This is a genomic window from Pontibacter sp. JAM-7, assembly GCF_048548695.2.
Taxonomy (GTDB): Bacteria; Pseudomonadota; Gammaproteobacteria; order Pseudomonadales; family Balneatricaceae; genus Neptuniibacter.
In genome coordinates, this window is sequence record NZ_JBLYIF020000001.1 from 57,672 (window position 1) to 114,375 (window position 56,704).

58 protein-coding genes (1 of these 58 running past the window's edge) are annotated in these 56,704 nt (G+C 51.9%); 38 read left to right on the forward strand and 20 right to left on the reverse strand.

Annotation, left to right across the window (positions count from 1 at the left end; genetic code table 11):
* Positions 1-474: 474 nt before the first annotated feature.
* Positions 475-978: a DNA N-6-adenine-methyltransferase gene (locus tag ACFVYJ_RS00260; RefSeq protein WP_419414169.1), complete on the reverse strand. Its 504-nt coding sequence runs from the start codon at positions 976-978 to the stop codon at positions 475-477.
* An 87-nt stretch (positions 979-1,065) separates the two neighbouring features.
* Here ACFVYJ_RS00260 and ACFVYJ_RS00265 point away from each other — a divergent pair, with 87 nt between their 5' ends.
* From ACFVYJ_RS00265 to ACFVYJ_RS00310, 10 genes are all read left to right on the forward strand, one after another.
* Positions 1,066-1,410, forward strand: coding sequence for a hypothetical protein (locus ACFVYJ_RS00265; RefSeq protein ID WP_463254702.1), 345 nt, complete (start codon positions 1,066-1,068; stop codon positions 1,408-1,410).
* Positions 1,411-1,472: 62 nt separating this feature from the next.
* A complete protein-coding gene (locus ACFVYJ_RS00270) occupies positions 1,473-2,135 on the forward strand; it encodes a RipA family octameric membrane protein (protein ID WP_419414171.1) in 663 nt (220 codons plus the stop codon).
* A 126-nt stretch (positions 2,136-2,261) separates the two neighbouring features.
* The gene (locus ACFVYJ_RS00275; RefSeq protein ID WP_419414172.1) at positions 2,262-2,729 is read left to right on the forward strand and encodes a hypothetical protein; all 468 of its coding nucleotides are present in this window, start codon (positions 2,262-2,264) and stop codon (positions 2,727-2,729) included.
* A 415-nt stretch (positions 2,730-3,144) separates the two neighbouring features.
* Complete coding sequence (locus ACFVYJ_RS00280) at positions 3,145-3,852, forward strand: cyclodeaminase/cyclohydrolase family protein (RefSeq protein ID WP_419414173.1); 708 nt, start codon at positions 3,145-3,147, stop codon at positions 3,850-3,852.
* 761 nt (positions 3,853-4,613) lie between these two features.
* Positions 4,614-5,624, forward strand: a complete 1,011-nt coding sequence (locus ACFVYJ_RS00285; RefSeq protein ID WP_419414174.1) for a hypothetical protein — start codon at positions 4,614-4,616, stop codon at positions 5,622-5,624.
* A 233-nt stretch (positions 5,625-5,857) separates the two neighbouring features.
* Positions 5,858-6,265 carry a hypothetical protein gene (locus tag ACFVYJ_RS00290; protein WP_419414175.1) on the forward strand — a complete coding sequence of 136 codons (408 nt, stop codon included), beginning with the start codon at positions 5,858-5,860 and terminating at the stop codon, positions 6,263-6,265.
* The gene (locus tag ACFVYJ_RS00295; protein ID WP_419414176.1) at positions 6,258-7,127 is read left to right on the forward strand and encodes an RNA polymerase sigma factor; all 870 of its coding nucleotides are present in this window, start codon (positions 6,258-6,260) and stop codon (positions 7,125-7,127) included. The genes ACFVYJ_RS00290 and ACFVYJ_RS00295 overlap by 8 nt, the downstream gene beginning before the upstream one ends.
* A 113-nt stretch (positions 7,128-7,240) precedes the next feature.
* Entirely contained in the window at positions 7,241-7,852 is a 612-nt protein-coding gene (locus ACFVYJ_RS00300; protein WP_419414177.1) for a hypothetical protein, read from the forward strand.
* A 329-nt stretch (positions 7,853-8,181) separates the two neighbouring features.
* Positions 8,182-8,640 carry a YaiI/YqxD family protein gene (locus tag ACFVYJ_RS00305; RefSeq protein WP_419414178.1) on the forward strand — a complete coding sequence of 153 codons (459 nt, stop codon included), beginning with the start codon at positions 8,182-8,184 and terminating at the stop codon, positions 8,638-8,640.
* Between the two features lie 85 nt (positions 8,641-8,725).
* Positions 8,726-9,181, forward strand: a complete 456-nt coding sequence (locus ACFVYJ_RS00310) for an RDD family protein (RefSeq protein WP_419414179.1) — start codon at positions 8,726-8,728, stop codon at positions 9,179-9,181.
* A 90-nt stretch (positions 9,182-9,271) separates the two neighbouring features.
* Here the strand turns inward: ACFVYJ_RS00310 and ACFVYJ_RS00315 are convergent, their stop codons facing one another.
* From ACFVYJ_RS00315 to ACFVYJ_RS00330, 4 genes are read right to left on the reverse strand one after another with little or no spacing between them, the layout of a single operon-like run.
* Positions 9,272-9,991, reverse strand: a complete 720-nt coding sequence (locus tag ACFVYJ_RS00315) for a phosphoadenylyl-sulfate reductase (RefSeq protein ID WP_419414180.1) — start codon at positions 9,989-9,991, stop codon at positions 9,272-9,274.
* Positions 9,992-10,007: 16 nt separating this feature from the next.
* Positions 10,008-10,481 carry a DUF934 domain-containing protein gene (locus ACFVYJ_RS00320; protein WP_419414181.1) on the reverse strand — a complete coding sequence of 158 codons (474 nt, stop codon included), beginning with the start codon at positions 10,479-10,481 and terminating at the stop codon, positions 10,008-10,010.
* The gene (locus ACFVYJ_RS00325) at positions 10,465-12,123 is read right to left on the reverse strand and encodes a nitrite/sulfite reductase (protein ID WP_419414182.1); all 1,659 of its coding nucleotides are present in this window, start codon (positions 12,121-12,123) and stop codon (positions 10,465-10,467) included. Before ACFVYJ_RS00325 ends, ACFVYJ_RS00320 begins: the two co-directional genes overlap by 17 nt.
* A 56-nt stretch (positions 12,124-12,179) precedes the next feature.
* A complete protein-coding gene (locus ACFVYJ_RS00330; protein ID WP_419414183.1) occupies positions 12,180-12,965 on the reverse strand; it encodes a sulfite exporter TauE/SafE family protein in 786 nt (261 codons plus the stop codon).
* Between the two features lie 291 nt (positions 12,966-13,256).
* Between ACFVYJ_RS00330 and cysD the strand changes: the two genes are divergently transcribed.
* From cysD to ACFVYJ_RS00380, 10 genes are all read left to right on the forward strand, one after another.
* Positions 13,257-14,174, forward strand: coding sequence for a sulfate adenylyltransferase subunit CysD (gene cysD / locus ACFVYJ_RS00335; protein WP_419414184.1), 918 nt, complete (start codon positions 13,257-13,259; stop codon positions 14,172-14,174).
* A 107-nt stretch (positions 14,175-14,281) separates the two neighbouring features.
* Positions 14,282-15,997, forward strand: a complete 1,716-nt coding sequence (gene cysN / locus ACFVYJ_RS00340) for a sulfate adenylyltransferase subunit CysN (protein ID WP_419414185.1) — start codon at positions 14,282-14,284, stop codon at positions 15,995-15,997.
* 123 nt (positions 15,998-16,120) lie between these two features.
* Positions 16,121-16,702 (forward strand): electron transport complex subunit RsxA, encoded by a 582-nt coding sequence (gene rsxA / locus ACFVYJ_RS00345; protein WP_419414186.1) that lies wholly within the window; start codon positions 16,121-16,123, stop codon positions 16,700-16,702.
* Between the two features lie 9 nt (positions 16,703-16,711).
* Positions 16,712-17,305 carry an electron transport complex subunit RsxB gene (rsxB, locus tag ACFVYJ_RS00350; RefSeq protein ID WP_419414187.1) on the forward strand — a complete coding sequence of 198 codons (594 nt, stop codon included), beginning with the start codon at positions 16,712-16,714 and terminating at the stop codon, positions 17,303-17,305.
* Positions 17,305-20,022 carry an electron transport complex subunit RsxC gene (rsxC, locus tag ACFVYJ_RS00355; protein WP_419414188.1) on the forward strand — a complete coding sequence of 906 codons (2,718 nt, stop codon included), beginning with the start codon at positions 17,305-17,307 and terminating at the stop codon, positions 20,020-20,022. Before rsxB ends, rsxC begins: the two co-directional genes overlap by 1 nt.
* A gap of 14 nt (positions 20,023-20,036) precedes the next feature.
* Positions 20,037-21,098, forward strand: coding sequence for an electron transport complex subunit RsxD (gene rsxD, locus ACFVYJ_RS00360; RefSeq protein WP_419414189.1), 1,062 nt, complete (start codon positions 20,037-20,039; stop codon positions 21,096-21,098).
* Positions 21,098-21,754 carry an electron transport complex subunit RsxG gene (gene rsxG, locus ACFVYJ_RS00365; RefSeq protein WP_419414190.1) on the forward strand — a complete coding sequence of 219 codons (657 nt, stop codon included), beginning with the start codon at positions 21,098-21,100 and terminating at the stop codon, positions 21,752-21,754. The genes rsxD and rsxG overlap by 1 nt, the downstream gene beginning before the upstream one ends.
* Positions 21,754-22,452, forward strand: coding sequence for an electron transport complex subunit E (locus tag ACFVYJ_RS00370; protein ID WP_419414191.1), 699 nt, complete (start codon positions 21,754-21,756; stop codon positions 22,450-22,452). Before rsxG ends, ACFVYJ_RS00370 begins: the two co-directional genes overlap by 1 nt.
* A gap of 85 nt (positions 22,453-22,537) precedes the next feature.
* The gene (locus ACFVYJ_RS00375; RefSeq protein WP_419414192.1) at positions 22,538-23,203 is read left to right on the forward strand and encodes a Crp/Fnr family transcriptional regulator; all 666 of its coding nucleotides are present in this window, start codon (positions 22,538-22,540) and stop codon (positions 23,201-23,203) included.
* 69 nt (positions 23,204-23,272) lie between these two features.
* Positions 23,273-23,464 carry a YgaP family membrane protein gene (locus tag ACFVYJ_RS00380; RefSeq protein ID WP_419414193.1) on the forward strand — a complete coding sequence of 64 codons (192 nt, stop codon included), beginning with the start codon at positions 23,273-23,275 and terminating at the stop codon, positions 23,462-23,464.
* Between the two features lie 49 nt (positions 23,465-23,513).
* Here ACFVYJ_RS00380 and ACFVYJ_RS00385 read toward each other — a convergent pair whose 3' ends face one another.
* Entirely contained in the window at positions 23,514-24,818 is a 1,305-nt protein-coding gene (locus ACFVYJ_RS00385) for a DEAD/DEAH box helicase (protein WP_419414194.1), read from the reverse strand.
* 174 nt (positions 24,819-24,992) lie between these two features.
* Between ACFVYJ_RS00385 and nth the strand changes: the two genes are divergently transcribed.
* From nth to ACFVYJ_RS00415, 6 genes are all read left to right on the forward strand, one after another.
* A complete protein-coding gene (gene nth / locus ACFVYJ_RS00390) occupies positions 24,993-25,628 on the forward strand; it encodes an endonuclease III (protein ID WP_419414195.1) in 636 nt (211 codons plus the stop codon).
* A 295-nt stretch (positions 25,629-25,923) separates the two neighbouring features.
* The gene (locus tag ACFVYJ_RS00395; RefSeq protein WP_419414196.1) at positions 25,924-26,187 is read left to right on the forward strand and encodes a GIY-YIG nuclease family protein; all 264 of its coding nucleotides are present in this window, start codon (positions 25,924-25,926) and stop codon (positions 26,185-26,187) included.
* A 112-nt stretch (positions 26,188-26,299) separates the two neighbouring features.
* A complete protein-coding gene (locus tag ACFVYJ_RS00400; RefSeq protein WP_419414197.1) occupies positions 26,300-27,238 on the forward strand; it encodes a hypothetical protein in 939 nt (312 codons plus the stop codon).
* A 275-nt stretch (positions 27,239-27,513) separates the two neighbouring features.
* The gene (locus ACFVYJ_RS00405) at positions 27,514-28,530 is read left to right on the forward strand and encodes a glycosyltransferase family protein (protein WP_419414198.1); all 1,017 of its coding nucleotides are present in this window, start codon (positions 27,514-27,516) and stop codon (positions 28,528-28,530) included.
* Positions 28,530-29,243 (forward strand): YrbL family protein, encoded by a 714-nt coding sequence (locus ACFVYJ_RS00410; protein WP_419414199.1) that lies wholly within the window; start codon positions 28,530-28,532, stop codon positions 29,241-29,243. The genes ACFVYJ_RS00405 and ACFVYJ_RS00410 overlap by 1 nt, the downstream gene beginning before the upstream one ends.
* Positions 29,244-29,340: 97 nt before the next feature.
* A complete protein-coding gene (locus tag ACFVYJ_RS00415; RefSeq protein ID WP_419414200.1) occupies positions 29,341-30,258 on the forward strand; it encodes a hypothetical protein in 918 nt (305 codons plus the stop codon).
* A 42-nt stretch (positions 30,259-30,300) separates the two neighbouring features.
* On the opposite strand, the gene purT is transcribed toward ACFVYJ_RS00415, so the two are convergent.
* Complete coding sequence (gene purT / locus ACFVYJ_RS00420; RefSeq protein ID WP_419414201.1) at positions 30,301-31,482, reverse strand: formate-dependent phosphoribosylglycinamide formyltransferase; 1,182 nt, start codon at positions 31,480-31,482, stop codon at positions 30,301-30,303.
* 117 nt (positions 31,483-31,599) lie between these two features.
* On the opposite strand from purT, the gene ACFVYJ_RS00425 reads away from it, so the two are divergent.
* Positions 31,600-32,124 carry a hypothetical protein gene (locus ACFVYJ_RS00425; RefSeq protein ID WP_419414202.1) on the forward strand — a complete coding sequence of 175 codons (525 nt, stop codon included), beginning with the start codon at positions 31,600-31,602 and terminating at the stop codon, positions 32,122-32,124.
* A 214-nt stretch (positions 32,125-32,338) separates the two neighbouring features.
* Entirely contained in the window at positions 32,339-32,740 is a 402-nt protein-coding gene (locus tag ACFVYJ_RS00430; protein WP_419414203.1) for a hypothetical protein, read from the forward strand.
* 4 nt (positions 32,741-32,744) lie between these two features.
* Here the strand turns inward: ACFVYJ_RS00430 and ACFVYJ_RS00435 are convergent, their stop codons facing one another.
* Positions 32,745-34,289, reverse strand: coding sequence for a cryptochrome/photolyase family protein (locus ACFVYJ_RS00435; RefSeq protein ID WP_419414204.1), 1,545 nt, complete (start codon positions 34,287-34,289; stop codon positions 32,745-32,747).
* Positions 34,290-34,395: 106 nt separating this feature from the next.
* Between ACFVYJ_RS00435 and ACFVYJ_RS00440 the strand changes: the two genes are divergently transcribed.
* On the forward strand, positions 34,396-35,250 hold the full coding sequence (locus tag ACFVYJ_RS00440; protein ID WP_419414205.1) for a hypothetical protein: 855 nt from the start codon (positions 34,396-34,398) through the stop codon (positions 35,248-35,250).
* Between the two features lie 9 nt (positions 35,251-35,259).
* Here the strand turns inward: ACFVYJ_RS00440 and ACFVYJ_RS00445 are convergent, their stop codons facing one another.
* Positions 35,260-38,445, reverse strand: coding sequence for a mechanosensitive ion channel domain-containing protein (locus ACFVYJ_RS00445; RefSeq protein ID WP_463254715.1), 3,186 nt, complete (start codon positions 38,443-38,445; stop codon positions 35,260-35,262).
* Positions 38,446-38,488: 43 nt separating this feature from the next.
* Positions 38,489-39,379 (reverse strand): LysR family transcriptional regulator, encoded by an 891-nt coding sequence (locus ACFVYJ_RS00450; RefSeq protein ID WP_419414207.1) that lies wholly within the window; start codon positions 39,377-39,379, stop codon positions 38,489-38,491.
* 107 nt (positions 39,380-39,486) lie between these two features.
* Between ACFVYJ_RS00450 and ACFVYJ_RS00455 the strand changes: the two genes are divergently transcribed.
* The 4 genes from ACFVYJ_RS00455 to ACFVYJ_RS00470 all read left to right on the forward strand — a co-directional run bounded on the left by ACFVYJ_RS00455 (position 39,487) and on the right by ACFVYJ_RS00470 (position 43,098).
* Positions 39,487-40,083 carry an FMN-dependent NADH-azoreductase gene (locus ACFVYJ_RS00455; protein WP_419414208.1) on the forward strand — a complete coding sequence of 199 codons (597 nt, stop codon included), beginning with the start codon at positions 39,487-39,489 and terminating at the stop codon, positions 40,081-40,083.
* Between the two features lie 17 nt (positions 40,084-40,100).
* Positions 40,101-40,952 (forward strand): pirin family protein, encoded by an 852-nt coding sequence (locus ACFVYJ_RS00460; RefSeq protein ID WP_419414209.1) that lies wholly within the window; start codon positions 40,101-40,103, stop codon positions 40,950-40,952.
* A 358-nt stretch (positions 40,953-41,310) separates the two neighbouring features.
* Positions 41,311-42,282: a GlxA family transcriptional regulator gene (locus ACFVYJ_RS00465; RefSeq protein ID WP_419414210.1), complete on the forward strand. Its 972-nt coding sequence runs from the start codon at positions 41,311-41,313 to the stop codon at positions 42,280-42,282.
* 99 nt (positions 42,283-42,381) lie between these two features.
* A complete protein-coding gene (locus ACFVYJ_RS00470) occupies positions 42,382-43,098 on the forward strand; it encodes a DJ-1/PfpI family protein (RefSeq protein WP_419414211.1) in 717 nt (238 codons plus the stop codon).
* Between the two features lie 67 nt (positions 43,099-43,165).
* Here ACFVYJ_RS00470 and ACFVYJ_RS00475 read toward each other — a convergent pair whose 3' ends face one another.
* The 5 genes from ACFVYJ_RS00475 to ACFVYJ_RS00495 form a co-directional block, all read right to left on the reverse strand.
* Positions 43,166-43,477: a hypothetical protein gene (locus ACFVYJ_RS00475; RefSeq protein WP_419414212.1), complete on the reverse strand. Its 312-nt coding sequence runs from the start codon at positions 43,475-43,477 to the stop codon at positions 43,166-43,168.
* An 84-nt stretch (positions 43,478-43,561) separates the two neighbouring features.
* Entirely contained in the window at positions 43,562-44,599 is a 1,038-nt protein-coding gene (locus tag ACFVYJ_RS00480; RefSeq protein WP_419414213.1) for an NAD(P)H-dependent flavin oxidoreductase, read from the reverse strand.
* Between the two features lie 340 nt (positions 44,600-44,939).
* Entirely contained in the window at positions 44,940-45,716 is a 777-nt protein-coding gene (locus tag ACFVYJ_RS00485) for a glycerophosphodiester phosphodiesterase family protein (protein WP_419414214.1), read from the reverse strand.
* Positions 45,717-45,721: 5 nt separating this feature from the next.
* Positions 45,722-46,339, reverse strand: a complete 618-nt coding sequence (locus tag ACFVYJ_RS00490; protein ID WP_419414215.1) for a glutathione S-transferase family protein — start codon at positions 46,337-46,339, stop codon at positions 45,722-45,724.
* Positions 46,340-46,350: 11 nt separating this feature from the next.
* Positions 46,351-47,145, reverse strand: a complete 795-nt coding sequence (locus ACFVYJ_RS00495) for a hypothetical protein (protein WP_419414216.1) — start codon at positions 47,143-47,145, stop codon at positions 46,351-46,353.
* A 129-nt stretch (positions 47,146-47,274) separates the two neighbouring features.
* Between ACFVYJ_RS00495 and smrA the strand changes: the two genes are divergently transcribed.
* From smrA to ACFVYJ_RS00510, 3 genes are all read left to right on the forward strand, one after another.
* Entirely contained in the window at positions 47,275-47,856 is a 582-nt protein-coding gene (gene smrA / locus ACFVYJ_RS00500; protein WP_419414217.1) for a DNA endonuclease SmrA, read from the forward strand.
* A gap of 103 nt (positions 47,857-47,959) precedes the next feature.
* Complete coding sequence (locus tag ACFVYJ_RS00505) at positions 47,960-48,553, forward strand: LemA family protein (RefSeq protein ID WP_419414218.1); 594 nt, start codon at positions 47,960-47,962, stop codon at positions 48,551-48,553.
* 12 nt (positions 48,554-48,565) lie between these two features.
* A complete protein-coding gene (locus ACFVYJ_RS00510) occupies positions 48,566-50,470 on the forward strand; it encodes a M48 family metallopeptidase (RefSeq protein WP_419414219.1) in 1,905 nt (634 codons plus the stop codon).
* Positions 50,471-50,474: 4 nt separating this feature from the next.
* Here the strand turns inward: ACFVYJ_RS00510 and folX are convergent, their stop codons facing one another.
* Together folX and folE are read right to left on the reverse strand one after the other, a co-directional pair.
* The gene (folX, locus tag ACFVYJ_RS00515; protein ID WP_419414220.1) at positions 50,475-50,846 is read right to left on the reverse strand and encodes a dihydroneopterin triphosphate 2'-epimerase; all 372 of its coding nucleotides are present in this window, start codon (positions 50,844-50,846) and stop codon (positions 50,475-50,477) included.
* Positions 50,847-50,863: 17 nt separating this feature from the next.
* Complete coding sequence (gene folE, locus ACFVYJ_RS00520) at positions 50,864-51,418, reverse strand: GTP cyclohydrolase I FolE (RefSeq protein WP_419414221.1); 555 nt, start codon at positions 51,416-51,418, stop codon at positions 50,864-50,866.
* Between the two features lie 398 nt (positions 51,419-51,816).
* On the opposite strand from folE, the gene ACFVYJ_RS00525 reads away from it, so the two are divergent.
* Both ACFVYJ_RS00525 and ACFVYJ_RS00530 read left to right on the forward strand, forming a co-directional pair.
* Positions 51,817-53,211, forward strand: coding sequence for a GGDEF domain-containing protein (locus ACFVYJ_RS00525; protein ID WP_419414222.1), 1,395 nt, complete (start codon positions 51,817-51,819; stop codon positions 53,209-53,211).
* Positions 53,212-53,232: 21 nt separating this feature from the next.
* Entirely contained in the window at positions 53,233-55,392 is a 2,160-nt protein-coding gene (locus ACFVYJ_RS00530) for a tRNA(Met) cytidine acetyltransferase TmcA (RefSeq protein WP_419414223.1), read from the forward strand.
* Here ACFVYJ_RS00530 and ACFVYJ_RS00535 read toward each other — a convergent pair.
* From ACFVYJ_RS00535 to ACFVYJ_RS00545, 3 genes are all read right to left on the reverse strand, one after another.
* Positions 55,389-55,889, reverse strand: a complete 501-nt coding sequence (locus ACFVYJ_RS00535; protein ID WP_419414224.1) for a retropepsin-like aspartic protease family protein — start codon at positions 55,887-55,889, stop codon at positions 55,389-55,391. The two genes, ACFVYJ_RS00530 and ACFVYJ_RS00535, sit on opposite strands and share 4 nt — an antisense overlap.
* Before the next feature lie 3 nt (positions 55,890-55,892).
* Positions 55,893-56,459 (reverse strand): elongation factor P-like protein EfpL, encoded by a 567-nt coding sequence (gene efpL, locus ACFVYJ_RS00540; RefSeq protein WP_419414225.1) that lies wholly within the window; start codon positions 56,457-56,459, stop codon positions 55,893-55,895.
* 97 nt (positions 56,460-56,556) lie between these two features.
* On the reverse strand, positions 56,557-56,704 hold the 3' portion of the coding sequence (locus ACFVYJ_RS00545) for a hypothetical protein (protein WP_419414226.1). The gene runs 599 nt beyond the window's last position; the window shows 148 of its 747 coding nt (coding positions 600-747); the start codon falls outside the window, past its right edge — the gene reads right to left on this strand; its stop codon occupies positions 56,557-56,559.

The window sequence follows — 56,704 nt, forward strand, 5'->3', positions numbered from 1 at the left end:
CAGCTTTGGATTTGGCTGCATATATGCAGCATTTCTATAATTAGATTCGACTCTGCTCAAGTTTAACTTACCTGAGTCCGGTCGAATATGAAGCATGGCAGCGTGACCAGTGAAGGTGTCGGCTTACGGGTAAAACTAAATGGGTTGCTGACAGGTGCCCACATCCTGTGTATAAAATGACACTAAAAACTGTATATATATACAGTATATCTGGATAAGTCCAATTTATGCGCGCATTTCAATGCCTCCCATGGCGCGTTTCTATCCTTGCGTTTTTTATAAATTGATTAGATATTAGGCACTTAGGGATTTGACTGTGCGAGCTTATGCGCACAGTCGCTCATCAAAACGCGCATGCTCGTTTTTAGCGGAAGAAAATGACGGTGTTGTCTAAAAGCTATTTAAATTCAGATTGTTACAGTTGTTTGTGTTTTTTTCGATGGCAGCAAAACGCGCTGGCTCGTTATTAAAATGTTATGAGCTCACCCGGATATACATTCCGCGATCGCTCATTCGTTCCAGTGCTGATGCGCACTCGTCGCCCCATGCAAACATCACGGTACCGGCACCGCTTCTGCTCTTTTTGTGCTGGTTCTCTCGCCCCGGCACGAAGTCGATCCGGCCCTGAACAAACAGCATCGCCGTCGCGGATCTCATGGCTGCCTGGCACCAACTGGCATCTGTCCGGCTGAATACCAGCGCCACCCCATTGCCGTGGGCAATCATGCGGTTCATCCATTGCGGGGTCTCTTTACCATATGGAGGATTGAGCCACACCCGGCCGTACCATGGCTTGCTCAGCCCGTCATCGAATACGGTGTACTTGGTCGCGGCCGGTACCGCCGTAACCATGTCGTGAGGGCTGGACGGGTCCAGATCGAACTGCAGGCCGAGCTCGTCGAACACCCACGCCGGGGTGTACCACTCAACGCTTTTAATCGGCGATCGCTCGATTTCAGTTCCAAATAATCCGCTCATAACAACTCGCTAGTTCTGACCTCAATACGCTGCGCTCCTTTCGGCAGCACAGCTCCAGGGTTATACACCAAAGGAATACCTGCAGAAATGGAATTTTTGAGAACTACTTTCACTTACATACTTTTTTTAGCTATAGCATGTGGTTTTCTGTCAATGGCTGTATGTATGTTTCATATTCTCAAGGGACAAACCATTGTCAGGAATGCCGCCAATAAGAGATTTCATAAAAAGTATGGCGCTTCGCTACCTCTTCTTATTCTGCTAACTAGGCAGGAAATTGACCTTCATCTTGAGAAAGGGAGTCTTGAATATCAGATAGCAACCAAACAGGCTACTTCATATGAATTATTCATTAAGTCTTGGGTGTTTGCTGCTATTTGTATGGTTACATTAATTGCATCAAGCTATGCATTTCAGTGGCTTGATGTATAACAAGAAAAGGCATCCGACGCATTCTGCGCGGCTGCTTTGGGCGTTAGCCATCAGGAAGAATGATGCCAGAATCTAAATATACGCAAGAGCAATACAAAGAAGATTTTCTTTCTGACGAAAAAAAGAGAGAAAAGGCGCTCGAGCGTGCATTAGATACGCGTAAGTTTGAAGTAGAACTCTATTGGAAAAGAGCTGCATATTTTTGGACTTTTATCGGTGCCGTATTGGCTGGTTTTATTGCTGTACAAGCATCTTCAATCACCAATAAGACAGATCTTTCAGTAGTGTTGTCATGTGTTGGCTTTGTCTTTTCCGTAGCATGGTTCTGTGTTAATCGTGGGAGCAAGCATTGGCAAGAAAACTGGGAGAAGCACGTAGATATGTTAGAGAATGAAACCTCTGGGCCACTCTACAAGGTCGTATTAACTAGAGGAAAACCAAGTGGAGTGTGTGAACATGCACGGCACTTACTAACTGGTCCATCGCCCCTGTCAGTATCAAAAATAAACCAATTAATTAGTCTATACATTGCGCTGCTATGGGCGGTGCTGGTGTGGTACTCACTTCCTGACCTGAATAGCAATTCAGGTATGAATCTATTTTACTGTTCGGTAATATTCTTAAGTATTTTCGCTTGCATATCTTTTTTCTGGCTTGGTCGTACATTTCAGGGCGGGTTTTGGCATAGGGCAAGCATAAGGTCAACAGAAATAAACAATGGCTAACAAAGTAATCCACTCCGAACCCAAAAACTACGCATTTTTAGTTTCCATTCCGCTCGCGCTGCTTTATAACCTAAAAATGCTCCGCTTTCGGGTCGGGTGATTACGGCGTTAAGCTAAAGGTGAGCTATGGATAGCAACGATGACTACCTTTATGACCCTCGAGGCGAGGGGGTGATAGAAAACTTCTGCTACTTTATTACCATTACGGTTTCGTCGTGGTTTGCTTCAATGTTTATTGTATATAAACTACTAAGCGGTATTCCTGTGGCCTTGCTTTTACCACTGCCTCTTTTCGCAATTTATTACTCAATTTGCTGGAAAAATAAAAGATATTTGATGCCTAGAATTCCGCTCGGTTATAAAAGCGGAATGCTTAGTGTGGGGAAATTTTTCATTTACATTAGTAGTTCTATCTATTTTTTATCTTTTGCATGGCTGCTATATATAGTGTTATTCGGTACGGCAGGAAGTATATCAGGCGTTCCTTTTGGTATCGGTTTATTTACTGCTTTTTTCCCAAGCTTGGTAGGCATTACCCTAATTGAGAGTGTCAGAAGAAAAGCGAAGAGGGCATTCAGTGAAGAATCAGCTTAACAAGGCCGTCAACGATCAGCCCAGCTGCGCTGGGCTCGGACCTTCGCCGCTACGCGGCTTCGGCCCGTTACGGCGGCGTTATGTCTTATAAATTTTCTGCAAAATTTTGGTTTCAGGCGTTAATAAGGCTGCCACTGCTCATTGCCGTGCTTTACTTCTTTTTCGACTTCCTAGGGGATGCAGATTCTGAGACCAGAATGAGTGTAGTTATTTTATTGGCTGCTGTAATTCTAATAGTTATCTATTTCATAATTGATTGCATACTCTACTTGTATAAAGAAACAAAACGTTTAAATAAGGAATAGGAACATGAAGGGAAAATCATACATAACAAGTAGCTGTAGCGGATCGTCGCTGCGCGCCTTCCACTAAGCTAGGCGTTAGGCAGAATCAGTATCAAACATAGGATGTAATTTTGGAGCAACAAGTAATAGAAGCTGTTCAGGGGCAAGAGATACTGGCAAGGCCGGCCAATCAACTGCTGAATGATTTTGGTGCAGGAAGAGCTTCGCCTGGTTCTGGTAGTGCTGCTGCACTTCTGGGGCTTCTGGCATCAAAAATGATAATTACAGTTTGCGACATAAGCCTTAGGAAAGATGAATGCTCTCAATCTCATCGAGAGTTTTCATTTATCTCAGAGAAAGTTACAAGTGAAATAGAGCCTCGACTTAAAAATCTTTTTGAAAAAGACGCCAAGGATTTTGAAAAGGTAGTAAGCCTCAGGGTATCGAGGGATAAGTCCACAGATACTAATGAAAAATCTAAGTATGCGAGAGAATCTCTAGATCTACTGCAGGTTGCAACTGATTACACATTCGAAGTTGCCGAGACCTCATTAAGCCTCATGGAATATGGTGTAACAATGTTTGAACATGGGTGGCACGCTATACGAGGGGATTCCGGAGTGGCCATTAGTGCTGCAATGTCTGGAGTAATGTCTTCCATCTTTATTATTAACCTAAATTTGAAAACCCTGAAACGAAGAAAGTATTCAAAAGACAATTTAGAGAGAGTTCAGAGATTACATTCGAGACTGGAAGAGTTACAAACAAAAGCATTTTCTTGTGTGACACACATTAGTGCCGAATCACTTGAGTCTATTCAGCTTGAGCTAGGTGAATAGCATGCCTAACAAGGGTAGGCAAAATCGCCCGCAAAAGACGCGGGCTGGACTCGCTAACGCTCGCCTTTGCTACCGGCGTTATGTGTCAACCTTGAAATGAAACCATGATCTACGAATCACACTACTGGAAAGAAGATTTACTGAAACTTGCAGATAGGCTCGAACTTAGACTTGTCCAAACAAGATGGGGCGATAAAAACTTCTACACAATTGAGAAAGAAATTTTCATAGGTTTTTATTCTGTAAGAAAGCTAATTGAATCCAATAAAATTTCAGACTCATTAAAAAACAAGAATTATAGGATCAAAGAATTTCCAAGCATTGGTAATCCTGAGTCAATAATGGCCGACTATAAACCCTCAAATTACAACTTCATTAATGCGCAAGAATCTGACATTACAATTTTTCAGCTATGTAACCAATTTATACATAGTCATCATTTCATTCCATTTCTACCTAATGGAAAAAATCTTATAGGTTTTTTATTTTGCTCTGACTACAAGAAAAACTCTTGTATATATTTAATAAGTTTATTCGATATAGTCGATATATTTAGGCTCATAGGAAATAATTACCCATATAAAATGTTAATTACAAAAAAACCAATGGGAAAACGGTTATAAAAATTGATTAAACACATAACAAAGAGGTCAAGTTCACTCCGGTACTTGTACCTCCGCGGGAACGCCTAAGCTGCGCTTTGTCGTCCCCTTACCTTAAGCGTTAGGCATCACGAGAGTTCGTGCCACCAAGGAGAAAAAATGAAATATGTATATTTAACTTTGAACTGGGTATTTGGGGTGCTTCTTGGTCTTAGTGGCCTCTTATTTCTAATTGAATCTCCCTTGGCAGGCTTTTGTCTTATTGCAATATCTTTACTTTTGTTGCCGCCAGTAAGGAATGCTGTATTTGCAAAAACCAATAAAGAATACCCACTGAAAGCAAGAGCAATTTCAATATTTATTCTCTTTACCGCGTTCGGAATATTTGTAGGCCAATCAGAGCAAAAGAAAGCTGCTGAGCTGGAGGCTCAGAAGGCCGAAGAGCAAGCGCAAAATATAGCTAAAGCCCGCCAAGATAATATTGATTACTTCAACAGTCATAAAGAGGAAATATTGGCTTCGGCTTTATTAGCATTATCTGAAAAGAGCTATCAAGTTGTTGTTAGTCAAACAAGCAAATATTTGCCAGCCAATGACGCTGATCTTAACGAAATACACGGGCAAGCAAAAGCGGCGCTTGACGAAATTAAAAAAGCAGAGAAAGAGGCAAGAGAGAAGGCGCAGCGAGAATCAAAAACAAAAGAACTTGTCGCCAAGCTAAAAACAGTACCCGGCTCAGAATTCGCAGAAAATAAAAATCTGTATCAACGGTTAGTTCAACTGAATCCCGACAATGCAACTTACCAGAAAAAACTAGATTACTACTCACAGAAATTAAGTGAAAAAATTAAAAAAGAGAAGAGAGAGCAAGAAAGACTCAAGAAAGAACGCGAGGCACGCGTTGCGAAATTTGGTGAGGCTCCTACACAAAGTGCATGGGATGGGTCTTATTATGCCGTAGAGCGTTATCTTAAAAGAATCGCAAATGATCCAGATAGTATAGACATAGACGGCTGCACAAAGGTGTATCACATCGAAAGCGGATGGCTCGTTGGCTGTGATTATAGAGGTAGAAACGGCTTTGGTGGAATGATCCGCCAATCAAATTGGTTTACGATCGTTCATGACCAAGTAATACAGATGCATGATGCATCGGCGTATAAGCAATAAATGCCTAACAATAACATGCAGTGGAACCACCTACGCGCCGCCTGTTTTGTGCATGGCCTCCGGCCATTATTGCACAAAACAGGCTCTGCTCCGGCGGTCCACTGATGTAGGCGTTAGACGGCCAGCCAATCACCTCAAGGGGCCGTTTTGTCACATCGAGCCCTCTCAGAAAGTCTAAGGATATGGAGCCCGAGATTTTCGAGTCCCAACCAGACATGAGAGGAAATAAGATTATGAAGAAGTTTGATGTGCAGGGCGTTGATTTGCATACCACCCAGAAAATAGCTTTTTCTTACATTGCAGACCCTATGCACTTACCGCAGTGGACGAATGCATTTGCATCAGTTACAGACGGAAGGGCTGTGATGCGAACGCCGAATGGCGAGATAGAGATTGATCTCCTCGTACGGTCATCAGAAGATCATGGGACTGTGGACTGGTTTATGACCTTTCCCGATGGCAGTGTTGCAACAGCGTTTTCCCGGGTCGTAGAGCTCGACACGGAGAATTGCGTTTACAGCTTCGTATTAACACCACCGCCAGTGCCACTTGAGCAACTTGAAGGCACACTGAAAGAGCAGTCTCGCATCCTTGCAGAAGAACTCCAAAACCTGAAGCGGATACTTGAACGTCATGGATGAGAACACAGATTCTGGTATTTCACACACCCTTGAGCATGAGGTTGCTCATGCCAGGTCTGGAGATCCTGTTGCGCTTGAGTCTGTGGTTCGCACAGTGCAGCAGGATATTTACAATTTGGCGCTCCGTTTTCTGTGGCATCCACAGGACGCGGAGGATGCCAGCCAGGAAATTCTCATTCGAGTTATTACCAGCTTAGACAGTTTCCGGGGCGAAAGCGGCTTCCGAACATGGGTCTATCGTGTTGCGTGCAATGCCTTGCTTACGCTGCGGAAAAAACGCATGGAGCAACAATCGCTGAGCTTCGAACAGTTCGCGGATGACTTGGCCCAAGGATTGTCTGATTCCCCATTGAGCGTTGAAGACGATGTCGAGCAAAATCTTTTGTTGGAGGAAGTGAAGATTGGTTGCACTCTGGCAATGCTGCAATGCCTCGATCGCAAACACCGCCTGGCCTATATCTTGGGTGAGATCATGGAGCTTGACCACATCCAGTCGGCCGAAGCGCTTGAAATAACGCCCGCCACCTTTCGAAAGCGGCTTTCCCGTGCGCGAGCGAATATCCTCTCGTTTATGACGACTCAATGTGGGCTAATCAATTCAGACAATGCTTGCCGATGCAGTCGTCGGGTCAGTACTGCCATCACGCTTGGGCGCGTGGATCCATCAAACCTGATATTCGCCACATCACAACAGCAGGTGAAACGCTTTCCCCAGATATTGATCGAGATAAGACAGCTTGAGGAATATCGTCGTGCAGCAGCGCTGTATCAATCTCACCCGGAGGTAAGTGCGCCGGACTCCTTCTCCCTTTGGCTACAAAAATTGCTGGATGAAATGCCGGACAGGAGCCCCATGAAATAAGCCTTTAACAAAGCCAATGCACTCGGACGGCAAAAAGCGTCACTCATTTCTCGCTCTGCTTTTTGCCGCCGGTGAGTTACGGCATTAGGTTACAAACATCACAGGGAAAATAGATGCTTCACAAATTCCACAAAATCTCCGCTCTTATAATTGGTTCATTTGTTCTTGTTCACCTTATTAACCATTTATGTATTTTAAGCGGCACTCAACAACATATCGATTTCATGGAGGCCTTTCGTGTAATTTATCGTAACCCTGTAGCTGAAATCGTCTTACTTATTTGCGTTTTATTTCAAGTATGCAGTGGCATTTATTTTGTATGGCGGCGCAGAGGGCAACGTTCAGGTTTTCTTGAAAAAGCCCAAGCTATATCAGGTTTATACTTAGCCTACTTTTTTCTAAATCATGTTGGTGCAGTTCTATTCGGTAGGTATATCGCAGAGTTAGATACTAATATTTACTATGGCATTGCTGGGTTTTATACAGCGCCGTTCCATCTATATTTTATTCCTTATTACTTTTTAGCTGTCGTCGCTATATTTATCCATATAGCATCTGCCTTTTATTGGTTAAGTCGAAATTCAATCACTGATCCAATGCGTACAAAACTAACCTATTCAATTATCATTATTGGCGTATTAATATCTGCAACTTTAATGCTCGGTTTTAATGGGGTATTCAACGAGATTATCATTCCTCCTGAATATCTGGAGCTTTATGAATAATAAACCTAACAATTTGCTGCATCGGAAAACCAACTCGCTCGCGCTCGTCGTTTTCCGCTGAGCAAGGCGTTGCTAACCTCTCTGTAGCGATCGTTAATCGATCATTAGGGCTGTTCATCCATCCCGAAAATTGATTTTAATGGTCCTGTACTCTTCTACTTGGAAGAGGGTCATCCTATGCAGGGTGCCAGCCACTTAATTTGGTTATCCGCACATACGTGCCTGATGTATGTCAGAAGGAACGATGTTCGCTGCGGCTCTAAGCGTTGCTCCGAAAAATCTGTATCATTGTGGTTGCTCTGGTTTTTACATATTAAAGGTGCCGAATTTTGCAAATCTGGGTAGACGCTGACGCTTGTCCTGTGGTGATTAAAGAGATCCTGTTCCGGGCGGCGGAGCGCACTGAAACTACGCTGACGCTGGTGGCTAATCAATATATCAAAACACCGCCTTCTAAATTTATCGCTTCCGTGCGGGTGATGCCGGGTTTTGATGTGGCGGATAATGAAATTGTGCAGCGGGTTGGGCAGGATGATCTGGTGATTACCAGTGATATTCCGCTGGCGGATGAGGTGCTGACCAAGGGGGCACAGGCATTAAGCCCCCGTGGGGAGATGTATACCCGAGAGAACATCAAAGCTCGGTTGAATATCCGCGATTTTATGGACACGCTGCGCAGCAGTGGTGTGCAGACCGGTGGCCCACCGGCATTGAGTCAGAGCGACCGCAAGGCGTTTGCCGGTTATCTGGATAAGTGGTTGGCTAAAAAACAACGACATATAACGTAATTGGTTAAAGCGCGATTTAAAAAGGATTTTTGACCCGGTGGAGGCCTATCGTCTCTATTGGGACTTTTGCACACAGGAGGCATACATGAACGGTCTGGAATATGCGGGTTTTTGGATCAGGGTTGGCGCATCTTTGATTGATACTTTGCTGATGTTGATCATTATTTTACCTTTGGTCAGTTTTATATATGGAGAGGCGTACTGGACCAGTGGTCAGATGTTGCTCGGTTTTTGGGATGCTTTGTTAAATTATATATTGCCGGCGGTGGTGGTTATTTTATTCTGGGTTTACAAGGCTGCAACGCCAGGAAAAATGGCACTGCGGTTGAAGATTGTTGATGCTCAAACTGGGCAGGCAGCATCGAAAGGTCAGTTGATCGGGCGTTATTTTGGGTATTTCGTTGCTATTTTGCCTCTGTTTCTGGGCATTATCTGGGTGGGTATTGACCGAAAGAAACAGGGGTGGCACGACAAGCTTTCAGGTACTGTGGTGGTTAAAAATACCGAGAAAGCGCGTGTCGTCTTTCAGACTGAAGCCTGAGGGTAGGGCGTTCAGGGGGTTTATTATTGAGTAGGCGGGTGTAAACGTGAATATAACGCCGGAAAAGCTTCCGGCGTTTTTGTAAGGTGTTTACTTGATATTCAGCGGTGTGGCCGGATGCAGGCCGCACTCTTTGCTTTCCGGATTCTCCCACCACCACCGGCCAGAACGAACATCTTCGCCCAGGGTGACAGAGCGGGTGCAGGGTGCGCAGCCAATGCTGGGGTAATGCTGATCATGCAGGGCATTGTAGGGCACGTTTTCCGCTTTGATATACGCCCAGACCTCTTTTTCTGACCAGTCAGCCAGTGGGTTGAGCTTGTGCATGTTATTGCCTTCATCCCACTCTTCGAACTGGATCTCGTCACGGGTGACGGACTGTTCGCGACGCAGGCCGGTGATCCAGGCTTGCTGGCCGGACAGGGCGCGCTTCAGAGGTTTGATCTTGCGGACAAAACAGCAGCCCTTGCGCAGCTCCTGAGATTCGTAGAAGGCGTTGATGCCGTTTTCGGCGACATAGGCTTCTACATCTGCGGCTTCAGGGTAATACACCTTCACTGTCAGGTTAGGGTAGGTGTCGCGCATGTTGGCCAGCAGGTTGAGGGTTTCTTCCGGTAACCGGCCGGTATCCAGCACAAAGTTTGCAATCTGCGGGCTGTATTTGCTGATCAGGTCGGCAATTACAACGTCTTCCGCGCCCAGGCTGTTGGCAAAAACCAGTTCGCCGTTATAGGTTTTAACCGCCTTCTGCAGCAGTGCGCTGATGGCTTCGACTTTGGCTTGTAGTTCGGGTGTCAGGTTGTCGCTCATCGTCCTGTCTCCACAATTACTGCAGGTAAACCGGTTTAGTTTCGTCAGCGGCACCCTGATAGCGAACGCTTACTTCAGCAAACGCGTTGATGGCGTCAGCAGAAAACTTGTCGTCATTCAGGTCCAGGGCATCAAAACCGCAACGTGCCAGGTGGTCGAGCTGGTCGCGACCAATATCACCGGTGGCACGAAGCTGGCCACGGTAACCCTGGCGTTTAAGCAGGCGAGCGATACTGAAACCACGGCCATCGCGAAACGCCGGGAAATCGATGGCGATCATCGGGAAACGATCAATATCAGACAAAATGCTGTTCAGGTCGTCATCGCCATTCAGTTGTAGCGCTACGCCGGTATCGCGGGCATCAAACTGCTCGCGCTGTTCCACGTAGAGTGCCAGCGGCACAATCACATCACCTGTTTGGTCTGCAGTGTCTGCGTCAATCAGGGTCCAGTTGTCAGTGACAACTTCTTTATTAAGCAGCAGCGGCATAGACATACTCCTTGAATGGTTCGATGCCGATCCGGTGGAAGGTGTCGATAAAACGTTCACCTTCAATGCGTTGATCAACATATACATGCAGAATTTTTTCCAGCGTATCGGCAACGTCTTCAGCCGGAACTGATTTGCCGATGACTTTGCCCAGCGCCGCGTCGGAACCGTCGTCGCCACCCAGGGTGATCTGGTACCAGTCTTCGCCTTTTTTATCGACACCCAGAATGCCGATATGGCCAACGTGGTGGTGCGAGCAGGCGTTGATGCAGCCGGACATGTTGAGTTTGATTTCGCCCAGATCATGCACGTAGTCCATATTTTCGAACTTCATGTTGATCTGATCGGCAATGCCCAGCGTTTTGGCGTTTGCCAGCGCGCAGAAGTCACCACCCGGGCAGACGGTCATGTCGGTTAGGGTGCCAATGTTAGGACGTGCCAGGCCGTTGGCTGCCAGAGTCTGCCATACCGCGTACAGTTCTGATGTTTTGACGTCAGCCAAAACCAGATTCTGGTTATGGGTAGCGCGGACTTCACCAAAACTGTACCGGTCGGCCATTTCTGCCACCAGATCCAGCTGCTCAGCGGTGATGTCGCCAGCGGGTTTCAGGTATGGCTTCAGGCTGATATAGGCAATCCGGTAACCGGCTACCTTGTGTTCAACGGTATTGTGCTGATACCAGACACGGAAATCGCTGTCGTCAGCCAGCTGCTGTTCCAGGCCAGTATCGGCGGCGGCAGTGGCGTCGTAATCAAACGGGGTAAAGAAGGCTTTGACCCGGTCAATTTCGGATTGTGGCAGTTTCAAGTCGCTGTCGCGAATCTGTTCCCACTCGGCATCTACCAGTTCGCGGAAGGTATCAATACCCATGGCTTGAACCAGTATTTTAATACGGGCCTTGTATTTGTTGTCGCGGCGACCATTCAGGTTATAGACGCGGATAATCGCTTCCAGATAGGACAGTAGATCCTGTTTCTGCAGGAATGGACGAATCTGTTTGCCGATTACCGGGGTACGGCCGAGGCCGCCACCCACCAGGACTTCAAAGCCCACTGCGCCAGCGTCATTGCGCACCATATGCAGGCCGATATCGTGGACCTGGGTGGCGGCGCGGTCGGTCGGGCCAGCAGAGACGGCAATCTTGAATTTACGCGGCAGATACGCGAATTCCGGATGCAGCGATGACCACTGACGGATAATTTCGCAGTAAGGCCGTGGATCTTCGATTTCATCGGCAATCACGCCAGCAAACTGGTCCGTGGTGGTATTACGGATACAGTTGCCCGACGTCTGGATAGCGTGCATCTGCACTGATGCCAGCTCGGCCAGGATATCTGGCACCTGTTCCAGTTCCGGCCAGTTAAACTGGATATTGGTCCGGGTGGTAAAGTGGCCATAGCCGCGGTCATAGGTGCGGGCAATGTGCGCCAGTTTACGCAGCTGTTTTGAGTTGTACATGCCGTAAGGCCCGGCTACACGCAGCATCGGAGCATGGCGCTGGATATACAGGCCATTCATCAGACGCAGGGCCAAAAATTCGTCTTCTGGCAGTTCACCTGCCAGGAAACGTCGGGTCTGGTCTCGGAATTGTTCAACACGCTGGTCTACCAGTGATTGATCAACTTCGTTGTACTGATACATAGTTTAGATACCTTCCGCGGAGCTCATTGCGGCTTCGCACCTTACATTGTTTAGGATTAGCCTGCGAGAACGAAGCGCAGGCCGATGGCTAACAAAATAGATCCCATGATTGGCTGCATCACCCGTGGCGATAAGCGTGTGCCCAGATGGCTGCCAAAGAATACGCCTGGCAGCGAACCAATCAGCAGGAACAGCAGCAGGTTCAGATCGACGCCGCCCATATGGTAGTGGCCGGCGCCGGCGACACCGGTGAGCACAACGGCGTGCACCAGGTCAGTGCCCACGATGGCAGGCATGCTCATGCGCGGGTATAGCAAAATCAGCAGGGCGGTGCCTAACGCACCTGCACCTACAGAGGAGAGTGTTACCATTGCACCCAGTGCCAGCCCCATAATTGCAGTGATGTAGGGGCGGCAGATGCGTACTTTGCGGGCCAGTGCCGTGCCTTGCCAGTTCATCGCCATGTTGCGAATACGCGAACGCAGGAAGACTGCCACAGAGGTCAGTACCAGCGATATACCCAACGTCAGGTTCATCAGGTGCTCGATCTGTTCGAGACCGCCCAGACCGTTGAGGTAGCGGAGCGTGATCAGTGAACCGGGTAGGCTGCCTGCCAGTAATAATAGTACCAGCTTCCATTCCACCAATTTTTTCCGGGCATAGGAAAAAGTACCGCCACACTTGGTGATGGCGGCATACAGCAGGTCGGTACTGACGGCAGTGATGGGCGGAATGCCAAACACGACAATCAGGATTGGCGTCATTAATGCGCCGCCGCCGATGCCGGTCAGGCCAACAATAAAGCCAACGACCAGACCAGCAAAACTGTATGCAAATTCCATAGGGATCTGTCCGAAAATAAGTGCCGCTATAATAGCGGTGTTTGTATATAACTCAAAATACTAGTTGGAAATTTTATTATAACTTTTTTGTCGAATAAACATGGTCTGTTTATAGTGGCGCAGTATAATGACTTTTTATTCCATTTAGTAATTAAAAAGTGAATATATATTCTTTTGTGTTTTATCCTGCTAGCTGCCATAATGCGCCGCAAAATCGGGTAGTTCTATCCTGCGCGTGGTTAATGGTGCAGAATGCTGCCGGCAACAATTTAGCAATAGAGTGTTATCCAGATGAGTGATTTACCTGAACATCGCCTCACGCACCTGAAACAGCTGGAAGCTGAGAGTATTCATATTATCCGCGAAGTGGCGGCTGAGTTTGATAACCCGGTGATGCTGTATTCCATCGGTAAAGATTCCGCAGTCATGCTGCACCTTGCGCGTAAAGCATTTGCGCCAGGGACACCGCCGTTTCCGCTGATGCATGTGGACACCACCTGGAAGTTTAAAGAGATGATTGCCTTCCGCGACAAGATGGCTGAAGCAGCCGGCATGGAGCTGATTGTGCACATCAATCAGGAAGGTGTTGATATGGGTATCAGCCCGTTTGTGCATGGTTCTGCCAAGCATACCGATATCATGAAGACTCAGTCGCTGAAGCAGGCATTGGACAAGTACAAGTTTGATGCTGCTTTTGGTGGCGCGCGCCGAGATGAAGAAAAATCACGCGCCAAGGAGCGGGTGTTCTCCTTCCGTGATAAAAACCATCGCTGGGACCCAAAAAACCAGCGCCCGGAACTGTGGAATGTGTTTAATACTCGGGTTGATCCGGGCGAAAGTATTCGGGTTTTCCCGCTGTCTAACTGGACCGAGCTGGATATCTGGCAGTACATCTACCTGGAATCCATCCCAATTGTGCCGCTGTATTACTCTGCCGTGCGCCCGGTCGTTGAGCGTGATGGCGTGCTGATCATGGTTGATGATGAGCGGATGCCAATGCAAGAAGGTGAAAAACCGGCGATGAAGCATGTGCGCTTCCGTACATTGGGTTGTTACCCGCTGACCGGTGCAGTGGAATCCGAGGCAGCGACCCTGCCAGAAATTATTCAGGAAATGTTGCTGACGACTACCTCCGAGCGCCAGGGTCGTGTCATCGATCATGACAGCGCCGGTTCGATGGAAAAGAAAAAGATGGAAGGTTACTTCTAGATTTTCATTTTTCTAAAGAAATGGGTTAGTTGGCGGCCGTTTAGCCGAAATTAAAGAATTTTGCTGCTGTTTTACTGCAGCGGCATAGCGCAAAGAGCACGTGAATTATGAGTCACCAGAGTGATCTGATTGCCACAGATATTGAAGCTTATCTGAAACAGCACGAGAACAAAGAGCTGCTGCGGTTCTTGACCTGCGGGAGTGTGGACGATGGAAAATCCACCCTGATTGGTCGTCTGCTGCACGACTCCAAGATGATCTATGAAGATCAGCTGGCCGCCCTGCAGCGGGATAATGAACGAGTCGGTAATGCTGGTGAAGAGCTGGATCTGGCATTGTTGGTGGATGGCCTGCAGGCAGAGCGCGAGCAGGGTATTACCATTGATGTGGCCTACCGTTACTTCTCTACGTCTAAGCGCAAATTTATCATTGCTGACACCCCGGGGCATGAACAGTACACCCGTAATATGGCAACCGGTGCTTCAACCTGTGATCTGGCGATCATCCTGATTGATGCCCGTCACGGTGTTCAGGTACAAACCAAGCGGCACAGTTTTATTGTCTCACTGCTGGGTATCAAACACACCGTGGTTGCCATCAATAAGATGGACCTGGTGGATTTCAGTGAAGAACGTTATGAGCAGATTAAGGCTGACTATCTGGCGTTTTCCGAGCAGCTCGATCTGCCGGACATCCAGTTCGTCCCTCTGTCTGCCCTGAAAGGCGATAACGTGGTGACTTTGTCCGAGCATACGTCTTGGTACAAAGGCCAGACGTTAATGGACATGCTGGAACATGTCGAAATTGCCAACGACCATAACTTTGACGATCTGCGCTTCCCGGTACAGTACGTTAACCGTCCGAACCTGGATTTCCGTGGTTACTGCGGCACGCTGACCTCCGGTATCGTGCGTCCCGGCGACGACGTGACTGTATTGCCATCCGGCAAGTCGAGCAAAGTGAAGTCGGTGGTTACCTTTGATGGTGAGATTGCGGAAGCTTTCCCGCCGATGGCTGTGACACTGACCTTGGAAGATGAAATCGATATCTCCCGTGGCGATGTCCTGGTGCATAGCAATTCCGTACCAGAAACCACAAAACGCTTTGATGCCATGATCGTATGGATGACTGAAGAGCCGTTCCAGAAAGGCCGTCAGTACGAAGTGAAATTGGCTACCACCCGGGTTGCCGGTGGTATCAGTAATATTCGTCATCGGGTCGATGTGAATACGCTGGAGCAGTCTCCGGCGGACAGTCTTGCGCTGAATGAAATCGGCCGCTGTGAAATTACTTTGGAACGTGCTGTAGTGGCGGATGACTATCGCCATCACCACGGCACTGGCTCGCTGATTATTGTGGATCGCCTGACTAACGCGACTGTGGCGGCGGGCATGATCATCGAAAATGACCCGAGTGACGCGCTGGATGCCGAAATGAGCATTGTCAGCGATAGCCGTATTACGGCCGCTGAGCGGAGTATTCGTCTGGGTCAGTCGTCTGCCAGCATTACGGTTTCCGGTGGCGATGCACAACAGCGTCGTACGCTGCTGTTCAGCTTGGAAGCTGCGTTGTTTGATCAGGGGCGTGCAACGGTTGCTTATGATCTGGCGCAGACTGCTCAATTTGCTGGCCAGTTACCGGCGCTGACCGCTTTGCTGAATCAGGCGGGCCTGCTGACGCTGCTGGAAACTGAGCAGCCGGTACCGGGTCTGGTCAATATCTCTCTGGAAGCTGCCGCTGACCTGCAGTTGCACTCTGAACAGTCTGCAGCCGAGCAGGTTAAAGCCGCATTGGCGCTGCTGAAACAGAAGTCACTGCTGTAAGCCGGACTTGGGTTTGAGGCAGATCAACTGACTGCCATACCGGAACGGCCTGCGACTTGGTAGACTTTAGGGATTGCTAATATGGTGCCGGGCATGCCGCCCGGCTCTGGAAACGCGTAGAGTATGACGGAATATCTTCTGATCATTATCAGCACTGTGCTGGTAAACAACTTCGTACTGGTTCAGTTTCTTGGACTATGCCCCTTTATGGGCGTATCCAATAAACTGGAAACCGCTATGGGGATGTCTGCCGCCACCACGTTTGTGCTGACGCTGTCTTCTGTATGCAGTTACCTGGCCTATACCTACCTGCTGCAGCCGCTGGCTCTGGAGTACCTGAAAACCATCACCTTTATCCTGGTGATTGCGGTGGTGGTGCAGTTCACCGAGATGGTGGTGCGTAAAACCAGCCCGTTGCTGTATCGAGTGCTGGGTATCTTTCTACCTTTGATTACCACCAACTGTGCCGTGTTGGGTGTTGCCCTGCTGAATATCAAAAAGATGAATGGCTTCATTGAGTCCATCTTTTATGGTTTTGGTGCCGCAGTCGGCTTTTCTCTGGCGCTGGTGCTGTTCTCCTCTATCCGTGAACGTATCGCTGTAGCTGACGTGCCGGTACCTTTCCGGGGTGCTGCCATCGGTATGGTGACTGCTGGTTTGATGTCACTGGCCTTTATGGGCTTTACCGGTCTGGTTCAGTTCTAGGGGGCACGGGTGGATATAATTCTTATTGCGGTTCTCGCACTGGCTGGTTTAGCGGTTTGCTTTGGCTTACTGCTGGGTTTTGCTGCGGTAAAGTTCAAGGTTGAAGGCAACCCGCTGGTGGAACAGATCGACGGACTGTTGCCGCAAACTCAGTGCGGTCAGTGTGGTTATCCGGGCTGCCGCCCCTACGCTGAAGCTATTGCCAGTGGTGATGCCATTAATAAATGTCCGCCTGGTGGTCAGGGGACAGTTGAGGCATTGGCGGATCTGCTGGATGTGGAAGTGGTACCTCTGGAAGCCGGTGCTGAGGCTGAACCGGAAAAAATGGTCGCGTATATCCGGGAAGATGAATGTATCGGTTGTACCAAGTGCATTCAGGCTTGCCCGGTGGATGCGATTTTGGGTGCGGCGAAACAGATGCATACCGTTATTGAGGCGGAGTGCACGGGCTGTGATCTCTGTGTTGAGCCCTGTCCTGTGGATTGTATTGATATGCTGCCGGTCGCCAGTGGTTTAAGTGACTGGAAATGGGAATTACCCGCACCCGGAGTGCAATTGATTGTCACCGACCGGCAGGGTGATCTGCAGGGAGGTACGGCCTGATGCGTACCCATTTCGCCTTCCATGGTGGCGTTCATCCACCGGAAAATAAAAAACAGTCAACCGGCCTGACGGTCCAAATTGCGCCGGTGCCAGAGTTTTTGATCATCCCATTATCGCAGCATATTGGTGCCCCGGCTGAACCGGTGGTCAGTGTTGGTGAACGGGTTCTGAAAGGTCAAATGATCGCGGAGGCCATGGGCCGGATCAGTGTTAACGTGCATGCCTCCAGTTCGGGTGTAGTGGAAGCCATAGAACCACGACCGATCCCACACACTTCCGGTATGGAAGCGCCCTGTATTGTTATTCGCACCGATGGTCTGGATGAGTGGGTTGATCATCAGGGGCTGGAGGATTATCGCAAGGTCGGCAAGGCTGCTCTGCTTGAGTACATCCGCGATCAGGGCATTGCGGGCATGGGTGGCGCAGGTTTTCCCACCGATGTGAAATTGCATCTGGGTGATGATCATATCGTCAACACCCTGATCCTGAATGCCATGGAGTGTGAACCATATATTACGGCAGATGACATGCTGCTCCGGGAACGGGCAGCGGAAATTGTCAGCGGTATAGAGGTTATGGCGCACCTGTTGAAGCCTCACCGGATCATCATCGGTACCGAGGACAACAAACCTCAGGCGCTGCGGGCGATCGAAAAGGCAGTACGTGACAGCAAGCTGGATATCGCTATTTATTCAGTGCCTACCGTGTACCCCTCCGGTGGTGAAAAACAGCTGATTAAATTAATGACCGGGATCGAAGTACCTAGCGGTAAGATTCCCGCAGATATTGGTATTGTTTGCCAGAACGTCGGTACAGCGAAAGCGATTCATGATGCTGTTCATCATGGTATCCCGCTGATTTCACGCGTGGTTACCCTGACCGGCGAGGCTCTGGGACACCCACACAATCTGGAAGCCCGGATCGGGACCCCGTTTGCAACCCTGCTGGGTGCCGCAGAACTGAAACAAGATCAATTATATCGGTTGGTGATGGGGGGGCCGATGATGGGCTTTACCGTGCCACATGATCAGATCCCGGTGATCAAAACAACCAACTGTATACTGGCTGCCAGTTACGATGAGATGCCGCCAGCACCTCCGGCCAACCCCTGTATTCGCTGTGGTATGTGTGAACAGGTGTGTCCGGCGGAGCTGTTGCCGCAGCAACTGCACTGGTTTGCCAAGGGTAAAGAGTTCGAAAAAGCCAAGAACCATAACCTGTTTGACTGTATTGAGTGCGGTGCCTGCTCATATGTCTGCCCAAGCAATATTCCTCTGGTGCAGTACTACCGTTTTGCCAAGGCTGAAATCCGCGCTGAGGAAGCCGAGCATCGCAAGGCTGATCATGCCCGACTGCGGTTTGAAGCACGCCAGGAACGTCTGGAACGGGAAAAGGCAGAGAAAGAGGCACGTCGCAAACAGCGGGCAGAAGAAGCTGCCAAAATGCAGGCCGTTAAGCAGGATAAGCTGGAGCGTCAGGCCGAAAGTGCCTCACCAGATACTGCTGCAGCGATTGATATCAAAACGCTCAAAACTGCGGCAGCCGTGGCGCGTACCAAGCTGAAAAAAGCCCAGCAAGCGCTGAAAAATGCGCAAGACAAGGGTCTCGAAGGGGTTGATGCGCTGCGCAGCACCGTGTCTGAGTTAGAGCAGAAATCTGCGGCTGCACAAGCGGCCCTGGATGCAGTCGAACAGGGTGTCGCGGCAACACCAGTGCTGGACAGTAAGCAACTCAAGACAGCTGCCGCAGTGGCCAGAACCAAGCTGAAGCAGGCAGAAAAAGCACTGCTGACGGCGCAGGAAAACGGTGATGCCGATCTGACTGAATTACAGACGCGGGTTGCCGAACTGACGGAGAAAGTTACTCAGACACAGGCGGCTTATGATGCGGCTGAGTCTGGTGCGGCAGCGCCGTCGATTGACCTTGACGCATTACAACAGGCGATGAACAGCGCGGCTGATAAAGTTGCTAAAGCCCGCCAGGCGTTGGCTGATGCAGAAGCCAATAGCAGCCCGGCGGTGGAAAAAATGCGCGCAGGCGTTGACAAGCTGGAGCAGAAATTCCAGACGGCCAAGGCTGAATATGATCAGGCTGCTGTGGCTACATCGGCCAATGGTGCTGATTTGGCCGCCTTGAAATCCGATATGGAGCAGGCTGCGGCTAAGGTGACCAAAGCTGAAACTGCCCTGCAAACAGCACGTGCAGCAGATAGCCCGGCAGTGGCCAAGATGGAAGCGGGTGTTGATAAGCTAAAAGGCAAATATGCGGAAGCGCGTCAGGTATGGCTGGCAGCAGGTGGGGTAGAAGAGGTTCAATCAGAGCCAGACCCCAAGGCGCTGAAACAGCAGGTGTCCATCATGCGCACCAAGCTGAAAAAAGCTCAGGCTGCAGTTGATGCTGCCGAAGCCGGGGAGGGTGATCTTGACCTGGCCAGTACCGAACTGGAGCGACTGACTGCCCTGCACGCCGAGGCCAAGTCGGCTTGGGAAGCTTATGAATCTGTTCAAAACGAGAAAGCGGCGGCGCAGGGAATCGATCTGAAGCAACTAAAAATAGACGCGGCTATGGCCCGTGCGGCTGTGACTAAAGCAGAGCGTGCACTGGATAAGGCGCGTGAAACCTCCACCGAAGATCTGGATAATATTGAGCAGGAGCTAGTGGCGGCACGCCAGAAAGCTGACCAGCTTAGCCAGACTCTGAGCCGCTTCACAGACTAAGGGAAGTTGAACCGATGGCGCTGATACGTACCAGTTCACCCCACCTGCACAAAGCCAGCAGCACTGGCGACGTTATGCGTCTGGTGATTCTGGCCTGTGTGCCGGGGCTGGCAGCCATGACGCTGTTTTTCGGTTGGGGCACACTGATCAATGTCTGCTGGGCCGTGCTGATCGCCGTGCTGATGGAAGCCGGTATCATGTTGTTACGGCGACGCCCGGTCAGCTTTTATCTCAAAGACTACAGCGCGGTGGTAACAGCCCTGTTGCTGGGGCTGTCCATACCGCCGTTTGCCCCTTGGTGGATTACTCTAGTCGGCATCCTGGTCGCTATTGTTATTGCCAAACACCTGTACGGTGGTCTGGGTCAGAATCCCTTTAATCCGGCCATGGTGGCCTATGCGTTATTGCTGGTGTCATTCCCGGTAGACATGACCCGCTGGACGCAGCCATTTGTGATGCTTGGCGATGCCGAAAGCTGGAATATTCTACCGCTGGTGGACACCTTTAAGGTGATTTTTGCCGGTTTTGAGCCGGTTTGGATCGATAACTACACAGGTGCTACACCGCTGGATGCCATGCGCCATCGTGGAGGTTTAACGACTGAAGAAGCCTGGCTCTCCGTGCCGGTGCTGGGGCAGGGTATTGGTGCCTGGCATGCCGTCAGTGCCGCTTATTTTATGGGTGGTATCTTTCTCATCTACCGTAAGGTCATTACCTATCATGTGCCGCTGGCCATGCTCGGCTCACTGGCCCTGATTGCTTCCATTTTTTATGCCGTTGACCCTTACAGCTTTGCTGATCCATTTTTCCATCTGACCGTGGGTGGCACCATGCTGGGAGCATTTTTCATTGCCACCGATCCGGTAACCTGTGCTACCAGTAACCGGGGTAAGATTTGGTTTGGCATCGGCATTGGCGTCTTGATTTATGTTATCCGTGGCTGGGGTGGCTATCCGGATGCTGTTGCGTTTGGTGTGTTACTGATGAACCTGGCTGCTCCGTTTATCGATCAATACAGTCAGCCGCGTACATACGGCCATACGAAACCTAATCGCGGCTTTAAGGGGGGGAACTGATGCAACTTCTGACCTCCCTGCGTAATAGCAGCCTGGCACTGACGCTGTTCGCTGTTGTCACGGCGGCATTGATTGCCGTTACTCAGGTGACGACTGAACAGCGCATTGCTAACAATGAGCGCGAGCAACAAGCGCGGGCTTTGTATGAAATTATTCCTAAACAACGGGTGAGTAATGACCTGTTGTCGAGCGGCTTTGAATTTGTCTCTTACGAACTGACCGGCAGTGCTGAACCGGCCACCGGATACCGGGCATTGCAGGGTGATGATGTCATCGCGGTGATTTTACCGGCGGTGGCTCCAGATGGTTACAATGGTCGTATTAACCTGATTGTCGGTATCAATGCAGATGGTTCAGTAGCAGGTGTCAGGGTTTTGGGGCATCAGGAAACACCGGGACTGGGTGATAAGATTGAGCTGAAAAAATCGGATTGGATTCTATCCTTTAATGGCACCCGTAAAGCCGACAACCCCAATGCCTGGGGGGTCATCAAAGACGGTGGCCAGTTTGATCAGTTTACCGGGGCCACCATCACACCACGCGCCGTCGTGAAAGCAGTAGGGTATGTGCAGGATTATTTTGCGTATAACCGGGCAAGCCTGCTGGAATTAGCGGATACTGAACATCGGGACGCCACCCGACAGGAGCCAAATTGATGGCCGATTACAAAAAAATCACCCTGAACGGTTTATGGGACAACAACCCCGCGTTGGTACAGTTGCTGGGCTTGTGTCCGCTATTGGCTGTGACCGGTACTGTCGTCAATGCGATTGGTCTGGGGCTGGCCAGTACTCTGGTACTGGTGGGCTCTAATTTTACCGTATCGGCATTTCGGCATTTTGTGCCAGATACCGTGCGCTTACCGATCTTTGTCATCATTATTGCCTCATTCGTTACGGCGATTGAGTTGCTAATGAAGGCGTTTACTTACGACCTGTATCTGATTCTGGGGATTTTTATCCCCTTGATTGTGACTAACTGCGCCATCATGGGCCGGGCGGATGCCTTTGCCTGTAAGAACCCGGTTGCTGCCTCAGTGCTGGACGGCCTGATGATGGGCATTGGATTCACTGCTGTGCTGATTGCCTTGGGTGCAATGCGTGAAGTGCTTGGTCTGGGTACGCTGTTCTCGGATATGCAGTTGCTGTTTGGTCCGATGGCGGCCGACTGGAAACTGGTGCTGTTTGATAACTATCCCGGATTTTTGTTCGCCATCCTGCCTCCGGGCGCGTTTGTCTGCATGGGGTTGTTGATTGCTCTGAAAAACATTATCGACAGCCGCCTTGAAGAGAAGCGTAAGGCGGCTGAGCCAGTGGCTAATCAGCCTCGCGAACGGGTACGTGTTACCGGGTAATGATTCCCTGTCGTTCTCTTCTCTATAGATCTTGTCATGGCCACGCTATTATTCAGGTAGTTGTTTGGCCTGACAGGATTGCCTTATGCCCGCCAATACCTGGCTAAATCAGTTTCCCTTACTCAAACAGATCACCGGTTGTACTCAGTGGCAGCAGGCAGTGGAGCAGTGTCAGATTCTGCAGCTGCCCGCTGATACTGCGGTATTCCACCAAGGTGATCTATGCCAGCAGTTTGTCCTGGTGTTGGACGGCGCAATCCGGGTGCAGAAGCTGTCTGCTAGTGGTCGTGAGATTGTTCTATACCGGGTAGAGTCGGGCCAGAGTTGTATTCTCACCACTGCTTGTATGCTGGGCCAGCAGGCTTATCAGGCAGAAGCCTATACCGAAGCGGCAACCCGGGTCGTTGTGTTCCCTGTGGCGCTGTTTCGGGCTGCTTTAGATGACAGTCAGCAGTTGCGTGATTTTGTCTTTGCCGGCTATGTGCAGCGTCTGGCTGAGCTGATGCTGTTGATTGATCAAATTGCATTTGGCCGCATGGACAGTCGGTTGGCGTGCTATCTGCTCCTTAAGGCACCTAGTGTCGGTGGCTTACGTTTGACGCATCAACAACTGGCGCGTGAGCTGGGCAGTGCCAGAGAAGTGATAAGCCGGTTGTTGAAAGAATTTGAACGGCAGGACCTGGTGAGCTTGCAGCGTGGCCTGATTCAGGTGTGCGATACGCCCGGACTGCAAAAAGTTGCTGATATGTGACCATGTCACAGACGGTGATGCCGATCTGGATTTAGACTGATACTGATGATTAATCCAGGAGATAAATCCATGAAACAGAATGTTGGTGGTATTGACCGGGTATTGCGTATTATTGTGGGGTTAGTGCTGATCGCTGCAACACTGGCAGGCATGTTGCCTGTGTGGGGCTGGATAGGTGTTGTGCCATTGGCGACCGGGGTGTTTAGCCTGTGTCCGCTTTACTCAGTGTTGGGCATCTGTACCAAGAAACAAGGCAGTTAAGTGTCAGTACCGGGTACAGGTTAATGCCTGTACCCGTTTGACCCGATCGCTACTTGGCTGCAGGCGCAGGCGCTTTGGCAGGGCTTCTGCGGCGGTTGCGCCGCTTTTTATGTATTGGTGGCCGCTGCCCGTCATGGTGTTCTTGTTTGGGCGTATGCGCTTTCTTGACTGACTTCTTCCGCCGCGGCGGTGTCGAGTTCAATTTTGAATCTGGCAGGCGGTGTAAGGGTTCAAACTCATCCACTAAATCGCGGCGAATCTCTTTTGAAATCAGCTTTTCGATAGCGTTAAGCTGATCAATTTCGTCTGCACTCACCAGTGACAATGCTTGCCCTGACGCGCCAGCACGCCCGGTGCGACCAATGCGGTGGACGTAATCTTCGGCTACATTTGGCAGGTCAAAATTCACCACCATGGGCAACTGATCGATATCCAGGCCACGAGCAGCAATATCTGTTGCTACCAGAATTTTTATTTTCCCCTGCCGGAAAGATTCCAGTGCTTTGGTGCGCGCGCCCTGGCTTTTATTGCCATGGATTGCTGCTGCCCTTAGCGAGGTATCTTCCAACTGACGGGTGAGCTTATTGGCACCATGCTTAGTGCGGGTAAACACCAGAATCTGGCTCCAGCCATGCTGTTGAATCAATTTGATCAGCAACGCTGCTTTTTGTTTTTTATCCACAGGGGTAAGCCATTGCTCAACCCGATCTGCGGTGGCGTTGGCGGCTGCTACCGATACTTCGACCGGGTCATTCACCAGACCACGCGCCAATTTGCGAATGTCCTGCGAGAAGGTGGCAGAAAACATCAGGTTCTGACGTTTGGCCGGCAGCAGGGCCAGAATCTTGCGGATATCGTGAATAAAGCCCATATCCAGCATACGGTCGGCTTCATCCAATACCAGAATTTCCAGCTGGTTGAAGCGTACCGAATTTTGTTTGTACAGATCCAGCAAACGGCCGGGTGTGGCTACCAGTACATCGGAACCTTTACGCAGGGCCATCATTTGTGGATTGATTTTCACACCACCGAATACCACGGTGGAGCGTAACGGCGTATTCTGACCGTACAGGCTTACACTGGCGCCAACCTGAGCGGCCAGTTCGCGGGTCGGGGTTAGAACCAGTGCCCGAACCTGATTGTTCACTGCAGGTTTACCTTCCATCAGGCGGTGCAATACCGGCAGGGTGAAAGCTGCGGTTTTACCGGTGCCGGTCTGGGCGGCGGCCATGACATCATGCCCGCTCATGATCGCGGGTATGGCCTGGGCCTGAATCGGGGATGGCTGGGTGTAGCCTTGGGTTTCAATCGCTTTCAGAAGCGGTTCGGCCAGCTCGAGTGCGGCAAAACTCATAGTTAATCTCGCTTGGTGAGTAGCTGCACCAAGGGATGGGGCAGGGTGCGCAGCATATAGTATTCCGCTTCTCCGCGCCATGTTTTCCCGGCGTATATAGCGGTTAAAAGCCTTTTACAGAACAATTCAGGCGGTACAATAATCCGCTACTCTTTGCCGGACATTATCAGTCAGATGAATAAAGTCAAACGCCATGAAATTTTTTCCCGGTTACGGGACGACAACCCCAACCCAACCACAGAGTTGGCGTATAGCTCCCCATTTGAGTTGCTGATTGCGGTGATTCTCTCAGCTCAGGCCACCGATGTGGGTGTGAATAAAGCGACCCGCAAATTATACCCGGAGGCCAACACGCCTGAAGCGATTTATGCACTTGGGGTGGATGGGCTCAAGGAATATATCAAAACTATCGGGTTGTTTAATGCTAAGGCTGAAAATGTGATCAAAACCTGCAAGGCCCTGATCGAGCAACATGGTTCTGTGGTACCGGACAGCCGTGAGGCATTGGAGGCATTACCAGGGGTGGGACGAAAAACTGCCAATGTGGTGCTGAATACCGCGTTTGGTCAGCCCACGATGGCGGTTGATACACATATTTTCAGGGTGTCTAATCGCACACGTATTGCGCCGGGTAAAAATGTGAATGAGGTCGAGCAGAAACTGCTGCGCTTTATCCCCAAAGAGTTTCTGCAAGACGCTCACCACTGGTTGATTTTGCATGGGCGATATATCTGTACTGCCCGCAAGCCACGATGTGGGGCATGTTTGATTGAAGATCTGTGTGAATTCAAGCAGAAAACTGAGTTATAACCCGTGGCCCTGTATGGGTTTTTGTTGTCCCCACGATCTGTGGATAACTCTATGAATAAGTTTTGGGCACATGGCTGTAAGCCAGCTATCACAGAGATTGTTAAAAACTGGTGAAAATATAAACTTTGATAAAATTTTAATAAAAACAGAGGGTTATTTTGCCGCTTAGGTAGCTTTATTTGCCGTAATAGGGTGTATATAACTTTTTGAGATAAAGACTAAAGATGTGAATCTTTTACTTGGGTTTATCTAATAAAGGCGCATTTTTGGTGCGTATGATGAAAGAAAAAAGCTTATGAATTCAGTGAGTTCTGTCTGGTATGTCTATCTGATGCAGTGCGCAGACCAGAGTTTGTATACCGGTATCACTACCGATCTGGAACGGCGGCTGCGGCAACATAATGGTGAAATCAAAGGCGGCGCACGCTATCCTCTGAGTCGTCGACCCGTGCAGTTGCTGTGGCATGAAATCTGGCCAACCCGGTCGGCTGCGAGTCAACGTGAATACCAAATCAAGCAACTGCCACGCAGTGCAAAACTTCAATTGCTCCAGCCCTAGAAGCTCCCGCAGACCGGCATAAACTGCGCCTCAGTCCTAGGTATTTCCTCTGATAGTCATAGTTAGCGGCAGCCGGTAAACTGGTGTTTTGCATTGCATCAAGGGGAGCTTTGTGGAGCAAGTGATTGACGTGATTCTTGAGTCAGGCCGCAGTGGCCTGGATATGGCGCTGTATATCCTGTTGCCCATCATGGTCATCATGCTCTCCCTGATGAAACTGCTGGATGCTAAAGGCATTCTGAGTTGGGTCTCTAATAAGCTGGCACCGGTTTCCAGAATTTTTGGGGTGCCAGGGTTGGGCATCTTTGCCATGTTGAAACTGCTGTTTGTCAGCTTTGCCGGACCCATTGCTACCCTGACGTTGATGGATCGGAATGGCACATCGAAGCGCTATATTGCGGCGACCATGGCGATGGTGTTAGCCATGTCCCAGGCCAACGCCTCTTTTCCTCTGGCGGCGGTCGGACTCAACCTTGGGGTGGTGTTGTTGACCTCGGTTATTGGTGGTCTGGCGGCGGCGGCGTTCACTTATTACCTGCTGACCCGCAATATGGAAGACGGCATACCACAGGAAACTGAAGTGCACAGTGCTTCGGAAGCCCTGAAAGATAAAACGGTCATGCAGATCCTCACTGAAGGGGGACAGGAAGGCCTGCGCATTGTCGTTGGGATGATTCCCATGCTGATTCTGGCGCTGTTTCTGGTAAATGTACTGAAAGTTACCGGTGCGATTGACTTGTTAAGTGCGTTTCTGGCCCCGGTTCTGGGTCTGATAGGCTTACCCGAAGCCACAGTGCTGCCGTTAGTCACCAAGTTTATCGCCGGTGGTACTGCATTTATGGGGATCACCATTGACCTGATGAATCAGGGTCTGATCTCGGTGCAGGATCTAAACCGCATGGCTGGATTTGCCACAAACCCGCTGGATATTCTGGGTGTGGCGGTGTTTGCGGCGGCGGGCGCTCGGGTATCTGCAGTCATGCGCTATGCCGTTTATGGCGGTATTTTTGGCATGGTATTGCGCGGAGTCATGCATCTGATCATCTTCTGATCCTGCGTACCCGTTAACTGCACAAACCAGGTCAGCCCAGGTGTCGGTTATTTGGTTGTTTTGTCCCGATTAGCGACGTTTTTTAGCGAATCTGGTTGATATGCGAACGGCTTTATGCAAAGTTTACCCGCCTCTCGCTTGGTGATTTTCTGGAGGCCACCGCTGATGATATCCAACCGTAACCTGGGAGCCGCCTTTGGCCTCTGTTGCAGGGCTGTGCATGTCCAGAATTTTACTGGCGTCAGCGTATTTGTTTCTGCCCCGGAGGTGTCCCGATGAGAGTGTTACATGTTGCCTATCAGCAGCTACGCCGTTACGGCAAAACCCGGGTTAGCTGGGCGCATAAACTCACGCTTGGACTGATTCGCAATGATCATTATGTTCAGGTGTTCAGTGACCGCGATGTCGCTGCATTTGAAGCCTTTCTCGGTATCCGTGAGCTGGGGAAAAAGAAAGCGAATCAGCGTTTGCTGGAGACCGTGGATGCGGTTGAACCGGACCTGATCATTGTTGGGCATTGTGATTTGATCACCAATGCAACCCTGGCGCAGATTCGTCAGTCCCGACCCAATGTGGTTATGGCTCACTGCAACAATGATCCGCTGTTTGTGCCGTCCAATGTTGATCGTCTGCGCCATCGGGCAGAGGTGGTGGATGCGGTGTTTGTGTCGACGGGTATGCCTGAGCTACGCCAGTTTGATGATTGTCCGGCACGTTTTTACCATATGCCAAACCCGGTTGATGCCTCCATTGAGGTGCTTGATAACAGTGTGCGCAGTGATCTGCCGGTGGATCTGCTGTTTTGCAGTAATAGTAATGACTTTACCCAGCGCCGCGACATCGTGCAGCAACTCAAGCAGAGCCTGGGCGATGAGCTGAATTTCAACACACCGGGTAGCTTTGGTCAGTCTCCGGTGTGGGGGCGTGACTATGAGCGCGCCCTGGCGGATACCCGGATGGGGCTTAACCTGAATCGACAGGAAGGGGATTACTGGTATTCCTCCGCCCGGATGGCTCAACTGGCGGGCAGTGGTATCTTGCAGTTTACCCACAGTGCGCCGCGTTTTGATGAGCTGCTGCCAGCGGAAACACTGGTCTATTTTAATGATATTGATTCCCTGCGTGACCGTATTCGCGAGTTTCATCATGATGATGCCAAGCGTCAGGCCTGGGCAGGTCGTGCCCGTAGTTTCTTCCATGAACATATGAACTCGAAACTCTATGCGCAGTATATTCTGGAGGCCGCTATGGAACTGCCTCTGTCGCATGAGTATGTCTGGGCTAAAGATTGATGACTGACGCGGTAGCACCGGTTTTACTGGCGGACACTGCACCCTTTGCTCAAGGCGGCAATCGGCTGTGTTATGTCGACCCTGCGGATCGGGAACGCTGCATTAAAGTCAGGCGTCCGGACTTTACGCTGGAGGACCGGCGCCGTAAAAAAGGCTTCCCCAAAAACCTGCTGCCACTGGCGCACTTTGATGACAACCTGGAAGAGCATGGCGTGATGATGGCGTTGCATCGTACCTATGGTGAACCCCTATACCAGCATGTCAGTCGCTGCTTTGGGTTTGTCGAGACAGATATGGGACGGGGTTTGGCTTCTGAGCTGATCCGCGATGCCAGTGGTGCGGTATCGGAAACCCTGAAAAAACTGCTGTGGGATGAGGGAATAACCGACGATAGCCGTGCAGCTATTGAGCGTTTTGTGAATTTCTGGCTAACACTGCGGGTCCCTTCCCGCGATCTGTTGCTACATAATATCGTCGCTCAACGGGATCCGGCCGGACATATTGTCAGATTGGTGGTGATCGATGGCTTGGGTAGCCAGAGTCTGATTCCAACATCATGGATGCCATCTGCGCTGCAGGTCAGAAAGGCCGAGAAAAAGATCGCCAATTTTCATCAGCGGATCGAGCTGTTACTCAGCCAGCGCGGCCAGGGTGAATTTCCCGGCTATCATGGCATTTTGCTGCACCATGATCAGCCTGATAGCAAAAGCTAACGGGTCTTTTGGCGTTTATCTTTTTTAAGTTTTGTTTAATATTTGTCAGGCACACTCGTGATTTCCCGAACTATAAAAAGAAGCGGAAATCTTTTGAATGTGGCATCTCAAGCGTAAGCAGCAACGCCTTAAAGAAAAACGCGAACTCATTACTGCTCAGAAAAGTGCCTGGCTTTCATGCCAATATCAATGGAGTGCTGTGAATAGCAGTGCAGTAGGCGTCGGCAATGATCTTGATGACGATATCATTATTTCTCTTACCACCTTTGATAAACGCATAGATGATGTTTATCTGACGGTTGAAAGCCTGTTGCTGCAATCTTTGAAACCCGACCGGATTATCCTCTGGCTGTCAGAGGAGGAGTTTAGTGGACGGGATATTCCTTACGTGCTGAAACTTCAACAGCAGCGGGGTCTGGAAGTGGCTTTTTGCCCTACTGACCTCGGCCCTTACAAGAAGTTTTTTTACGCTATTCAGCGTTATCCCGACAGTCTGATAATTACTGTGGATGACGACATCTTGTATCCACATGACCTGGTTGATCTGCTGTATCGCAATTATCAAACTTCACCTGAGGTGATTCCCTGTATTCGGGCCCATGGCATGAAGCTGGATAACCGGGGTGAGCTGATACCCTACAAGAAATGGGAAAGGCCCTGCAGTAATGTGCACCCTTCGGTGCTTACGTTTCCGACAGGTATCGGCGGGGTGCTCTATTTTCCAGGTTGTTTTGATGAGCAGATTTTTGATCAGTCGCTGTTCATGTCACTGTGTCCCAATGCGGATGATATCTGGCTCAAAGCGATGAGCCTGAAAAAAGGTATTCAGTGCCAGAAGGTTAACGATAATCGCGACTTTGGTTCTCGGTTTCCGGTGATCCAGGGCAGTCAGTCACACTGTTTGAAACGGATCAATAAGTCATGCCGTGGCGGCAATGATGCGAAGTTAAAAGCGGTATTCGATCACTTTGATCTGTGGGGTCGGTTGCATCTGGAAAAGGCTAATCGGGGCTGACGTACCCAGCGCCAGAATTGCTGAGTACGTCGCTGACCGAAGTTACAGCTCGGCCTTGACGGCGCCGGATGCCCGTTTGGCTTTTGCCAAGGCGGCATCCAGATTCTCGCCCCGCGCTAAGGCAACCCCCATGCGGCGCTGGCCAGATACCTCGGGCTTACCAAACAGGCGCAACTGTGTGTTAGGTTCTGACAGTGCCTGTTGCAGGTTACCAAAGCGGACTTGTGTCGACTCCCCGGCGACCAGAATAACGCTGGATGCGGAGGGGCCATGGAAATGAATATTCGGAATAGGCAGCCCCAAAATGGCACGGGCATGCAGGGCAAACTGGGATAGGTCCTGGGAGATCATTGTCACCATGCCCGTGTCATGGGGACGTGGGGATACCTCACTGAAATAGACCTGATCGCCCTTGATAAACAGTTCAACCCCAAAGATGCCTGAACCACCCAGGGCCGAGGTCACTTTTTCGGCAATGTCACGGGCCCGGTTCAGTGCTTGCTCAGTCATTGCTTGCGGCTGCCATGACTGGCGGTAATCACCCTCTACCTGAACATGCCCGATCGGTTCACAAAAGCTGGTTGCGCCATTATGACGCACTGTCAGCAAAGTGATCTCGTAATCAAAGTCGACAAAGCCTTCCACAATGACTTTACCCTGACCGGCGCGCCCTCCCTCCTGTGCATAGGTCCATGCGGGCACAATCTGCTCTGTGCTGCGCAGTGTGCTCTGGCCTTTTCCGGATGAACTCATGATCGGTTTGACGACACAGGGCAGGCCGATTTTAGCCACCAGTGCTTCATAATCCGCCTGGTTGTCGGCAAAGCCGTAAGGCGACGTTGGCAGGCTGAGTTCCTCAGCGGCCAGACGGCGGATACCCTCGCGGTTCATGGTGAGGCGCGCGGCCCGGGCAGTCGGTACAACGGTAAAACCTTCCTGCTCCAGAGCGACCAGCGTATCAGTCGCGATCGCTTCAATCTCGGGTACGATCAAATCCGGCTTTTCCTGCTCAATGATTTGGCGCAAGGCGGCACCATCCAGCATGGATACCACATGGCTGCGGTGCGCGACCTGCATGGCAGGAGCATTACTGTAGCGATCCAGTACGATGACTTCGGCTCCCAGTCGCTGCAACTCAATGACCACTTCCTTGCCAAGTTCACCGCCACCACAAAACAGAACACGGGTTGCTGATGGAGAAAGCGGGGTGCCCAATTGACCCATGAGATAATCCTCTGCTTGAAAATATTTCACGCATTATACGGCGCAGAGTTGCCCGTCGGCCAGCAGACAGCCTGCGCTTAACTATACTGATAAAGCTGTTTTTGTAGGAGGTGCGTGGTGAGACGACTGGTCTTTCTAGCTCAGCGTTTGCAACAGGCCACAAGTGTGGTGCAAGAAATGCAAACACTGGGTGTCAGTGAAGAGAGCATTCATGTGATTGCTAAAGACGCTTCACTGCTGGAAAAAATTGGTCTGAAACCCGCTTCTGAGACAGAAACAACAGAACTGGAGAATGATATTGACTGGGGCATGGTTGCCGGTGGTAGCTTTGGACTGATCGCCGGGCTTGCTGCGGGTACCGTGTTAGGGCCTGCCACGCTGGTACTTGGTGGCGGCGCTATACTTGCATCCAGTTTGCTAGGGATTGGCGTGGGTGGTTGGCTGGGTCGGCTGGTTGGTGCCGAAACACCGGCTACTTTTTTAGAGAAGTATGAACATGCCCTGCAACAGGGTGGATTTCTGATTGTGGTAGACACACCAACAGAGCAAATGCCTATGGTGCATTTCACCATCCGGAAACATTGTCCACAGGCTCTGATTGAAGTGTTCTACCCTCATTGGGACCATCAGCAGGCAGCTTAATTTCCTTGCCCGTCAGGGCGATTAGTCGGAGCATTAATCCGGCATACGGAGGCGGCTTTAGAGCCGCCTCCTGTTTTTTTGGACACCTCTTTTCTGCAGGCACACGCTATGCTATTCATAGCTGCCGCTGCCCGCACGGGTATTGCGTCGTCGGTATTCGGAATTACTTCGTATTACTTTAAAATAGGCCGGATATCTATAGGGAGTTTGCGTTATGTCTAAGGGTCACGACCGGCATCAGGAGCGGCATCATGGCTTGTCGTTGTATGGCAAGGACCTGGTGCGACGCTGCGGTTCCCATTGTGAGCTGTGTGATGCTCAGGGGGTCAAGTTGGGAATCTATGAAGTGCCGCCCGTAGCGTCTGAGCCTGCTTTCGAACACTGCATCATGATCTGTGAGACCTGCCGTCAGCAGTTGGCAAAACCGAAACTGCGTGATGCGAATCACTGGCGCTGCCTCAACCACTCTATGTGGAGCCAGGTGCCGGCCGTGAAGGTAACGGCGGTCGCTATGTTGCAGATCCTGAGTGCCTCAGAAAGCTGGGCAGCAGAATTGCTGGAGCAGGTATACCTCGAACCTGAAGAGCAAGCCTGGCTGGAACAGGTGGCGTTATAACGGCTTACAGTTCAGGCAGCTTTTCCAGATACGCTGCTGCCTGTTGCTGCACAGCCTGTTGTTGCTCAATATCACGTTTCTGCCAGTTTTTTACCACCAGTGACATACGCGGGTTGTTGGCAAAATGTTGTTGGTGCCGGGCGATAAAATTCCAGTACAGACTATTGAAGGGGCAGGCTTTATCGCCCAGGGTTTGTTTAACCTGATAGTGACAGCTTTGGCAGTAGTCGCTCATTTTATTGATATAGTTCCCGCCACCAATATAAGGCTTACTGGCAACCAGACCACCGTCAGCAAACTGGCTCATGCCCCGGGTATTGGGCATTTCGACCCACTCAATCGCGTCAATATAGACACCCAGATACCAGGCATCGACTGCATCCGGTGACATGCCCGTCAGCAGGCAGAAATTACCGATAACCATCAGCCGCTGAATATGGTGGGCATAGGCATAGTCGAGTGATTGCCCCAGTGCATGGTGCATACAGTTCATCCGGGTGTTACCGTCCCAGAAATATTCAGGCAGTGCGCGTTGTGCCTGTAATGCATTGTGTTCACGGTAGTCGGGCATGTTGGCCCAGTAGATGCCACGGATGAACTCCCGCCAGCCAAGAATCTGGCGCACAAAACCTTCTATTTGCGCCAAAGTGATTCGCTCAGGAGCTGAACGATAGGCCGCTATGGCGGCCTGGATTACCTGCATGGGGTGCAGCATTTTGGCGTTCAGGGCAAATGACAGGCGGCTGTGATACAGGCTCCAACCCGCATTATGTTGGGTCATGGCATCTTGAAACTGGCCAAAATACGGCAACAGTTGGTGGCAAAAAAACGTCAGCAAGGCCTCAGCCTGACGGCGATTGACTGGCCACAGTAAATGGTTGCTGGGGGTGCCAAAGTGGGGCACCTGGTGTCGTTCCAGTCGCTGCATGATTGTGGTCACGTCGTTGCTGAAACCGAGGGATTCTGGTAGCTGGTCAAGGTCGTGAGGTTTCAGGGTCTGCCTATTGTCACTGTCGAAATTCCAGCGCTTTCCCTCCGGTTGAGCGTCCTGCATCAGAATATCGTAGCGCTGGCGCATGCGGCGATAGAAAAACTCCATCCGGTGCGCTTTTCCGGGTTTGAACTGCTGGGGAATCTCAGTAAAGGGCAGTAGAAAGTGCTCGCTGTCATGCTCCTGTACGGGAAAGGGTTGTCCGCTGGCCCAGAGGCGAAGCTGCTCTAACAGGCGGAATTCATCCGGGCGCTGGTACTCCATAGCGGTGATGGCTTCGGCCTGTTTTAGGTGGTCCAGTAACGCGGGCAGAGTGCTGAAGTCAGCGGTGTCATCCAGAGTCAGATGGCAGACACGGTGGCCAACTTGTTTCAGTGCCTGGGCAAACTGCTCCATGGCGCTGAAAAACGCACAGACCTTTTGCACATGATGTTTAACATAGCCAAGTTCTTGCGGTAGCTCAGCAATCAGGTACAGCACCTGGTCATTAGTATTGCGAAACCAGGTGTGACGGGGATTAAGCTGGTCGCCAAGGATTAGCCGAAGGGTGACAGACATGATGGGCTTTGTAACTTAAGGCTGGTAATCATGTGTACGTGTTTCGGGCTAAACTGGATTGCACCGGATTCCCTATGCTCGTTATGATGCCTGCAGGATGCTGAACATGGATCGCGTAATGTCTGATCAGGAAAAGCCACTCTCAACCTCTGCGCTGGCGCGTGCGCTGGACAAAACCACCCGCCAGATGTTTGCCGAACTGGAAGCTCTGGGCTGGATCAAACGGTTCGATGACAACTGGCAATTGACGACCAAGGGCGAGTTTGAAGGCGGCAGCTACCGCGACAGCGATAAGTTTGGTCGCTATATCATCTGGCCGGAGAGTGTGAGGCGTCATGCTGCTTTGCTGGCAGCCGATGCTGGCCTACTCAGGGCAGGGCAATTGGCTCAGAAACTGGATATGCCGGTACGCCAGTTGCGCTTACTGATGCAGGCTCTGGGCTGGCATGAAGCCGCGCGTCGAGGTTGGGTTCTAACCGACAAGGGCGAAGCGCAGGGCGGTTGCCAGCGTGAAAATCTCCAAACCGGTGTGCCGTTTGTGCTGTGGCCGCAGGTGATAGCGGAGTCTGCAATCCTGCAGGCTGCCTGTACCAAGTTGCAGGCGCTGACGGCAGACGCCGACGATCAGTTTGCTTGCCTTGATGGACACCGGGTAATCGATGCCGGGCTGAAGCAGGTTGATGACTGGTTGTTTTTGGCCGGGTTAAGGCATGCTGTTGATTGGCAGCTGCCGGTGGTAGATGAATGCTTGCGGGCAAACTTTTACCTGCCGGACAGAGGGGTTTATCTGGAATATTGGCAGCCGGATGCCGATCCGACGACCCTGAAAGCCATGATGCGGCGGCGTGAAGTCTACCGCCTGCACCAGTTGGATTATATTGAGCTGCAACCTGAAGCACTGGCGCAGTTGGATGACACTCTGCGTCGTGAACTGTTGCGGTTTGGCATTGAAACCCTCTGAAACGGGGTGTTAACTGCGTTTCATGTGCACATCCAGTTGCGGGAAGGCAATTTCGATACCGTGCTCTTTGAACCGGGCGTCAATCGCCTGGTTCAGCTCATGGGTGACCGGCAGCCGGTCTGCCATGCTGCTGACAAATACCCTGAGTTCAAAATCCAGCGTGCTGGCACCAAACGCCATGAAAAAGGCATTTGGTTCCGGTTCCTTCAGTACTAGCGGATGGTTTTGTGCCACTTCCATCAATAAACGTTGCGTCAACTCGGTATCACTGCCGTAGGCGACACCCACAGTCAGCACCAGTCGGGTGACCGGATCGGTGAGAGACCAGTTAATCAGTTGGTCGGTGACAAAGTTTTTATTAGGGATAATCACCTCTTTTTTATCCCAGTCAGCAATGGTGGTGGCGCGAATCTGAATCTTGGTTACGGTGCCGGTATAGTCGCCAATGGTGATGGTGTCGCCCAGCCGGATCGGTTTTTCGAACAAAATAATAATGCCCGAGATGAAGTTGGCGACAATCTCCTGCAGGCCAAAGCCCAGGCCGACACCCAGAGCAGCAATCAGCCACTGCAGTTTCGACCACTCCAGTCCCATCTGCGAAGCACCTGCCACAATCGCGGTGACAATCAGCACATATTTGGTCACGGTGGTGATGGCATAGCCGGTGCCGGGAGATAGGGTCAGGTGCTTGAGTACCAGTAGCTCCAATAGCCCGGGCAGGTTGTGCGCCGCCAGGATGCTGAGAATAATTACCACGGCTGCCGACAGCAGATTTTTTAAGGTGATGCTCTGGCTGATAATGGTACTGCCATCCGGCCCGCTGATAGTGTTGTTCCAGAGTGTTACCTGATCCAGCAAATCCAGATTGGGCAGAGCACTTCTCAGCGTGAGCCAGCAGAGCAGGAAAAACAGAAGCACGGTGGCAGTTTTAAGCAGAATGCGCGCCTGATCCGAAATGGTTTGCAGATCCAGGTAGTTCTCCTCCAGTTGCGGCCCCTCTTCTTTTTTCTCTCTTGCCTCGATGATCTCGTTACGGCGATCCTTGGCGCGTTTAAAGGCCAGTTCACGCTCGGAAATCAGCAGCCAGCGGTTACCTAAGCGGAAGAACAACAGCGTCGCAACCAGAATGCCAACCATGACCAGCAACATCAGCATCAACATAGAGGCGCTGTACACGTAACCCAGCAGTGCCGCTATGATCATCAGTAGATGCAGCCCGACCAGTCCTGGCAGCCAGACTTGCGATTGTTGCCACCATCGGTGACTCCGGGTCAGTTCATTGATTTGTGGTGCAAGTCGGCGTAGAGATGACCAGAACAGGGTGATTAATAGGGTTAGCAGGATAAACGCCAGCCGCCCCAGACCCGATTGAAGGTCGGGTTCAAGTGAGCGGTCAGCCGCGACGATGATCAGCACCAGCGGCATCCCCAGCCAGAACAGATAGTGCAGGCGATTGCTCAGACCACGGCACAGATGCTTGGGGGTAGCGAAATGCGCGCACATCAAGCCATTCGGCACTCGCAGCCAGAGTAACAAAACCTGATAACAGAACAGGCCAAAGGTGAAGATCAGGCACAGCAGCCGAATCAGTCCCTGGTCCCACCAGGCCTCAAGGTTGATCAGTTCCAGGCAGATCAACGCCGTAATCAGAGGCAATGGCAGGCTGATCAGTAACGGTAGGGCCAGCATCGCCACGGTATGGCCAAAGCGGTCACGAATCACATTACCCAGCTGCTGCCGCCATACCGGGGCAGAGCGCCACAGACGTCGCAGGCAAAGCAAACCGATGATGCTGACCAGAATGCAGACCGTCAGTTTACTGCCCCAGTTTGGCTGGGGGTGCCACATGACCTGTTGCGTGCCGGGCTTGAGGATGCTGTAGAGTTTTGGCGTGCCTGATATCAGCTCTTCAAACCAGTCTGTATTGATCGCCGGAACACTGGGTATCCACAGCAGGTGCTGATAGATCAGGTTCTGGCCTTGCTGCACTTGGTTGGTCAGTTGGTCCTGTACTTCGAGTAATTGGGACAGTTCATTGATCGCTTGTCCGGTGGCATCCTGCAGCCGTTTGAGCAGGATTTTTTCGTTGTTTCGTAACTTGTTAAGTTGCTGCTGTTCCGCTGCGCTATTTGCCTGCTCAGGGGCAGGCTGGTTGTTCAGGGTGTACAGGCTGCGGGAGATCTCCAGGTTGGCCAGGCGTAGCTGGTCAAGCTGCTGGTGGGCATTACGTCCCGGCGCGGCATTAGACAAGCGCCGGGTGTAGCGGCGCAGGTCACTGCCCAGCGGTGAACTGCTCAGCGCGAGTTCCTGCTGAATGGCCTGATAACTCTGGGTGATGATGTCCAGCTCGGCTTCCAGTCGGCGGCGCTGGTTCAGTGCATCCTCGGCACTGGCAAGGGTGGTACGTAACTGTTCACTCAGCGTCTGGTTGCGTGACTGTTGTGCTTCTACTGCCGGGCTGAGTCGTTCCAGCTCGGCATCATCCAGTTGTTCCAGTGCCGCTTCGGTTTCAATGCGGCGCTCAGCTGCCACCCGGTCTTGCAGCAGCTGTACCCACTGCTGCTGTTGTGTCAGTTGGCGGTTAATCTGTTCCCGCTGGAGTTGGTTAATTTCGTTCTGGCCGGGCAGTGCCAGTAGCTCCAGTTCAATCGCCTGCACCTTGCTGTTACGCAGGGCAAATTCAATCTGATAACGTTCGGGATCGGCCTGCTGGCTGACGCTGATTTTTTTCTGTTTTAGGGTGGCCAGTTGCTCGCGCAGATTGATCAGGTGTTGTTCATTCTGACTGATCTGATTTCGCAGGTTATCTTGGGTTTGCTGTAGCTCCAGCTGCCGCGCCTTGGCCAGGGTCAGGCGTTGCTCTAGTGCATCCAGGCCGGTGTCGGCACTGAGCTGTGCCGCAGGGTCTGGTAAGGGTTGCTTAAGGGCTTGCTGCAGTTTCAGGGTCTGTTGTGGCAGCTCATTTAATTGCGTTCTAAGCGCCGTGATCTGCTGCTCCGCTGTCACGGTATTCTGTAGCAGACCAATCAGGTTTTGCAGCCGCTCGCGCTGTGGTTTAAGTTCAGGGTTGGCCTCTTCTGTCGGCAGTTGTTCCAGTCGCTGCTGGAACTGTTCCAGTTGTGCCTGGGCATCTGCCTGCAGCAGGGTTGGCATTAAACAACAGTAAAGTGCAATCAGTCTGATCAGTAAGCGCATATGCCGTGGATATCCTGCAACCTTAATCAAAACCAGTCTACTCCTAAGCAGGCATTGTCGCCTGCAGGGTGTCTAAAATAATATTGCCCAGACAGCGGGCCGCCGGGCCTGCATTATCACCGGCACTGTAAATCAAATATAAAGGTACCTTGCGTCGTCCCCCGCTTTCCAGCGGTAATGGCCGCAAAATATCCTGTTGGATCGCTGTTTGGATCTGCAGTTCCGGTAACCAGGCATAACCCAGCCCTTCCTGCACACATCTGATCGAGGTATGAATATGACTGACAGTCAGGCGTTGTTCTGCGCCCAGCCAGCCAGCGTCCAGATTACGTTTGCCTGAGTCCTGCACCACCACCTGGCGATGCAGACGCAGATCCTGATATTGCAGGGTGCGGTTTAGTTGGTGCAAAGGATGACTGGGTGTTGCCACAGCGATAAAGTTAACATCCATGATCGGGTCACCAAAAAAGCCAGGCGCAATGCGGCCACCAATTACCAGATCTGCCCGCTGCTCCAGTAACGCTTCATCGGTGCCGCTGAGTACGGTTTCCTGCAGGGTGATTCGGGTCAGGGGCTGCTGTTGGCTAAACCGGTTGATCGCCTTAAGCATCACTCCTACCGGAAACAGGGTATCCATCGCTAGCGTCAGCGCCGGCTCCCAGCCCTGTGCTAACTGGTCGGCCAGGCTTTCTACCATCCGGGCTTCATCTACCAGCAGTCGGGCGCGGCGGTAGAGGGTTTGCCCGGCCGGGGTTAGCACTGACCGTCGTCCCTCCAGCCGGAAGACGCGAATATTAAGACGGCTTTCCAGTTGCTGGATTGCATAACTGACGCTGGACTGGCTTTTCTGCAGGGTTTCAGCCGCAGCGGCATACCCGCCCTGATCAACCACGGCCAATAAACATTGCCATTGTTCAAGTGTAACCTGCGCCACAGCGACCTCATATCTAATTTTTCGATCAAATCTTGCTAATTTTAGCTGTTTTTAATCGTTTTATCAGGTGAAAGAATAGAGTCACTAACTTCAGGAGGAACGCCACCATGCAAACATTACTTCAGATTCGTAGCAGCATCATTGCCGATAACAGCCAGTCTACCGCGCTGATGACCGCGTATACCGAGGCATGGCAGGTACGTCACCCTGAAGGCCAGGTAGTGATTCGTGACCTTGCTGCCGAGCCGTTGCCAGTACTGGATGGCAATACCCTTGGGGCACTGATGAGTGATCCGGATGCCCGCAGCAGCGAACAGCAGGCGGTTGTTGATCTGTCGGATAAATTGATTGCGGAAGTGAAGTCGGCAGACCAGGTGCTGATCGGTATTCCAATGTATAACTTCGGTATTCCGGTGCAGCTGAAAGCGTGGTTTGACCTGCTGGCGCGCGCCGGGGTGACCTTCCGTTATACCGATACCGGCCCGGTCGGCTTGTTACCCGATACCCCAGTGCTGTTGTTTGCCACCCGTGGTGGTGTTTACCACGAAGTAGGTCAGGACTATCAGATTCCCTTTGTGGAACAGTTTCTGGCATTTATCGGTCTTAAACAGACTGAAACAATTTTTGCTGAGGGTTTGAATATGGCCGATCGTGCAGACAGCGCCAAAGCCGCCGCCCAGCAGCAGATTGCAGCCCGGGTATAAGCGGGAGGAGTGGCGTAATGAACCAGACCAGACAGATCGCACAATTGATTCCGGCCCGGGATACCAGCGATGGTGCCGGGGTCAGGCTGAAACGCAGCTTGGGGCAAAACAGTGCTACCCGTGCCGACCCTTTCCTGATGTTGGATGCGTTCTCATCGGATGATCCAGATGACTATATCGCCGGTTTTCCACCGCATCCGCACCGTGGTTTTGAAACCGTGACCTACATGCTGGATGGCAGGATGCTGCACCGTGACCATCTGGGCAATGAAGGCATGCTGCGTGGTGGTGGTGTGCAGTGGATGACGGCGGGCCGGGGGGTCATCCATGAAGAGCGGCCACAGCAGGTAGAGGGCTTGATGCGCGGTTTTCAGCTTTGGGTCAACCTGCCCGCGGCGGAGAAAATGAAACCGGCGGCCTATCAGAATATTGAACCGGAAGATGTGGTGGTGATTACCTTGCCGGAGCAGGGAGAAATTAAGCTGATTGCCGGTGACCTGGCGTTGCAGGAACTGCACTACATTGGCCCGGTGTCAGGTGTCAGTGCCGACCCGCTGATGGTTGATATCAGCCTGCTGCCGGGGCAGTCGTTGACGTTGCCTGTGCCAGAGCAGCATCGGGTGGTGGTATACCCCTTTGCCGGTTCGCTGCAGGTAAGTGACACGCCGGTATCGACTGATCAGGCAGTGATTCTGTCCGACGGAAATCAGGTTGCGTTGACTGCGGGCAGCGAAGGTGGCCGCGCTTTATTGCTGGCTGCCCGACCCATTGGTGAGCCGGTGGCACAGTACGGTCCCTTTGTGATGAATACCATGACCGAAGTGGAGCAGGCGATTCAGGATTACCGCGATGGTTGCCTGACCGGCTGAGCTGACAGCAGGGTGGCGATGCGTATGCATTTGCTGCCCGTTGTTTTTTTGTCTGCATTACCTCTTTAAAGACAGTGTTAACCCTGTCCCGTTGCCGATTACCAGCCCCCCGCATGTTGCTATGCCTGTCTTTCTTGACCTTCATTTAGCAATAAGTCAGCCAGTAGATACAAATCAGCCAGGCATCAGTTTGTGTTTTGTTGCTGAAAACCGGCTTGGCCTAATGCCTGTTTGTTTGCGTCTGCCGTAAGGCATGATGTCGCCAATCGACGGGTCGTTACATTTGTCTTTTTTTGCTGCCATTCTGTCTTTGTGGACAAATAGAGGAGTTGCTACTCTCAAATCAAGGTGAATATCCATGACAGAAAAGCATGTAACGCAGAAGATCGGTGTCTTAATTTTTCATGAGGCGCAGGTGCTGGATATTACCGGGCCGCATGAGGTGTTCTCATCGGCCCGGATGCTGCAGGAGCAGAACGGGTCAGACCAGTGCTATGAGGTGTTTTTAATCGCCAAAACACGGGCCCCGGTGCGGATGTCGTCGGGTATGGCTATCGTTCCGGACTATGACTTTACGATCTGTCCTCCGGCAATGGATACCCTGATTATTCCAGGAGCGGAGAACATCCAGCACGCGCTGGATGATGCAGAACTGCTTAGCTGGATTGATCAGCAGGCGGCCAGGGTCAGGCGACTGGTTTCTATCTGTACCGGCGCTTTTCTGTTAGCAAAGCTGGGCTTACTGGAGGGTAAAAACATTACTACTCATTGGGCTTATTGCACGGATATGCAGCAACGGTTTCCGCAACTGAAAATTGAGTCAGATGCCATATTTATCAAGCAGGGCAGCATCTACACATCTGCCGGTGTGACTGCCGGAATGGATCTGTCGCTGGCGCTGGTCGAAGAGGATGTGGGCAAAACAATCGCCATGAGTGTGGCCAGAAAACTGGTGGTGTTTTACAAACGGCCGGGTGGACAAAAGCAGTTCAGTGAATTCATTTTGTCGCAATCAAACAGCCATTTCAGCGCCTTGATTGACTGGATACTGGAAAACCTGTCAGCCGATCTGTCTATCGAGATGCTGGCACAACGGGCCAATATGAGTCCGCGACATTTTGTCCGTAAATTCAAACAGGAAGTGGGTGAAACCCCGGCCAAGTTTGTTGAACGCCTGCGCCTGTCTCAGGCCCGGATATTGCTCGAAAACAAATGCAGCATTTTAAAGTCCATTGCCAACAAATGCGGCTTTAAAAGCGAAGAGCAGATGCGCCGTGCATTTCAGCGGGGACTCTGTGTAACGCCAAACGAATACCGCACCCGTTTCTGAGACTGGCAGGCCGTGGTGGTCGCGCTATACCGATTATTTCCGTTCAGGCCCCGCTCGGGTTCTGAATACTGACAACAATAAGATGCACAGGAGAGCGACATGGAATTATCGGAAATAGCTGGCTTAAGACCGGATATGCTGGATAGGGAGCAGGTTGAACCTGCGATACAAAAAACCGTGGGGGTTCTGATTTTCCCCGGATTTGAATTACTGGATGTCTACGGGCCAATGGATCTGTGGTCGAATATCAATCTGGTGCCGGCAGCGCTCTGGAAACACAGGAGCAGCATAGAGGGCGTTAAACTTGTCACTGTTGCCCCTCAAACCGGCGAAATTGCGTCACATGGCGGCATTAAAACCGTGGCCGAGTTTGATTATAACGACTGTCCGCACCTGGACTACCTGATTGTTCCGGGTGGCTGGGGAGCAGTACCGCTGGTGGAAGATCAGGCTACTTTGAACTGGCTGCAGTCCCAGGCCCAGCAGGTCGACTTGTTGATGTCAGTCTGCAATGGTGCTTCGCTGCTGGCTGCCGCATGCATTCTTGATGGCCTGCAGGCGACCACCAACAAACTGCTGTGGAATGAAGCAACCGCGCCGGGACCAAACGTACACTGGGTGAAAAAAGCCCGCTGGGTTGAGCAGGGCAAGATTATTACTGCCTCAGGCATTGCTGCCGGTATTGATATGACCCATGCGGTGATCGCCAAGCTGTACGGCGAAGATGTCGCAACCTGGATTGAGCTATGGACCGAATACGAACCACACCGGGATGCAGCGTGGGACCCCTATGCTGCCATGGCCGGTTTAGTATGATGCCTGGTTAGGCTATTCAGATCACCGGTACTGATCTGTTGTGATCCGGTGATCTGATGAAACAGCCTTATTCCTCTTTGCTGACCACATCTCTGAATTCGAAGGTCAGAGTGCCAAAAAAGGCATACAGCCACAGTCCGAAAATTGACACCAGCCAGATAAACAAGGCAAAGAACAGACTAAACAAAGGCCACATTAATAACGCTGCCGCCAGTCCCATTACGCCGGTGACACTTTCTCCATTCCAGCTGACAGTGTCCGCGCCAAAGATGGAGGCAATCCCACAAAGCGTAAACAGGACGAAAAACCCACAACCAAGCCCTAATGTGAGCAGTCGGAATAGAGAGGCCTTGGAAATTTTTCTTGCTTCGATGTGCATAAACACTCCTTGTTGGTTTAATGCGGCGATAAACCGCAGCGTTGGTGCTGGACAACCTCTGTCTGGGCTGGATAGTGGGTATCGCTAAAGGCCCGCCGCCAATTCACGGGTCAGTTGCGCAGCGGATATCTCTTTGCATCCAGTCGAATTTTGGCCAGACCACAGCGGTGAGAAATCACCAGAGCTGCGGCTTTCAGCTTCGGCACGCAAAGGCGCAATGGCAGATGCCGCCAAAGGAAATTCCGGTGTGTTCGCACTGATGGGTCCCAGTTCCCGTATGACTCGGTTGACAATGCTCCGGGCGGGCCGACCGGAGAATAGATTGGTCACCGCCGTATGTCCGGCGGCTTCGCTTTTGAGTGCCGAGCGGTGTACCGCACTGGTATTAGCCTCGGGGCAGAGTAGATAAGCCGTGCCGACCTGCACCCCGGCGGCACCAAGGGCGAGTGCGGCTGTCACCCCTTTTGCATCGGTGATACCTCCGGCAGCAATCACCGGTAGCTTTACCGCCTGCACAATGCGCGGCACCAGTGAGGACATGCCAACCTGGGTAGTCAGGTCGTCTGACAAGAACATGCCTCGGTGTCCACCTGCTTCGAGCCCTTGGGCAATGATGGCATCAACTCCCTGCGCCTCAAGCCAGCGCGCCTCTGCGACAGTCGTTGCTGAAGACAGTACCTTCGCCCCCCAGCCTTGTACTCGGGCCAGTAATTCAGCCGAGGGCAAACCAAAATGGAAACTGACCACGGCGGGTTTAAATGCCTCTAATACCTCGATCATCGCCAAACTAAAAGGCGCACGCCCCTGTCCGGCAGCTACATTGGCTATATCAATTCCATACTCTTGATAATACGGCGCAAGCGTTGCTTGCCACATGGTCTCTCGTTCGGCACTGGGGCAGGGCGGGGTATGGCAAAAGAAATTCACATTAAAAGGCTTGTCGGTTTGAGCTTGAAGGGTTGTCAATTCGTCACGCATGGCGTCAAGACTGAGCATGGCACAGGGCAAAGAGCCCAGCCCGCCAGCGTTAGACACTGCCACTGTCAGCGCACTGCCTTGCACACCCGCCATCGGTGCTTGAATGATCGGTAGCTCTGTCCCCAGGAGTTGTTGAAGGGTCATGACTTGCACTCCAATTTGATTCCTGCCCACGGCACAATGTTAGCCATGCTTTATTTTACGAAGACTATGGGTATAGCTTGTTGAGTGTTCGCGATCAACATTAAGGACCGTCACGAAGCGACGGTCCAAGTTGGAAGTGCGAGCTTTGATGTTGGTGTTAGAAGCTTTTATAACACCTTTAAGATATTGGTTACCATTAACAAAAAACCGCCAAGCAGTACCATTTTATAGACTGTTTCCAGTAGCAAACGAGCAAGCGCCTGTGGTGGGTGCCAGTGTTGGTAAGTCTGGGAGCGTTGCTATCTCTCTGTTCCCGTATATGTTGCTTCGGCGGATATTTTTACAGCGGATCAGGGGAGGTCAGAGAGATGAGGTACTCTGAGGTGGTGTCTGCTGCTGGATTCAGAAAGTCCTGCGGGGTATCGGTAAATACGCCGTCTACACCCCAGCTATAGAGTCTGGCGGCATCGGCGGGGCTGTTGCAGGTAAAGCAGTACAGGTCGTAGCCCGCCTGTTTGATCTGCCGGGCTTCCTTTTCCATCAGCAACTGCCAATTGCAGTGAATGCTGACAGCGTTGAGATTCTGCGCCTGCAGTTGCCACAGCGGCGGGATATCATCAAACAGCAGCCCCAGCTGGATATGCTTGTCGAGGGCGCGGTAGGCGGCCAGTACTTCTAAGTCAAAACAGCTGATGATCAGGCGGCTTTTATCCTGCCAATAGACGCTGATGGTCTCATGCAGCACCTCGGCGATGGTCTGCGCGGGCCACTGAAAGGGTTTGATTTCCAGATTGAGTCCCAGCCCCAGCGACTGACACTGCAGTAGGGCATCGGCCAGACGGGGCAGGGTTTCCTGCTGCCAGTCGAGGTGGAACCAGCTACCGACATCAATGCTGCCGAGGTCAAGGGAGGATAGACTGCTGAGCTGTCCGTGGCGGTTACTGCAGCGCTCCAGGCTATCATCATGAGACAGTACGGCGGTGTGGTCCCCCAGTAGGGTGGCATCCAGTTCTACCCAAGTGACACCGGTTGCAGCAGCTTTGCGAATTCCGGCCAGGGTGTTTTCCGGTGCCAGGCTGGCGGCCCCGCGATGGCCGATCACAGGCGCAGCTATCATACTGGTCAGGGTACCTGCATACCGTGCTGAACAAACTCAATGTGTCCCATGCGCTGCATCCAGTCGCGTACGTGGGGGAATTCATCCAGCTCAATTGCCTGCCATTCGTAGCGCATGGCCCAAGGGTAGATGGCAAAGTCGGCAATGGTCAGGTCATCGCCGACGATAAAGTCCCGCCCATCAAGCTGACGATTAAGGGTATTCCAGAGCCGCTTTGCGACTTCCTGGTAACGCTGTTTGGCATAGGGTACGTCTTCTTTGGCGAAGCGGTTGAAGTGATGGGCTTGGCCGAGCATGGGGCCGAAGTTGCCCATCTGCCACATAACCCATTGCAAACAGGTCAGGCGTTCTGTTGGATCATCGGGCAGGAATTCGCCGGTTTTCTCCGCCAGATAGATTAGAATCGCCCCACTTTCGGCGAGGCTGATTGGCTCTCCGTTAATGCCCTCTTCATCGATAATGGCGGGGATCTGGTTGTTAGGGCTGATGGTCTGGAATTCGGGACTGAATTGATCACCTTCCATGATGTTGACCGGGTGTACCTGATAGGGAAGGCGCAGCGCTTCGAGCATAATGGAGATCTTGCGCCCGTTCGGCGTTCCCCAAGTGTAGAGATCAATCATCGGAATAGCCCTTATTGGTTAGCAAATTGGCGATAGATACTGACCAGCTCATCTTCGCTGAAGGTGACGATGAGCAATTGCTGTCCCGGCTGGATCAGATTGGGGTTGTCCCCGAGAATCCCTTTCTCGTAGTTATAAATGTAGGTGCTATCGACCTTGGCCTGCAATAGCCGGCCTAAAAAAGAACTGCTGAAATCTTCCAGACGTTCATCGGCATCCTTGGGTATGTCGGCATACACGGTGTCAGCCTGTCCCGGCAGAGAAAGCCCCTGGGTAAAGCTGCGCATCAATGCAGTTTGCATGATGCCCCAGATACCTTCTTTGTCACTGTCGTTTACCGCATGGATGAAGTAGATTTTGCCGGACCCCTCGGGGTTATCCAGTAATTCACGCAAGCGAATCTGGTCGGCCCCCATGGGTGCGGTTTGCTGGCGAACGCGCTGTTCATCGGTGCCTGACTGGGACAGATCCAGCCGCGAGCTGGGCACGGCATAGGTGCCGTCTGAACCGCTGGCAGCGGCATCGGGGGTAATGGATTCAATATTTGCCTGCGCCAGTACCTTGGCTGCAGGTAATTGCAACAGCTGGTCGGCGGTGACAAAGCTGTCCGCCTGCTTGATGTCGATTGGCTGCTCCGCGCCAGATGTCAGGCGTGAAATGTGGGCTTTGGCATCGGCATCCTGCTGCAGGTCAGCGGGTTGCTCCATCTGTTGTGCCACCTCATCAGGTTGTGGCAGGGTATTAAAAAACAGAAATGCTGCGGCCGCGACGATGATAAACAGGGTAATCAGGAGTGTTCTCAACATGCGGGTTCCCTTATTCTTATGTGGTGTGCCTTGAACAGCACCAATGTAGCCTGATGTGACTGATTATTAAAGCCACAAACATCATGGCTATATTGGCAAATTCATCGTGAGACAATATGGCTGAGACTGATGAACAACAGTGATAATTCATTTTCTCAATGGATGCAGGGCGAAGGGGTTAAACCCCTGCAGCAACGTAACCGGGTTGACCTGAGTGCTCAGCGGCCAAAACGCAGTGACCCCAATGCTGCGGCTCGCCGTCGCGCGGCGCTGGCCGGGGCGGAGGGTGAGCTGACTACCTCAGAGATCGAGTGGCGTCATCCGCTGGATCTGCTGGAGTGGAAACGGGATGGCGTACAGGAGGGGGTCTACCGTAACTTGCGGCTGGGGCGCTATCAGGTGGATGCGCGGTTGGAACTGATGCGCAAAACCTCCGGTCAGGCACTGGATGAACTGCTGAGTTTTGTACGGGAATGTATCAAACTGGATATCCGTACGGTGCTGCTGACCCACGGACGCAGCCAACAACGTGGTGATGCGGCTAATCGCACCAAAAGTTACCTTGAGCTGTGGCTGCCACTGTTGCCGGACGTGATGGCCTTTCATTCGGCCCAGCCGCAGCATGGTGGTCACGGTGCCCTCTATGTACTGTTGCGCAAGAGTGAGAAAAAGCGCCAGGAAAACTGGGAAAAACATCAAAAACGCGGCTGATTGCCCAAGGCAGGCAACACGGCATTTACTGTGTAAATATCAGCAGCAGCGGGGGATAATAAACAGCCTCGTGTGCTGTACAGGTTTTTAAAGGAGAGAAAACGTGAGTGTAGGTGCCATTATTTTTACCCTGCTGATTGTCGGCAGCGTGTTTTTTGCAATCACCATCTATAACCGGCTGGTGACGTTAAAAAATCGGCATGAGAATGCCTTTTCCCAGATCGAGGTGCAGCTGAAACGCCGCTACGACCTGATCCCTAATCTGGTGGAAACCGCCAAGGGTTATATGGCCCATGAGCGGGAAACACTGGAAGCGGTGATTGCGGCGCGTAATGAGGCCGCCACCCTGCTGAAAGGTGCGGCTGCGACCCTGAGTGGCGATGCCATGCAACAACTGGCAGGGGCTGAAGGGGTCTTGCAGGGCGCGTTGAGTAAACTCAATGTGGTGATGGAAGCCTACCCCGAGTTAAAGGCCAACGAGAACATGATGCAGCTGAGTGAAGAGCTGACCACCACGGAAAACCGGGTGGCCTTTGCCCGTCAGTCTTTTAACGACGCGGTGACTAATTACAACGCCTATCGGCAGAGCTTTCCGGTGAATATGCTGTGTAACAGCTTCGGCCATCGTCAGGATGCCAGCCTGCTGGAATTTGCTGACAGTGCCGAGATCCAGAAAGCTCCGCAGATCAGCTTCTGATTCTGCGCGGTTATGGATTTTTTCGCGCATCAGGATAAGGCTCGGCGTAATACGTTGTGGCTGGTTGTGCTGTTTCTGTTGGCGGTGATCTGTCTGGTGATAATCACCAATCTGGCGCTGGCGCTGGCACTGTGGATATTGGGACAGCAGCAGACGCTGTATGTGGCAGGTGAGCAGGGCTTTTTGCAGCAACTCTCGCTGAAAACCTTTCTCCTGATCAGCTTGCTGGTGTGTGGTGCGGTGGCCTGCGCCATCCTCTATAAATGGTATCAGCTGGCTTCTGGGGGGCAGGCCGTGGCGGAGTCGCTGGGTGGGCGGCAGATTATGCCCGGCACGACTGACCCGGATGAACGACAGGCACTGAATGTGGTGGAGGAGATGGCGATCGCCTCCGGCATGCCGGTACCGCCGGTTTATCTGTTAGAGCATGAGTTGGGCATCAATGCGTTTGCTGCTGGAAACCGCCCGGAGGATGCCGTCATTGGTCTGACCCGAGGCTGTATTCATGCGTTTAAACGCAATGAGTTGCAAGGCGTGGTGGCCCATGAATTCAGTCATATTCTCAATGGTGATATGCGGCTGAATCTGCGCCTGATTGCACTGTTGCATGGCATTGTTTTTATCGGCTATGTCGGAGAGATGATGGTACGAAGCAGCAGTCGGCGGCGTAAGTCCAACGGCCAGATTGCGATTGTGGGTATAGCGCTGATGGCCATTGGTTGGCTGGGCACCTTGTTTGGCCAGCTGATCAAAGCGGCGGTTAGCCGGCAGCGGGAATACCTGGCAGATGCCAGCGCGGTGCAGTTTACCCGCGACCCCAAGGGCATCGGTAATGCCTTAAAGCTGATTGGCGGCAGCCAGTATGGTGCTGAGCTGCAGAATGATCATCGGCGAGAAGTCAGTCATCTGTTTTTTGGTCAGGTGGTACGCAAGATGGCTGCACCTTTTGCCACCCATCCACCATTGATGGAACGAATTCTGCGGGTTCAGCCTGACTGGGACGGCGATTACCTGTATCGCAGCAATCCATCCCGCAAGCAACAACAGCATAAGGATGAGCAGGCCCGACAGGAAGAGCAGCAGCGTCGCTCCCAGGCCGGCGTGGTGCTGGGTACGGTGCTGGCTGGAGGCATGATGGATGACCTGTCTCCGCTGGAGGCAGTACGCACACAGCTGGATGGTTTGCCCGACATATTGGTAGAGCAGGCACACGATAGCCTGGGTGCAGTGGCGCTATGTTTTGCCTTGTTACTGGATCCACAGCAGGAGATTCAGGCACGCCAGTTGGGCTGGGTGGAGAAAACCGGTTTTGCGGGTATCGGTGCACTGACTAGACAGCTGTATCAATACCGCCTGCAGCTTGATCCAACACAGCGCCTGCCTCTGATCGAACTGCTGCTACCGGCCCTGAAAACCCTGTCGCCTGAACAGTATCAGATATTCAGGCGAGCCTTGATGGCGGTCATCCGGGCGGATCAGCATACCGATATGTTTGAATGGTGCCTGTATCAGCTGGTATTCCAATACCTTGCTCCGACCTTTGAACAGGTCGAGGCACCGCTGCAGAAAGCCATTAAACTGCAGGCTGCCAGTGAGGCGTTACAGTTGGTGCTGAGTCTGCTGGCGCAGTATGGCCATGCCGAGAAAAACGATGCGGATAAAGCGTTCTATCGTGGCGTGAATGCTGCCGGGCTTTATACCCTGACACCGTTGGCGGAATCAGAGGCAGACCTGCAGCAACTGACCGCTGCGGTTCGTACCTTGGGTCAGGTGCGTCCTGGCGAAAAGCCTCGGGTGTTGAGTGCGATCCGTAACTGCATTCAGCAGGATGGGCAGATCAGTGTGCAGGAGCGGGAGATGGTCGGTGCTATTGCCGCGATTATGGGCAGCCCGTTACCTCTGTTTATTGATCCCTGAAACATTATTCAGGTTCTTTTTGCCACTGCAATGTCAGTGATACTGAATCGGCAAACCGCAGTGCGTGAGGTTTGTCGATGGTGACGCTGGCGTATTCGGTCCAGGGGTGGGCTGAGGCAATATCCAGCACATCAGCCACCAGTTTTTCCAGCAGCAAAAAGCGTCCGTCCTCTACATGGCCGATCACCTGCTTGGTGATGGTTTTGTAGTTCAGCGCCTTGTCGACATCGTCCTCTGCATAGGCCTTATCAGCCGGGTAGTGGATCTCTATATTGATCACTACATCCTGCTGCTTCTGCATCTCATCCGGATTAAAACCGATAAAGGTACGCAACCGCAGATTGGCGATGCGAATGATGGCATTACTGATGGACATATCGCCTCCGGAGCGGATCAGTCTTTGAGCAGCTGCAGGAATTCGTTGCGGGTTTTGTCGCTGTCGCGGAAGCTGCCCAACATCACCGAAGTGCGCATGTTGGAGTTTTGCTTCTGAACGCCACGCATCATCATGCACATGTGCTGCGCCTGGATGATAACGCCAACCCCTTTGGCGCCGGTAGCGGTCTGAATCGCTTCCGCAATTTGGCGAGTCAGGTTTTCCTGAATCTGCAGACGGCGGGCATACATATTCACTATGCGGGCAAATTTGGACAGCCCCAGTACTTTGCCGTTGGGGATATAGCCGATATGACAGGTGCCGATAAACGGCAGTACGTGGTGTTCACACAGTGAATACAGTTCGATATCGCGGACCAGTACCATCTCGTCGGTATCTGAAGAAAACACTGCATTGTTGGTGACAGTCTCCAGGTCCTGGGTGTAACCCTCGGTGAGGAATTGCATCGCTTTGGCGGCGCGGCTGGGGGTATCGACCAGGCCTTCACGTTCCGGGTTTTCGCCCAATAACTCAATGATATTGCGGTATGACTGTTGCAGTGGGTTATTCATTCATCTCTTCCAACGTTCGGTAAGGCGCCTATATTAACGTCGAATCGGCACTGATGCAGGTGTTTTCACGGTAATTCGTCAACAGTATTACGCATATCCGCTCGTGTTGGATTGGTTTTTGATCAGCCGTCGTGGCTTGTCAGCATGCTGTGGTATAAAAAAGCAAATGCCTGCAATCTGATAAGCCACTGAGTCAGGCGTGTTTTGCGGCTGCCAGTACCTGGTTTTAAGGTATTACTGGCTAGTTGAGAGCCGCCGGGCGCATGGGTCTGGGCCAGGGAAGACAAATGGAAACTAGGCTGCTAGTTTGATGCCTGTAGTTAAACTGCTGAGATTACTCAGTTCTGGTGGCATACTGTGTTTCAATAACGCATCTTTAAACGGGTTGGAAGAAGGCTATGACCTCAGAGATACAAACAACAAAGCGACAGCCGGGTATTGAGCCTGCATGGCTGTTTGCCCTCTGTGGAGTTCTGTTTGCCTTGATAGCGTTTTTGCTGCTATCAAAACAGGAGCAAGATGCCACCGCTAACGCATTTGCCACTGATATGGCACCGCATGCAGAGCAATTTGGTGTGCGCCTCCAACAAGAGCTGGAATTGGCGGGGCTGCTACGCAGTGTCACCGGAGCGACCGGACATGAGCCTGGGAACCTTGCTGCAGTTGTTCCATTGCTGGTACAGCAGCACCCGGCGGCGATGATGCTGGCCAGTTACACCAGTGCCGATAGCGAACCGGTGATCCGCTGGTTGCAGCCGGATGCGATCTCCCTGCAAACCGTGTTGCTGCCGCAGCTGGATGAGAGTGTTTCGGGCCAGCAACCAGAAACGCACCTTATCGCTTCTGAACAGGGCTTGTTGTTAATCAACAGCGCCAAGCGAAATAATGGTTTTCTGGTCACTGTCAGCCAACTGCAGGTATTGCTGCAGCAAAGTGGTTTGATGGACCTGCCGGAAGGCGTGAGTTTTGATTTAGCCATGGCGGGCAGTGCCCCATTACTGCAAAGTGAAATGCCTGTTGCCGAAGCGGTTGCAGTGGCGCGTTATGGCCTGTCGCTAAGAGATGAATCACTGGAGTTGGTATTTTATGCTGCTGATAGTTATCTAGTAGGCACGCTGAGTTGGATGCCGGCCATGTTGCTGTTAACCGGTTTGTTGCTGGCGTTCTTTTATGCCGCCTATCAGAAACGGCAGTCGGTCATGTTTCGGCAACTGCGTCACCAGCGTGATCAGCTCAGAATGCAGATGGAAGCCAGTGCGGTAACGGATCAGATTACAGGCCTGGCCAATCAGGTGCGTTTCGAACAGGTAGTGTTCAGCGAAATTCGGCGGGCCGTACGTGAATTTAATCCACTGACGGTGATGCTGGTTAAAGTGGATGGCTTCCAGGCCTATCGGGACCATTTTGGCCAGGGCCAACTGGAACAAATGCTGTCGCAACTGGGAGGCGTATTGGCTGAATGTATCTCCCGCCCGGGTGACCTGTTGGCGCATATAGAAGCAGAAACCTTCGCTATGTTGCTGCCTTCTACCAACGAAAATGCCCCAGTGTTGGCAGAACGTTGCTGTGAAGCCGTGGTCGCAGCAGCGATTCCTCAGGCTGATGCGGCGGCAACGGCGCATATCACGGTCAGTATTGGCGTTGTAACACTACAGCCATCTGACCGGCTGTCTTATGATCGGCTAATGGAACTGGCTGAGGAGCAATTAGAAAAAGCGTTACAGCAGGGTGGTGGTCGCTATCAATCCTTTATCGAAGCCACGGATGATTTGGAGCTGGGGTTTGGTGTCTAAACACCTGTTCCAGGTGAGTTTATGACAACGCTCACCCAATTAAAAAGTCGTTTACAGCAATTGGCGTTGCAACAATTTCACCGCCGTTTGCTGCTGCTTAGTGGCTCGGCTGACTGGTGCCGTGGGCATGCGGCAGCACTGGTTGACACAACGACCCTGTGGGTGGGTGACACCCCGCCACCTGATGTTGAAGCGGTGCAGGGACGTGACTGCCATCGCGTACTCGGACACACTTATACCTCAATCGTTTTTGATGCCTGGTCAGGTTTTAACCCCAACAGTTTTGGTCAGGTCAGTGGCACGCTACAGGGTGGCGGCATTCTGACTTTGCTGTGTCCGACGTTGGACCAGTGGCCTGAGTTTGATGATCCGGAGCACGCCTCTCTGGCGGTAGAGCCTTACACTACGGCAGATGTGGGGCGGCGTTTTATCAGCCGGATTAGCCGACTGCTGGAAGATGACCCTTATACGCTGATCGTGCATGAAACCAGACCGCTGCCGGATGACGATGCTGCTTTGGCTGAGCTCATAGAGCCTCAGTCGGTATTAAGTCATCAGGCGGTGCCACCGTTCGCCACAGAAGATCAGCAACAGGCAGTAGAACTGATTATTCGCCAGTTGCAGCGGGGGCGTCGTCCAGCGGTCTTAACGTCGGACCGAGGGCGTGGTAAAAGCACTGCGCTGGGCATTGCCGCGGCGCAGTTAGCCGGATTTGATTACCACGATATTCTTATTACGGCCCCTGACCGTAGCGCAGTGCAAGTTGCGCTTTCAATTGCTGCGGAACTGCTGCCGCAAGCCAGCTTGACTGAGCAAGGCGTAGTGCATGCGACAGGTCATATCCGTTTTATGCTGCCCGAGGAACTATTGCAGCAGCCCGGTGAAGGCCAGGTGCTGCTGGTGGATGAAGCCGCGGCGATTCCGGTGGCGATGCTGGCGCGATTGCTGAAACAGTTCCCGCGTATTGCTTTTGCCTCGACGGTACATGGGTATGAGGGTACCGGTCAGGGCTTTGCGATCCGTTTCCGGCGTGTACTCGATAGCGTTACCCCGCAGTGGAAGGCGTTTCATTTGCATACTCCTGTGCGTTGGGCACCGGAGGATCCGCTGGAACAGTTAGTGTTTAATCTGCTGTTATTGAATGCCGAGCCGGCAGTGTTGTCCGGCTGGCAAGATGCGGGGAGCGCGGTCAGTGTAACCCGCCTGGAACGTGATCAGCTGAATGAAGATTACACCACCTTGCAGCAACTGTTTGGCTTGCTGGTGCTGGCACATTACCGCACCACTCCGGGTGATCTGAGGATTCTGCTGGATAGCCCTAATCTGCATATCTGGATACTACGGGTCAGCGGCCAGGTGGCTGGTGCGGCGCTGGTGGCAACAGAAGGGCCGCTGCCAGAGGATTTGATTGACGCAATTTGGTCCGGTCAGCGGCGCCCACGCGGGCATCTTTTGCCCCAGACTCTGGTGCATCAGGAAGGCTATCGTATGGCCGCTGGACTGGCCTGTGGCCGAGTTATGCGGTTGGTGGTTCATCCGGATTTACAGCGCCAGGGTTTTGGCCGGTTGCTACTGCAGCATGTGTCTGCCGCCGGTGCTGAGATGAGCTGGGACTACCTGGGAACCAGCTTTGCGCTTACCGATGAGTTGTATGGTTTTTGGCGCGCCTGTGGTTATGAAATGGTGCGTCTGGGGAATCAGCGCGATGCTGTGAGTGGGTGTTTTGCCGCGTTGCTGCTTAAGCCCCTTTCGACTGCAGGCCGTGCCTGTATTAGTCGGGCAGAACAGCGGTTTGCCCGTCAATTTACCTACCGTCTGACCGATGACTGGAAAGCACTGGAACCTGCTTTGGTGATGGCGGTCCTGACCCAGGTCGACTGTCCTGAAACGCTGGATGAGGATGACCGGTCTGATCTAGTGGGTTTTGTGCGGTTTAACCGCAGTTATGAAAGCAGTGCCTATGCATTGCAAAAATTATTGCGCTCAGCCTTGCAGCAGTTGTCCTCTGATCAGCTGTCACACCTGCTGCAGAATGAAAACGTAGTGGTATTGCTACAACGCGCGCTGCAACAGCAGGACTGGGCAGACCTCAGCGCCGCAGGGCAGGGACGGCGTGGCCAGGTACGCCAGATGCGCGAGGCAGCAGGGTTGATCTGTGATCTGTTGCAGGCCAACGGCTAATAGCGCAGGGTCAGGGTGTCGCCTTTCTGCACCAGCTCCAGGTGCTGCATAAAACTCATGCCTAACAGCACTGTATCGCCGGCCATATGTGGATTGATATGTGCGCGTATGTTGTCCAGGCTGATGCCGCCCAGTTCAATATGGTCCAGTTCGGTGGTATATACATCGGCGGTGCCACTGGCGGTTCTGACCTGGTAGCGGGTGCCGCGCTTCAGGCCGATTCGTTCGGCAACCTGCTGAGGAATACTGACACTGGTGGCTCCGGTATCCAGCAGAAACCTTACGGCAACGCCGTTGATGGTGCCGGGCGCGATGTAGTGCCCGGCGCGGTTGCGTTGCAGTACCACTTCGCCATGACCGTTGGCATTCAGGTGACGGTTCGGGTTGTGCCGATCTGCCAAGTATTGGTCAAAGTAGACGTAGAGCAGGCCCAGTAGAATGACCCAGGTGAGTATCCACATGCCTCTGCCGATTTTGCGGGGTACCTGCCCTTGCATGACTTAGGCCCGGGACATAAATTTGCCAGTTTCGGTGCTGATTTTGACCTGCTCGCCTTCACGAATATATTCAGGCACCTGCACTTCAAGTCCGTTGCTCAGTGTGGCGGGTTTGGTTCTTCCTGTGGCGCTGGCGGATTGCATGCCAGGCACGCACTCGGTGACCTCAAGCACTACATTGGTGGGCAGTTGAATGGTTAATACTATGCCATCCACCATCAGTGCGGTGATGTTGCTCATACCGTCGCTCAGAAATGGAACCTGAGCATCAATTGAGGAGGAATTGAGGAAGTACTGGTTGTAGTCCTCATTATCCATAAAGATATACATGTCCTCTTCACGGTACAGAAAGCTGCATTTGCGATGTTCAAGGGTGGCTTCTTTTAACAGGTCGTCGCCGGTGAAGGTCTCTTCATATTTGCCGCCTAATGGCAGCTGACCGAAGCGAACCTTGTAAAGCGTATTAGCCCCACGGGATGAGGGGCTGCGCACATCGACGTTTTGTACAGCGTAATATTTGCTGTTGATCTCGATGACCATGCCTTTTTTCAGATCTGACGCTTTTGGCATAACAATCCTGCTTTATACAATTGATAACCGGCGGGCGCAGAGGCCCACAATGCTGATCATTGTAAGGCAGGCTTTGCAGCAGGAGAAGGGGTGGCTGTTAAAGCTGCTGCAGGTGTGTCCGGGTAATTTGAATCTGTTCGTCGATCAGTCGACTCAGCTGGCTGAAATACATGCCGGGATCAATGCTGATCTGATCGGGTTGCAGAATCTGTTCGCTCACCAAACGCTCGGTTTCCATCTGTTTG

Bases quoted from the DNA above. Each gene is read 5' to 3' on its own strand.
- ACFVYJ_RS00260 (WP_419414169.1), bottom strand. From the start codon at position 978: ATGAGCGGATTATTTGGAACTGAAATCGAGCGATCGCCGATTAAAAGC.
- ACFVYJ_RS00265 (WP_463254702.1), top strand. From the start codon at position 1,066: ATGGAATTTTTGAGAACTACTTTCACTTACATACTTTTTTTAGCTATA.
- ACFVYJ_RS00270 (WP_419414171.1), top strand. From the start codon at position 1,473: ATGCCAGAATCTAAATATACGCAAGAGCAATACAAAGAAGATTTTCTT.
- ACFVYJ_RS00275 (WP_419414172.1), top strand. From the start codon at position 2,262: ATGGATAGCAACGATGACTACCTTTATGACCCTCGAGGCGAGGGGGTG.
- ACFVYJ_RS00285 (WP_419414174.1), top strand. From the start codon at position 4,614: ATGAAATATGTATATTTAACTTTGAACTGGGTATTTGGGGTGCTTCTT.
- ACFVYJ_RS00290 (WP_419414175.1), top strand. From the start codon at position 5,858: ATGAAGAAGTTTGATGTGCAGGGCGTTGATTTGCATACCACCCAGAAA.
- ACFVYJ_RS00295 (WP_419414176.1), top strand. From the start codon at position 6,258: ATGGATGAGAACACAGATTCTGGTATTTCACACACCCTTGAGCATGAG.
- ACFVYJ_RS00300 (WP_419414177.1), top strand. From the start codon at position 7,241: ATGCTTCACAAATTCCACAAAATCTCCGCTCTTATAATTGGTTCATTT.
- ACFVYJ_RS00310 (WP_419414179.1), top strand. From the start codon at position 8,726: ATGAACGGTCTGGAATATGCGGGTTTTTGGATCAGGGTTGGCGCATCT.
- ACFVYJ_RS00315 (WP_419414180.1), bottom strand. From the start codon at position 9,991: ATGAGCGACAACCTGACACCCGAACTACAAGCCAAAGTCGAAGCCATC.
- ACFVYJ_RS00320 (WP_419414181.1), bottom strand. From the start codon at position 10,481: ATGCCGCTGCTGCTTAATAAAGAAGTTGTCACTGACAACTGGACCCTG.
- ACFVYJ_RS00325 (WP_419414182.1), bottom strand. From the start codon at position 12,123: ATGTATCAGTACAACGAAGTTGATCAATCACTGGTAGACCAGCGTGTT.
- ACFVYJ_RS00330 (WP_419414183.1), bottom strand. From the start codon at position 12,965: ATGGAATTTGCATACAGTTTTGCTGGTCTGGTCGTTGGCTTTATTGTT.
- cysD (WP_419414184.1), top strand. From the start codon at position 13,257: ATGAGTGATTTACCTGAACATCGCCTCACGCACCTGAAACAGCTGGAA.
- cysN (WP_419414185.1), top strand. From the start codon at position 14,282: ATGAGTCACCAGAGTGATCTGATTGCCACAGATATTGAAGCTTATCTG.
- rsxA (WP_419414186.1), top strand. From the start codon at position 16,121: ATGACGGAATATCTTCTGATCATTATCAGCACTGTGCTGGTAAACAAC.
- rsxC (WP_419414188.1), top strand. From the start codon at position 17,305: ATGCGTACCCATTTCGCCTTCCATGGTGGCGTTCATCCACCGGAAAAT.
- rsxD (WP_419414189.1), top strand. From the start codon at position 20,037: ATGGCGCTGATACGTACCAGTTCACCCCACCTGCACAAAGCCAGCAGC.
- rsxG (WP_419414190.1), top strand. From the start codon at position 21,098: ATGCAACTTCTGACCTCCCTGCGTAATAGCAGCCTGGCACTGACGCTG.
- ACFVYJ_RS00370 (WP_419414191.1), top strand. From the start codon at position 21,754: ATGGCCGATTACAAAAAAATCACCCTGAACGGTTTATGGGACAACAAC.
- ACFVYJ_RS00375 (WP_419414192.1), top strand. From the start codon at position 22,538: ATGCCCGCCAATACCTGGCTAAATCAGTTTCCCTTACTCAAACAGATC.
- ACFVYJ_RS00380 (WP_419414193.1), top strand. From the start codon at position 23,273: ATGAAACAGAATGTTGGTGGTATTGACCGGGTATTGCGTATTATTGTG.
- ACFVYJ_RS00385 (WP_419414194.1), bottom strand. From the start codon at position 24,818: ATGAGTTTTGCCGCACTCGAGCTGGCCGAACCGCTTCTGAAAGCGATT.
- nth (WP_419414195.1), top strand. From the start codon at position 24,993: ATGAATAAAGTCAAACGCCATGAAATTTTTTCCCGGTTACGGGACGAC.
- ACFVYJ_RS00395 (WP_419414196.1), top strand. From the start codon at position 25,924: ATGAATTCAGTGAGTTCTGTCTGGTATGTCTATCTGATGCAGTGCGCA.
- ACFVYJ_RS00405 (WP_419414198.1), top strand. From the start codon at position 27,514: ATGAGAGTGTTACATGTTGCCTATCAGCAGCTACGCCGTTACGGCAAA.
- ACFVYJ_RS00410 (WP_419414199.1), top strand. From the start codon at position 28,530: ATGACTGACGCGGTAGCACCGGTTTTACTGGCGGACACTGCACCCTTT.
- ACFVYJ_RS00415 (WP_419414200.1), top strand. From the start codon at position 29,341: ATGTGGCATCTCAAGCGTAAGCAGCAACGCCTTAAAGAAAAACGCGAA.
- purT (WP_419414201.1), bottom strand. From the start codon at position 31,482: ATGGGTCAATTGGGCACCCCGCTTTCTCCATCAGCAACCCGTGTTCTG.
- ACFVYJ_RS00430 (WP_419414203.1), top strand. From the start codon at position 32,339: ATGTCTAAGGGTCACGACCGGCATCAGGAGCGGCATCATGGCTTGTCG.
- ACFVYJ_RS00435 (WP_419414204.1), bottom strand. From the start codon at position 34,289: ATGTCTGTCACCCTTCGGCTAATCCTTGGCGACCAGCTTAATCCCCGT.
- ACFVYJ_RS00440 (WP_419414205.1), top strand. From the start codon at position 34,396: ATGGATCGCGTAATGTCTGATCAGGAAAAGCCACTCTCAACCTCTGCG.
- ACFVYJ_RS00445 (WP_463254715.1), bottom strand. From the start codon at position 38,445: ATGCGCTTACTGATCAGACTGATTGCACTTTACTGTTGTTTAATGCCA.
- ACFVYJ_RS00455 (WP_419414208.1), top strand. From the start codon at position 39,487: ATGCAAACATTACTTCAGATTCGTAGCAGCATCATTGCCGATAACAGC.
- ACFVYJ_RS00460 (WP_419414209.1), top strand. From the start codon at position 40,101: ATGAACCAGACCAGACAGATCGCACAATTGATTCCGGCCCGGGATACC.
- ACFVYJ_RS00465 (WP_419414210.1), top strand. From the start codon at position 41,311: ATGACAGAAAAGCATGTAACGCAGAAGATCGGTGTCTTAATTTTTCAT.
- ACFVYJ_RS00470 (WP_419414211.1), top strand. From the start codon at position 42,382: ATGGAATTATCGGAAATAGCTGGCTTAAGACCGGATATGCTGGATAGG.
- ACFVYJ_RS00475 (WP_419414212.1), bottom strand. From the start codon at position 43,477: ATGCACATCGAAGCAAGAAAAATTTCCAAGGCCTCTCTATTCCGACTG.
- ACFVYJ_RS00480 (WP_419414213.1), bottom strand. From the start codon at position 44,599: ATGACCCTTCAACAACTCCTGGGGACAGAGCTACCGATCATTCAAGCA.
- ACFVYJ_RS00485 (WP_419414214.1), bottom strand. From the start codon at position 45,716: ATGATAGCTGCGCCTGTGATCGGCCATCGCGGGGCCGCCAGCCTGGCA.
- ACFVYJ_RS00490 (WP_419414215.1), bottom strand. From the start codon at position 46,339: ATGATTGATCTCTACACTTGGGGAACGCCGAACGGGCGCAAGATCTCC.
- ACFVYJ_RS00495 (WP_419414216.1), bottom strand. From the start codon at position 47,145: ATGTTGAGAACACTCCTGATTACCCTGTTTATCATCGTCGCGGCCGCA.
- smrA (WP_419414217.1), top strand. From the start codon at position 47,275: ATGAACAACAGTGATAATTCATTTTCTCAATGGATGCAGGGCGAAGGG.
- ACFVYJ_RS00510 (WP_419414219.1), top strand. From the start codon at position 48,566: ATGGATTTTTTCGCGCATCAGGATAAGGCTCGGCGTAATACGTTGTGG.
- folX (WP_419414220.1), bottom strand. From the start codon at position 50,846: ATGTCCATCAGTAATGCCATCATTCGCATCGCCAATCTGCGGTTGCGT.
- folE (WP_419414221.1), bottom strand. From the start codon at position 51,418: ATGAATAACCCACTGCAACAGTCATACCGCAATATCATTGAGTTATTG.
- ACFVYJ_RS00525 (WP_419414222.1), top strand. From the start codon at position 51,817: ATGACCTCAGAGATACAAACAACAAAGCGACAGCCGGGTATTGAGCCT.
- ACFVYJ_RS00530 (WP_419414223.1), top strand. From the start codon at position 53,233: ATGACAACGCTCACCCAATTAAAAAGTCGTTTACAGCAATTGGCGTTG.
- ACFVYJ_RS00535 (WP_419414224.1), bottom strand. From the start codon at position 55,889: ATGCAAGGGCAGGTACCCCGCAAAATCGGCAGAGGCATGTGGATACTC.
- efpL (WP_419414225.1), bottom strand. From the start codon at position 56,459: ATGCCAAAAGCGTCAGATCTGAAAAAAGGCATGGTCATCGAGATCAAC.